Source organism: Cupriavidus sp. (genome assembly GCF_057315035.1).
Window position 1 is genome coordinate 199,923 of sequence record NZ_DBHKYV010000002.1, and the last position, 57,671, is coordinate 257,593.

50 protein-coding genes and 2 pseudogenes (2 of these 52 cut by a window edge) are annotated in these 57,671 nt (G+C 59.6%); 26 read left to right on the forward strand and 26 right to left on the reverse strand.

Annotated elements, in window-relative coordinates:
• The 6 genes from ACO550_RS04490 to aspA form a co-directional block, all read left to right on the forward strand.
• Window positions 1–1,054, forward strand: the 3' portion of a protein-coding gene (locus ACO550_RS04490; protein WP_315591731.1) for an oxidoreductase. 68 nt of this gene lie to the left of the window's left edge; 1,054 of the gene's 1,122 nt are visible here — the last part of the coding sequence; the start codon falls outside the window, past its left edge; it ends in the stop codon at window positions 1,052–1,054.
• A 30-nt stretch (window positions 1,055–1,084) separates the two neighbouring features.
• Window positions 1,085–1,486, forward strand: a complete 402-nt coding sequence (locus tag ACO550_RS04495) for a nuclear transport factor 2 family protein (RefSeq protein ID WP_315591732.1) — start codon at window positions 1,085–1,087, stop codon at window positions 1,484–1,486.
• A 30-nt stretch (window positions 1,487–1,516) separates the two neighbouring features.
• Complete coding sequence (locus ACO550_RS04500) at window positions 1,517–2,263, forward strand: SDR family oxidoreductase (protein ID WP_315591733.1); 747 nt, start codon at window positions 1,517–1,519, stop codon at window positions 2,261–2,263.
• 130 nt (window positions 2,264–2,393) lie between these two features.
• Window positions 2,394–3,500 carry an oxidoreductase gene (locus ACO550_RS04505; protein WP_315591734.1) on the forward strand — a complete coding sequence of 369 codons (1,107 nt, stop codon included), beginning with the start codon at window positions 2,394–2,396 and terminating at the stop codon, window positions 3,498–3,500.
• 198 nt (window positions 3,501–3,698) lie between these two features.
• Window positions 3,699–4,118 carry a PaaI family thioesterase gene (locus ACO550_RS04510; RefSeq protein WP_315591735.1) on the forward strand — a complete coding sequence of 140 codons (420 nt, stop codon included), beginning with the start codon at window positions 3,699–3,701 and terminating at the stop codon, window positions 4,116–4,118.
• Between the two features lie 431 nt (window positions 4,119–4,549).
• A complete protein-coding gene (gene aspA, locus ACO550_RS04515) occupies window positions 4,550–5,977 on the forward strand; it encodes an aspartate ammonia-lyase (RefSeq protein WP_315591736.1) in 1,428 nt (475 codons plus the stop codon).
• A 119-nt stretch (window positions 5,978–6,096) separates the two neighbouring features.
• Here aspA and ACO550_RS04520 read toward each other — a convergent pair whose 3' ends face one another.
• Complete coding sequence (locus ACO550_RS04520) at window positions 6,097–6,480, reverse strand: zinc ribbon domain-containing protein (RefSeq protein WP_485994259.1); 384 nt, start codon at window positions 6,478–6,480, stop codon at window positions 6,097–6,099.
• A gap of 235 nt (window positions 6,481–6,715) precedes the next feature.
• On the reverse strand, window positions 6,716–7,672 hold the full coding sequence (locus ACO550_RS04525) for a LysR substrate-binding domain-containing protein (RefSeq protein ID WP_315591737.1): 957 nt from the start codon (window positions 7,670–7,672) through the stop codon (window positions 6,716–6,718).
• 146 nt (window positions 7,673–7,818) lie between these two features.
• Here ACO550_RS04525 and ACO550_RS04530 point away from each other — a divergent pair, with 146 nt between their 5' ends.
• From ACO550_RS04530 to ACO550_RS04545, 4 genes are all read left to right on the forward strand, one after another.
• A complete protein-coding gene (locus ACO550_RS04530; RefSeq protein ID WP_315591738.1) occupies window positions 7,819–9,018 on the forward strand; it encodes a fumarylacetoacetate hydrolase family protein in 1,200 nt (399 codons plus the stop codon).
• 116 nt (window positions 9,019–9,134) lie between these two features.
• Complete coding sequence (locus ACO550_RS04535) at window positions 9,135–10,466, forward strand: MFS transporter (RefSeq protein ID WP_485994262.1); 1,332 nt, start codon at window positions 9,135–9,137, stop codon at window positions 10,464–10,466.
• A 38-nt stretch (window positions 10,467–10,504) separates the two neighbouring features.
• Window positions 10,505–12,112 carry an aldehyde dehydrogenase family protein gene (locus tag ACO550_RS04540; protein ID WP_315591740.1) on the forward strand — a complete coding sequence of 536 codons (1,608 nt, stop codon included), beginning with the start codon at window positions 10,505–10,507 and terminating at the stop codon, window positions 12,110–12,112.
• Window positions 12,109–13,668: a UxaA family hydrolase gene (locus ACO550_RS04545; protein WP_315591741.1), complete on the forward strand. Its 1,560-nt coding sequence runs from the start codon at window positions 12,109–12,111 to the stop codon at window positions 13,666–13,668. Before ACO550_RS04540 ends, ACO550_RS04545 begins: the two co-directional genes overlap by 4 nt.
• A gap of 351 nt (window positions 13,669–14,019) precedes the next feature.
• Here ACO550_RS04545 and ACO550_RS04550 read toward each other — a convergent pair whose 3' ends face one another.
• On the reverse strand, window positions 14,020–14,352 hold the full coding sequence (locus tag ACO550_RS04550) for a helix-turn-helix domain-containing protein (RefSeq protein ID WP_485994264.1): 333 nt from the start codon (window positions 14,350–14,352) through the stop codon (window positions 14,020–14,022).
• Between the two features lie 276 nt (window positions 14,353–14,628).
• Between ACO550_RS04550 and ACO550_RS04555 the strand changes: the two genes are divergently transcribed.
• The gene (locus ACO550_RS04555) at window positions 14,629–14,937 is read left to right on the forward strand and encodes a hypothetical protein (RefSeq protein ID WP_315591742.1); all 309 of its coding nucleotides are present in this window, start codon (window positions 14,629–14,631) and stop codon (window positions 14,935–14,937) included.
• 460 nt (window positions 14,938–15,397) lie between these two features.
• On the opposite strand, the gene ACO550_RS04560 is transcribed toward ACO550_RS04555, so the two are convergent.
• Window positions 15,398–15,901 carry a hypothetical protein gene (locus tag ACO550_RS04560; RefSeq protein ID WP_315591743.1) on the reverse strand — a complete coding sequence of 168 codons (504 nt, stop codon included), beginning with the start codon at window positions 15,899–15,901 and terminating at the stop codon, window positions 15,398–15,400.
• Between the two features lie 124 nt (window positions 15,902–16,025).
• Here ACO550_RS04560 and ACO550_RS04565 point away from each other — a divergent pair.
• The 4 genes from ACO550_RS04565 to ACO550_RS04580 all read left to right on the forward strand — a co-directional run bounded on the left by ACO550_RS04565 (window position 16,026) and on the right by ACO550_RS04580 (window position 21,374).
• A protein-coding gene (locus ACO550_RS04565) for an IS3 family transposase (RefSeq protein WP_315591929.1) occupies window positions 16,026–17,230 on the forward strand; the annotation gives its coding sequence in 2 pieces (ribosomal slippage) (window positions 16,026–16,344 and window positions 16,344–17,230; 1,206 coding nt in all).
• A 977-nt stretch (window positions 17,231–18,207) separates the two neighbouring features.
• Window positions 18,208–18,756: a hypothetical protein gene (locus ACO550_RS04570; RefSeq protein ID WP_315591744.1), complete on the forward strand. Its 549-nt coding sequence runs from the start codon at window positions 18,208–18,210 to the stop codon at window positions 18,754–18,756.
• A complete protein-coding gene (locus ACO550_RS04575) occupies window positions 18,753–19,946 on the forward strand; it encodes a hypothetical protein (RefSeq protein WP_315591745.1) in 1,194 nt (397 codons plus the stop codon). The genes ACO550_RS04570 and ACO550_RS04575 overlap by 4 nt, the downstream gene beginning before the upstream one ends.
• Before the next feature lie 3 nt (window positions 19,947–19,949).
• A complete protein-coding gene (locus ACO550_RS04580; protein WP_315591746.1) occupies window positions 19,950–21,374 on the forward strand; it encodes a hypothetical protein in 1,425 nt (474 codons plus the stop codon).
• A 59-nt stretch (window positions 21,375–21,433) separates the two neighbouring features.
• Here ACO550_RS04580 and ACO550_RS04585 read toward each other — a convergent pair whose 3' ends face one another.
• A complete protein-coding gene (locus tag ACO550_RS04585; protein ID WP_485994267.1) occupies window positions 21,434–22,456 on the reverse strand; it encodes a hypothetical protein in 1,023 nt (340 codons plus the stop codon).
• Window positions 22,457–22,556: 100 nt separating this feature from the next.
• On the opposite strand from ACO550_RS04585, the gene ACO550_RS04590 reads away from it, so the two are divergent.
• Window positions 22,557–23,240 (forward strand): DNA adenine methylase, encoded by a 684-nt coding sequence (locus tag ACO550_RS04590; protein ID WP_315591748.1) that lies wholly within the window; start codon window positions 22,557–22,559, stop codon window positions 23,238–23,240.
• Between the two features lie 1,910 nt (window positions 23,241–25,150).
• Entirely contained in the window at window positions 25,151–25,474 is a 324-nt protein-coding gene (locus ACO550_RS04595) for a hypothetical protein (RefSeq protein ID WP_315591749.1), read from the forward strand.
• A gap of 80 nt (window positions 25,475–25,554) precedes the next feature.
• On the opposite strand, the gene ACO550_RS04600 is transcribed toward ACO550_RS04595, so the two are convergent.
• From ACO550_RS04600 to ACO550_RS04610, 3 genes are all read right to left on the reverse strand, one after another.
• Window positions 25,555–26,460: a tyrosine-type recombinase/integrase gene (locus ACO550_RS04600; protein WP_315591750.1), complete on the reverse strand. Its 906-nt coding sequence runs from the start codon at window positions 26,458–26,460 to the stop codon at window positions 25,555–25,557.
• 577 nt (window positions 26,461–27,037) lie between these two features.
• Entirely contained in the window at window positions 27,038–28,489 is a 1,452-nt protein-coding gene (locus tag ACO550_RS04605) for an efflux transporter outer membrane subunit (protein ID WP_315591751.1), read from the reverse strand.
• The gene (locus tag ACO550_RS04610) at window positions 28,486–29,379 is read right to left on the reverse strand and encodes an efflux RND transporter periplasmic adaptor subunit (RefSeq protein ID WP_315591752.1); all 894 of its coding nucleotides are present in this window, start codon (window positions 29,377–29,379) and stop codon (window positions 28,486–28,488) included. Before ACO550_RS04610 ends, ACO550_RS04605 begins: the two co-directional genes overlap by 4 nt.
• Before the next feature lie 374 nt (window positions 29,380–29,753).
• Between ACO550_RS04610 and ACO550_RS04615 the strand changes: the two genes are divergently transcribed.
• Both ACO550_RS04615 and ACO550_RS04620 read left to right on the forward strand, forming a co-directional pair.
• Window positions 29,754–30,119 (forward strand): hypothetical protein, encoded by a 366-nt coding sequence (locus ACO550_RS04615; protein ID WP_315591753.1) that lies wholly within the window; start codon window positions 29,754–29,756, stop codon window positions 30,117–30,119.
• A gap of 396 nt (window positions 30,120–30,515) precedes the next feature.
• Entirely contained in the window at window positions 30,516–31,538 is a 1,023-nt protein-coding gene (locus ACO550_RS04620) for a diguanylate cyclase (RefSeq protein ID WP_315591754.1), read from the forward strand.
• A 53-nt stretch (window positions 31,539–31,591) separates the two neighbouring features.
• Here the strand turns inward: ACO550_RS04620 and ACO550_RS04625 are convergent, their stop codons facing one another.
• Complete coding sequence (locus ACO550_RS04625) at window positions 31,592–32,797, reverse strand: molybdopterin molybdotransferase MoeA (RefSeq protein ID WP_315591755.1); 1,206 nt, start codon at window positions 32,795–32,797, stop codon at window positions 31,592–31,594.
• A gap of 635 nt (window positions 32,798–33,432) precedes the next feature.
• On the opposite strand from ACO550_RS04625, the gene ACO550_RS04630 reads away from it, so the two are divergent.
• From ACO550_RS04630 to ACO550_RS04650, 5 genes are read left to right on the forward strand one after another with little or no spacing between them, the layout of a single operon-like run.
• Window positions 33,433–34,842: a cytochrome ubiquinol oxidase subunit I gene (locus ACO550_RS04630; protein ID WP_315591756.1), complete on the forward strand. Its 1,410-nt coding sequence runs from the start codon at window positions 33,433–33,435 to the stop codon at window positions 34,840–34,842.
• 12 nt (window positions 34,843–34,854) lie between these two features.
• Complete coding sequence (gene cydB / locus ACO550_RS04635; protein WP_315591757.1) at window positions 34,855–35,862, forward strand: cytochrome d ubiquinol oxidase subunit II; 1,008 nt, start codon at window positions 34,855–34,857, stop codon at window positions 35,860–35,862.
• The gene (locus ACO550_RS04640) at window positions 35,862–35,999 is read left to right on the forward strand and encodes a DUF2474 domain-containing protein (protein ID WP_315591758.1); all 138 of its coding nucleotides are present in this window, start codon (window positions 35,862–35,864) and stop codon (window positions 35,997–35,999) included. Before cydB ends, ACO550_RS04640 begins: the two co-directional genes overlap by 1 nt.
• A 10-nt stretch (window positions 36,000–36,009) precedes the next feature.
• The gene (locus tag ACO550_RS04645) at window positions 36,010–38,049 is read left to right on the forward strand and encodes an FUSC family protein (protein WP_315591759.1); all 2,040 of its coding nucleotides are present in this window, start codon (window positions 36,010–36,012) and stop codon (window positions 38,047–38,049) included.
• Window positions 38,050–38,059: 10 nt separating this feature from the next.
• On the forward strand, window positions 38,060–38,260 hold the full coding sequence (locus ACO550_RS04650) for a DUF1656 domain-containing protein (protein WP_315591760.1): 201 nt from the start codon (window positions 38,060–38,062) through the stop codon (window positions 38,258–38,260).
• Window positions 38,261–38,316: 56 nt separating this feature from the next.
• Here ACO550_RS04650 and ACO550_RS04655 read toward each other — a convergent pair.
• The 3 genes and pseudogenes from ACO550_RS04655 to ACO550_RS04665 form a co-directional block, all read right to left on the reverse strand.
• Window positions 38,317–39,740, reverse strand: a pseudogene (locus ACO550_RS04655) (aminotransferase-like domain-containing protein).
• Between the two features lie 342 nt (window positions 39,741–40,082).
• Window positions 40,083–40,523 carry a phosphate-starvation-inducible protein PsiE gene (locus tag ACO550_RS04660; RefSeq protein ID WP_485994273.1) on the reverse strand — a complete coding sequence of 147 codons (441 nt, stop codon included), beginning with the start codon at window positions 40,521–40,523 and terminating at the stop codon, window positions 40,083–40,085.
• A pseudogene (locus tag ACO550_RS04665) lies at window positions 40,520–41,407 on the reverse strand (molybdopterin dinucleotide binding domain-containing protein); the annotation flags it as partial. The gene ACO550_RS04660 and the pseudogene ACO550_RS04665, both read right to left, overlap by 4 nt.
• Window positions 41,408–41,886: 479 nt before the next feature.
• Between ACO550_RS04665 and ACO550_RS04670 the strand changes: the two are divergent.
• Window positions 41,887–42,144: a MoaD/ThiS family protein gene (locus tag ACO550_RS04670; RefSeq protein ID WP_315591761.1), complete on the forward strand. Its 258-nt coding sequence runs from the start codon at window positions 41,887–41,889 to the stop codon at window positions 42,142–42,144.
• Between the two features lie 51 nt (window positions 42,145–42,195).
• On the opposite strand, the gene ACO550_RS04675 is transcribed toward ACO550_RS04670, so the two are convergent.
• The 13 genes from ACO550_RS04675 to ACO550_RS04735 form a co-directional block, all read right to left on the reverse strand.
• Window positions 42,196–42,366 (reverse strand): hypothetical protein, encoded by a 171-nt coding sequence (locus ACO550_RS04675; RefSeq protein ID WP_485994421.1) that lies wholly within the window; start codon window positions 42,364–42,366, stop codon window positions 42,196–42,198.
• A 12-nt stretch (window positions 42,367–42,378) separates the two neighbouring features.
• Entirely contained in the window at window positions 42,379–43,416 is a 1,038-nt protein-coding gene (fba, locus tag ACO550_RS04680) for a class II fructose-bisphosphate aldolase (RefSeq protein ID WP_315591762.1), read from the reverse strand.
• A gap of 42 nt (window positions 43,417–43,458) precedes the next feature.
• Window positions 43,459–44,694 carry a phosphoglycerate kinase gene (locus tag ACO550_RS04685; RefSeq protein ID WP_315591763.1) on the reverse strand — a complete coding sequence of 412 codons (1,236 nt, stop codon included), beginning with the start codon at window positions 44,692–44,694 and terminating at the stop codon, window positions 43,459–43,461.
• Window positions 44,695–44,705: 11 nt separating this feature from the next.
• Window positions 44,706–45,716 (reverse strand): type I glyceraldehyde-3-phosphate dehydrogenase, encoded by a 1,011-nt coding sequence (gene gap / locus ACO550_RS04690; protein WP_315591764.1) that lies wholly within the window; start codon window positions 45,714–45,716, stop codon window positions 44,706–44,708.
• Between the two features lie 50 nt (window positions 45,717–45,766).
• Window positions 45,767–46,462, reverse strand: a complete 696-nt coding sequence (gene gph, locus ACO550_RS04695) for a phosphoglycolate phosphatase (protein ID WP_315591931.1) — start codon at window positions 46,460–46,462, stop codon at window positions 45,767–45,769.
• Complete coding sequence (gene tkt / locus ACO550_RS04700; RefSeq protein WP_315591765.1) at window positions 46,462–48,474, reverse strand: transketolase; 2,013 nt, start codon at window positions 48,472–48,474, stop codon at window positions 46,462–46,464. The genes gph and tkt overlap by 1 nt, the downstream gene beginning before the upstream one ends.
• Window positions 48,475–48,502: 28 nt before the next feature.
• Complete coding sequence (locus ACO550_RS04705; RefSeq protein WP_315591766.1) at window positions 48,503–49,381, reverse strand: phosphoribulokinase; 879 nt, start codon at window positions 49,379–49,381, stop codon at window positions 48,503–48,505.
• Between the two features lie 11 nt (window positions 49,382–49,392).
• Window positions 49,393–50,487, reverse strand: a complete 1,095-nt coding sequence (locus ACO550_RS04710; protein ID WP_315591767.1) for a class 1 fructose-bisphosphatase — start codon at window positions 50,485–50,487, stop codon at window positions 49,393–49,395.
• 55 nt (window positions 50,488–50,542) lie between these two features.
• Window positions 50,543–51,268: a ribulose-phosphate 3-epimerase gene (gene rpe / locus ACO550_RS04715; RefSeq protein WP_315591768.1), complete on the reverse strand. Its 726-nt coding sequence runs from the start codon at window positions 51,266–51,268 to the stop codon at window positions 50,543–50,545.
• A gap of 1 nt (window position 51,269) precedes the next feature.
• The gene (locus ACO550_RS04720; RefSeq protein ID WP_315591769.1) at window positions 51,270–52,034 is read right to left on the reverse strand and encodes an HAD family hydrolase; all 765 of its coding nucleotides are present in this window, start codon (window positions 52,032–52,034) and stop codon (window positions 51,270–51,272) included.
• 3 nt (window positions 52,035–52,037) lie between these two features.
• Window positions 52,038–52,979 (reverse strand): CbbX protein, encoded by a 942-nt coding sequence (gene cbbX / locus ACO550_RS04725; RefSeq protein ID WP_315591770.1) that lies wholly within the window; start codon window positions 52,977–52,979, stop codon window positions 52,038–52,040.
• A gap of 150 nt (window positions 52,980–53,129) precedes the next feature.
• Window positions 53,130–53,549 (reverse strand): ribulose bisphosphate carboxylase small subunit, encoded by a 420-nt coding sequence (locus tag ACO550_RS04730; RefSeq protein WP_315591771.1) that lies wholly within the window; start codon window positions 53,547–53,549, stop codon window positions 53,130–53,132.
• 46 nt (window positions 53,550–53,595) lie between these two features.
• Window positions 53,596–55,056, reverse strand: coding sequence for a ribulose-bisphosphate carboxylase large subunit (locus ACO550_RS04735; protein WP_315591772.1), 1,461 nt, complete (start codon window positions 55,054–55,056; stop codon window positions 53,596–53,598).
• Between the two features lie 161 nt (window positions 55,057–55,217).
• On the opposite strand from ACO550_RS04735, the gene ACO550_RS04740 reads away from it, so the two are divergent.
• On the forward strand, window positions 55,218–56,168 hold the full coding sequence (locus ACO550_RS04740) for a LysR substrate-binding domain-containing protein (protein ID WP_315591773.1): 951 nt from the start codon (window positions 55,218–55,220) through the stop codon (window positions 56,166–56,168).
• Between the two features lie 23 nt (window positions 56,169–56,191).
• On the opposite strand, the gene ACO550_RS04745 is transcribed toward ACO550_RS04740, so the two are convergent.
• Window positions 56,192–57,671: the 3' portion of a cache domain-containing protein gene (locus ACO550_RS04745; protein ID WP_315591774.1), read on the reverse strand. The gene runs 554 nt beyond the window's last position; only the last 1,480 of its 2,034 coding nucleotides appear in the window; its start codon lies off the right edge, out of view — the gene reads right to left on this strand; it ends in the stop codon at window positions 56,192–56,194.

Consider the following 57,671-nt stretch of genomic DNA (forward strand, 5'->3'; position numbering starts at 1 on the left):
CGTTGTCATGGCACCGCTGACGCGCATGCGGGCAGCGAATCCCGACCTTGCCCCTACCTTTTTGCATGCGGACTACTATGCACAACGAGCCTCGGCGGGCCTGATCATCAGCGAAGGCATCTTCGTGAGCCCAGAGGCAGTCGGTTGGGCGAATGTGCCGGGCCTCTGGAGCGAGGCCCAAGTGCGAGGCTGGCGCGTAGTGACGGACGCCGTACACCGCGCCGGCGGCCGGATCGTCGCCCAACTCTGGCACACGGGCTCGCTAGGTCATCCCGACTTTCAGGCAGGCAAGGCGCCGCTTTCGGCTTCGGCAGTCAACCCTGAGCAGCAAAGCGTGACGGCAACCGGCCATCAGGACACCGTGGTGCCGCGCCCCATGGAGCGGAACGATATCCGTCGCACGGTTGCCGACTTTGGTCGCGCCGCGCGCAATGCCATCGCGGCCGGCTTCGACGGCGTGCAGATTCAGGGCGGCTATCACTACCTGTTCAACCAGTTCCTCAACATCCGCACCAATCTGCGCACCGACGAATACGGTGGCTCGACAGAAAACCGTGCTCGCTTCCTGTTCGAGGTCGTGGAAACAGTGGTCGAGGCAGTTGGTGCACACCGAACCGGCATCAAGACGGGGCCAGCGACGTCCGAGACAGGGGCGTTCGTTTCCACCGACGAAACACTCGCCACATCGGAATACGTAATCGGTCGACTCAACGATTTTTCGCTCTCCCATCTCTTGCTGATGGGTGGCATGACCGACTTGTCAGCAACCCCGCTGACCACGCTGGCGGGCGATGGCATGTTCCGGTATTTCCGCGACCTGTACGCCGGCACCATCATTGCGAACGTCGATTTCGACCGCGCACGTGCTAACCGGCTAATTGACGCAGGACTGGCCGACATGGTCGCTTTTGGCCGTCCATTCATTGCAAACCCGGATCTGCCAACACGCATCGCACTCGATGCACCGCTTGCCGACATCAACTGGCCACAGGTCTACGGCTCCACGTCCGAAGGCTATACCGACTATCCCACGCTCCAACCAGTCGCTGCGTAACGCGCCACCCCCTCATCTCAGGAAATCCACATGACCAGCCTCACCGAAGCCGCCAACAAGACCCTTGTGCTCGACGCATTCGACGCGCTTTTCAACCAACGTGACTATGCGGCTGCGGAGCGCTTCTGGTCACCAGACTACATCCAGCACAGCGCGCATATCGCACCGGGGCGCAATGGCCTGTTCGACCTGATCAAGACCCTGCCCGCAACCTTGCGATACGAGCCGGGTGTGATCGTGGCAAACGGCGACTACGTGATTGTTCACGGACGCTTTTCTGGGCATGGGCGTCCCGCCGCCTGGATCGCGGCCGACATTCTGCGCATCGCGGACGGCGTGCTCGCCGAGCATTGGGACGTTCTGCAGGACGAAGCCACCGAGGCCGAATCGAAAAGCGGCTTGCCGATGTTCGGAAGCACCTTTCCGGCCTAACTCAAAACCAGTAGACCCATCGAATCCATCATGAAACTCACGGGCAACACCATCTTCATCACCGGCGGCGGCTCCGGAATCGGCCGCGGTCTCGCGGAGGCACTCCACAAGCTCGGCAACCAGGTCATCATCTCCGGTCGCCGAGCTGAGCGGCTACAGGCGACGATCGACGCGAATCCGGGCATGCGAGCCGTTTCGCTCGACATCACTGATCCGCTCGATATCGAGTCTGTCGCCGCGAAGCTGATCGCCGACTATCCCGGGCTGAACGTGCTGATCAATAACGCCGGCATCATGCACCCCGATGGAGCTGAGGGCCCCGTCAGCGATGCCCTGCTAACCGCAACGGTTGAGACAAACCTGCTCGGCCCGATACGCATGACGTCGGCGCTTATCGAACACCTGAGGACACGCGACGACGCCGTCATCGCTAATGTCACATCGGTTCTTGGTTTCGTACCGCTGGCACTCACCGCGGTGTACAGCGCCACCAAGGCGGCGCTGCATTCCTACACACTTTCGCAACGTTACTTGCTCCGGAACACCAAGGTCTCGGTCGTCGAGATCGCGCCACCATGGGTCCGCACCGAGTTGATGAACAGCAGCGAGGAAGCCCGCGCGATGCCGCTCGACGTATTCATCGCAGGCGCGATCGAACAGTTGGCCACGGATGTGAACGAAATATTGGTGGGGCCGGCGGTGGACATGCGCGCCAATCCTGGGCCAAACGAGCACGCCTGGGTCAACGCGTTCAACGACACGATGGTAGCCGGTTGACCGCAGGATAGCCGGGCGGGCGAAAGGCGGACCGCATTGCATCGCCTGACGCCTATCGATCCATTTGCATTTTCTCTACCGTGCGCCACGCGGCTCGCACGCGAACCACATCACCTTTTAGAGCAATTTAATGTCCAGACTATTCACACCCGTCAAGGTCGGTCCATACGAATTCGAGCACCGCGTCGTGCTGGCACCGCTCACGCGCATGCGCGCCCACGATGGCGCTGTTCCCGGCCCGCTCATGGCAGAGTACTATGCCCAGCGCTCATCCCCTGGGGCGTTTTTGATTGGTGAAGCGACTATCGCCGCGCCCAATGGTAACGGGTACCTTGGCGCACCTGGCCTTTACGACGACAGCCAAATCGCTGGCTGGCGGCTGGTCACGGAAGCTGTGCATGCCAAGGGCGGCAAGATTTTCCTGCAGCTGTACCACGCAGGTCGTCAGTCCCATTTGGACGTCCAGCCAGACGGCACGGCACCGGTGGGACCGTCGGCGATTGCCCACGGCGGCGTAGCATATACAAAGTCGGGGTGGACGCCTAACACGCCGAATCGTGCGCTGGAGATCAAAGAGATCGCGGAACTCGTTGAAAGCTTCCGTCGTGCCGCCGAGCGCGGCCTCGAAGCCGGTTTCGACGGAGTGGAAATACACTCCGCCAATGGCTACTTGTTCGACCAGTTCCTCCAGGACGGTAGCAACAAACGCACAGACATTTACGGCGGTTCGTTCGAGAACCGCGCGCGCTTCCTGCTCGAAGCCACACGGGCGGTGATCTCTGTCTGGGGTAGCGACCGGGTCGCGGTGCGCTTGGGCCCGAGCGGTTCGTTTGGCGACATGTCTGACAGCGACCCGGAAGGCCTGTTCACCTATGTGGCCACCGAACTCAGCAAGCTCGACCTCGCCTACCTGCACCTGATCGAGCCGCGTGTGCGGGGGGAGTCCGATGACGAGACCAGGGACCCCAACCCGGTAGCCTCGCAATTGATCCGCAAGTTCTACCGCGGAACAATCATTGCTGCAGGAGGATTCAAGGGCGAAAGCGCCGAGGCAATTGTTGCCGCAGGCGATGCCGACCTGGTGGCGTTCGGTCGCGACTTCATTGCCAACCCTGACTTGCCCGAACGACTCCGCCGCAAGCTTCCGCTGAATCCGTACGATCGCGAAACCTTCTTCGGTGGTACGGACATCGGCTATGTCGATTATCCGTTCTACGCTGAACGCATTGCCGCATGATTTCGCGCTGAGAGATCGGCCGCCCCGGACCCCCGGCGGCTGACCTTGGCACGATTCGCGATGAATCGTGCCCCGATTTTCCTCCGAAGATTCCCGCCGCATGGTTCGCAAGCATCCCGCATTCCCAGGAGGGATTGGCGTCTTACACTACTGCCACCAATTGGGCCAATCAATCGCCTTCCATTCAGGAGAAAAACCATGAGCGCGCTGCGTCCGGACGTCACCATCGAGACTCTCCATGAAGGCCAGCGTGGCATGCTCCCCGATTTGCTTGGCGTGCGCATTGTCGAACTTGCTCAAGGCGTGCTCACGGGAGAGCTTGCGATACGTCCTCAGTTGCTGGCACCTAATGGATTCCTGCATGCCGCCACGGTTATTGGGCTTGCCGATACGTGCTGTGGTTACGCCTGCATTGCTCACCTGCACGAGCACGCCCTCAATTTCACGACACTCGAACTCAAGAGCAACTTCCTCGGAACGTGTCGCGATGGAACGATCCGTGCCGTCGCGACAGCCGTGCATCTTGGGCGAAGCACGCATGTCTGGGATGCGTCGGTATTCGATACTGCCGGGCGTACGATCGCGCTGTTTCGTTGTACGCAGATGCTACTCCGCTAAATCGTCGCGGCACTGAGGGTCCTACTCTCTGCGGTCTTGGTGAGCAGCGCGGGAATGCGGTTCAACTCAGACTCAGGATCTCGCGAGCCTGGGCTGCGGTCGCGACACCCTGCGCGAAGGCACCAAGGTGGTGGTCGAGGACCTGCCGCGTCGCTGCGGCGAATTGAGGGGAAGCGTTCGGCATTTGACATTTCCGGTTTGGGACCGTGCTTCGGCGATCCTACCCACGCTCGCCCGCAAACTGTGCTGCCAGAGTTTCTCTCCAACTGTGCCTAGGGCATGAGATGTCGACGCCGTCTCTCATACGTTTTTTGCATAACCTATGTAACCCCTCTGCTGTTGATACCGTCTTTGCATGGGCAGTGGCGGTGTAGAAGTCGGAGCACTAGACTTCGGCAAGCTATTACAGACGAACCGTACCAGGGGAGACAATGTCCAACGCAAGCTTCAGAAATGAACACGATTTACTTGGCGACCGCGAAGTTCCTGCGGACGCCTACTATGGCGTCCACACGCTGCGCGCAGTCGAGAACTTCCCGATTACGGGCACTCCGATTTCCATCTATCCCGAGCTCATCAAGGCTCTAGCTGCAATCAAGCAAGCAGCTGCACTTGCAAATAATGAGCTCGGCTTGCTCGACAAGCACCGTTGCGATGCAATCGTCAATGCGTGCAAAGAGATCACGGCTGGCGCGCTCCACCAGCAGTTCGTCGTTGATGTAATACAAGGCGGCGCTGGCACATCGACGAACATGAACGCCAACGAGGTAATCGCGAACCGTGCGTTGGAGCTGCTCGGCCACAACAAGGGTGAGTATCAGCATCTTCACCCGAATGAACACGTCAATATCGGCCAAAGCACGAACGACGTTTATCCGACGGCACTCAAGATTGCTACTTGGTTCGGCATTGGCGGGCTGTTGGATGCCATGGCTGTCTTGCGCGAAGCATTCGAGGCAAAGGCGGAGGAGTTCGCTCACATCATCAAGATGGGTCGTACCCAGTTGCAGGACGCCGTACCAATGACGCTGGGACAGGAGTTCAGCACGTATGCGGTGATGCTGGGCGAAGACGAGCAACGCCTGCGTGAGGCTGCAATGTTGATTTGCGAGATCAATCTCGGCGCTACAGCGATTGGCACAGGCATTACCGCACATCCGTCGTACGCACCGGTTGTGTTGCAACGGCTTCGTGAGATCACCAAGATCCCGCTCGAGACAGCTCCCAACCTCATCGAAGCAACGCAGGACTGCGGCTCTTTCGTACAGCTCTCCGGCGTGCTTAAGCGAGTAGCGGTCAAGCTATCCAAGACGTGCAACGACTTGCGCCTGCTGTCGAGTGGACCTAGAGCTGGCCTCGGTGAAATCAACCTGCCGCCGATGCAGGCGGGGTCTAGCATCATGCCGGGCAAAGTGAATCCCGTCATTCCGGAAGTGGTGAACCAGATTGCCTTTGAAGTCATCGGCAACGACGTCACTGTCACCTTTGCTGCAGAGGCAGGCCAGCTTCAACTGAATGCCTTCGAACCGATTATTGCGCACAGCCTCTTCAAGAGCGTCAGCCATCTTCGCGCCGGTTGCTTGACGCTGGCCGAACGTTGCGTAAAGGGCATCACTGCGAATGAGGACAAGCTACGCGCGGCAGTACAGAATTCAATTGGTGTAGTCACCGCACTGAACCCCTACATCGGATATGCGAACGCGACAGCTGTCGCCCAGGAAGCTCATGTAACCGGCGGCAGCGTCTATGAAATCGTGCTACGTAAAGGCCTACTTTCGCAGGACGAGCTCGACAGGATCCTTCGTCCGGAATCGCTAACGCGCCCTGTGCCGCTTGACCTCCATACGAAGTCGCGCTGAAAGCCGTGCTCAGTTTGTGAAGTGAGGTCGCTATGCGCTACCGAGATTGGCGGCGCACGACGTCCCCACCTGACTGAGTGGAAACCGAGGCGGTGAGTACATGATGTCAAAGTACTCGGTCAGCAGCAGCGGAGAGCCCTGAGACGCCTTGTCTCTCTCTCGTACCCTTTTGGGGCCCCCTGCCAACCTTGCGGATGAAAGCGCCAATCACACCGCCCGATGATCTGAACGGGGCCCAAGCAGGGCATTTGGGGATTGCCCGCGTTAACTCCCAGGGACTCCAGAAGCCGGCGCAGACCATTTTGTGAGGCATTCTCGTCGCACAGATGGTGTGTGTCGCAGCTCGGGCAATCCCACTCACGGATAGACGGGTGAATACCGCCCTCCACGACGTGATTGCACACGTGACAAGTGCGCGTGGTGCCGGTTTCGTCCAGCACTACCGTGCGCTTACCCGAGCGCGTCGCCATCCACTGAAGAGTGCCCTTGAACGAACCGTGCATGCTGCGATTACGGACGGCACGGTTGTACTTTCGACCTTTTCCATGGTCTCCGTTCTCGGGAACATAGTCCCCGATCCCAACGACGTCATAGTGTCGAAATAGCTGGTTAGCCAGCGAAAATTGAAAGAGCTTTCTTTGTTTCCATGCATCTGGAGCGGATCACGGGCGTGTGTATGGGAATTAAGGCACCAATCCTCTTAAGACAAGTTCGCAGCTGCCGCATCTACCTGTTTTGCTAAACACCGTCGCTGTTTTGCAGGGCCGCCGCCCGCAGTACCGCCATGAACTGCCGCATGGCCTCCGACGGCAGCTCGTTCTTGCGGGTAACAATGCCGTAGCTGGACATGTTGCGCCGGATCGGCACTGGAAGTCGCGCCAACATGCCTTCGGCGACGAATCGCTGCACCACGGCACGTGGCTGCAGTGAGAGCATGTCCGTCGCCCCCAGCAACTCCAGCGTCGAAAAAATCGATGGCGTCTCCACCATACCGACCAGTGCCTGAATGCCGGCCGCCGATACGGTTTCATCGAAGAGCTGGCGGATAGCCGTCAGCGGCGGATAGAGAATCCAGGGCCATGCGCCCACATCAGCGAACTCCAGCCTGGACTTGGCCAGCAAGGGATGCCCCGGCCGGCATACGACCCAGACCGGTTCCGGCGACAGCTCCTCGAAATCGAAGATCGCCCGATGCCGTGGTTCGGTCAGGCGCCCCACCATGATGTCCAGCCGCCTGTCTTCGAGCCAGATGGCGAGCTGGTCGCTGCTCTGCTCGATCAGTTTGACCATCAGCCGCGGCCGCTGCTGCAGGATGTCGCGGATCGCCGACGTCACCACCTGGGCGGCCGAAGCGGAAATCGCGCCGACGGTCAGGTGGCCATGCCCGCCAGCCCGTAGCGCTTCCAGTTCGCTCATGAACTTGCCCAGTTCAGCCAGCGCGGTCGACGCATAGCGCAGCGCGAACTCGCCGAGCTCTGTGGGGCGCATATCCCTTGGCAGGCGATCGAACAGCCTGGCCTGCAGGGTGTCCTCGATATCGCTCAGGATTTTCGTGGCCGCCGGCTGGGTGACATGCAGCTGCTCCGCCGCTACGCGAAGGTTGCGGGTGCGCCCCAACACGTCGAGCAACTGAAGGTGTCGGAAGCGCAACTTAGCAAGCACGGCGGACGGGGCAGACGCGGTCTGTCTCGGCATACAGGTAAACCCGTTAATATCAATAACCAGATGGAATGGATTTTACCCAATTATCAATTGGATGTTTATCGCAGCGAAACGTAAAGTTCCACCCATTGCTGCGCGTCGCAGCGTGCTCATGACAACAACATCAGGTGGAGACAACGATGACATCGCCCCTTGCGCTCAGTGCAACGCAAACGCTCCCTGCGGACGGGTTCACCGGCACGCTGGTCGGCCGGGCCTGGATTCCGGCCGACCACAGTGTGCCCGGAGGTCCAGGGGTGGTTGTGGTGCGCCCGGACGGCGTATTCGACATCTCCGAGGCTGCGCCAACTATGAGCACCCTTCTGGAAAGCGACGACCCGCTGGCGGTGGTGCACAACACTCCCGGCCGCTGGATCGGCGATCTGGATGCACTGCTGACCCACACCGCCAATCCGGAGGGCACCCCCTCGCAGGCCCGTCTGCTCGCACCCTGCGACTTGCAGGTGATCAAGGCCGCGGGCGTGACCTTCGCCGGCAGCCTCATCGAGCGGGTGATCGAAGAGCGGACCAAGGGAGATCCGCAAGGTGCTGCGGAGGTACGCAGCAAGATCGGTGCGCTGATGGGCGACCGCATTTCACGGATCCGGCCGGGTTCGCGGGAAGCTGGCGAACTGAAGGCCCTGCTGATCGAGCATGGCATGTGGTCGCAGTACCTTGAAGTGGGTATCGGCCCGGACGCCGAGATCTTCACCAAGGCACCGCTGCTGTCCGCGCTGGGCACCGGCACGGAAATCGGCCTGCATCCGGGCTCGGCGTGGAATAACCCGGAACCCGAAATCGTGCTGGCCATCAACAGCCGTGGCGATGTGGTCGGCGCCACGCTCGGCAATGACGTCAACCTGCGCGACTTCGAGGGCCGCAGCGCGCTGCTGCTTGGCAAAGCCAAGGACAATAACGGCTCATGCGCAATCGGGCCGCTACTGCGCCTGTTCGACGACAGTTTTTCGCTCGATGACGTGCGAGGCGCCACGGTCGATCTCCGTGTAGAAGGCGCGGACGGCTTCGTGCTGTCCGGCACCAGTTCGATGGATCAGATCACGCGTGACCCGCTGGACCTGGTTGCGCAAGCGATGGGCGCGAACCACCAGTATCCCGACGGTGCCATGCTGTTCCTCGGTACGCTCTTCGCACCGGTGGAAGACCGCGATACCGCGGGCGGTGGCTTCACGCACAAGGACGGCGATGTCGTCACCATCTCCAGCACCAGGCTTGGCCGCCTGATGAATCGCGTTGGCCGCAGCGATCGCATCGCGCCCTGGACGTACGGCGTGCGCGCGCTGATGACCCATCTCGCCGCGCGCGGCCACACCAACTTCTGAACACTCGCGCCACCACGGCGCCCGGACCACCGCAGCTACCCCGCGAGAAGCCAGAGACGGGGACGCCGCGATTCATCGTTGAAGCCGCTAGGTGCGGCTTCAACCGGAGACAACTCATGCAAGCTCAAGCTTCCCACCACGATCCGCTAGCGAGCGCTGTCAGCAAGGCCCGCCTGCGTCTTGCGCCCTTCCTCGCGCTAATGTTCGCCCTGTCGATGCTCGACCGGTCGAACGTCGGCTTCGTCAAGCAGGCGCTGATGATCGATTCCAAAATCGTCAACGCCGCCTATGCGCTGGGCGCCGGCATCATCATCATCGCTTATGCCCACTTCGAGATTCCCAGTAACCTGATCCTGCATCGTGTCGGTGCCAAGATCTGGCTTAGCCGCATCATGGTCACCTGGGGACTGGCCTCAGCCGCCATGATGTTCGCGCACGACGAGACCTCGTTCTACGTGCTGCGCTTTATCCTTGGCGTGGCGGAAGCCGGCTTCTCGCCGGGCGTGATTCTGTATTCGACCTACTGGTTTCCCGCCAGCCAGCGTGGCAAGGCGCTCGGCGTGTACTACTTCGGCCTACCCGTGGCCCTGGTGCTCGGCGGCCCCGTCTCCGGGTTGCTGCTGGATGTGATGGGCGGCCAGCTCGGGCTGCGCAACTGGCAATGGATGTTCATCATCGAGGGCCTGGCAGCTTCGGTGGTTGGCGTGATTGCCTTCTTCTATCTAGTCAGCAAACCGCGCCAGGCAAAATGGCTGAACGCCGAGGAGAAGGCGGCGCTGGAGGCCGCGATCGCGGCGGAAGACAATCAGAAGACCACGCATGGCCCTGCGACCGCACTGAGTGCGCTGGCCAACTGGCAGGTGCTGCGTTTCGTTGCCATCTACTTCGCCATCCAGGTCAGTGTCTACGGCGTCATCTTCTACTTGCCGACGCGCATTTCCGAACTGACTGGCACCGCGATCGGGGCGAAGGTCGGCCTGCTCACCGCGATTCCATGGCTTTGCGCGCTGATTGCCCTGCGCCTGATCACCGGCATGGCAGATGCCAGGGGCAAACAGCGCGAGTTCGCCATGGCCATGCTCGCCATGGCCGCCACGGGCATCGCGCTGTCGACGCTGGGGCACGAACTGATTCCGGTGCTGCTGGCCTTCTGCCTGGCGACCGTCGGCTTCGTCGTGGTGCAGCCGCTGTTCTGGACGCTGCCGACCGCTTACCTGAGCGGCACCGCAGCAGCCAGCGGCATCGCCCTGATCGGCGCGCTGGGCAACCTTGGCGGCTTTATCGCGCCGACGCTGAAGACGGCCGTCGAATCCACGTTCCATAGCCAGCAGGCAGGCATGCTGGCCCTGGCCATCGCGGGTGTCGTCGGTGTCGCGCTGCTGATGAGCGTTGGCGCCCGTTCCCGTCGCAGTTCGGCATTGCGGCTCGACCCGTCCAAGGCCGCGTGAACGCCCCCCTTGTATTCCCTGTCTCCGATCACCGTCTCATGACCATCCTCGGCCTTCACTACATCGGCGGCGAACGCGCCGCCTCCGCCGGTACCGCGCTGTACAGTATCGACGCCATCACCGGCGAGCGGCACCCGGTCAGCTTCCATGAGGCGACCGAAGCCGAAGTGGTAGCCGCCTCGCTGGCCGGGTACCGGGCCTTTCCCGCATTCCGGGCCACGTCCCCGAGCGAGCGTGCCGCGCTGCTGGAAGCCATCGCCGACGAAATCGATGCGCTGGATCATTCGTTCCTTGCCGCGGCCCACCGCGAGACGGCCTTGCCGCTGGCACGGCTGGAAGGCGAACGCAAGCGCACCAGCATCCAACTGCGCATGTTTGCGGCCACGGTGCGGCGTGGCGACTTTCTCGATGTACGCATCGACCGCGCGCAGCCGGCGCGCCAGCCGCTGCCGCGTCCGGATCTGCGGCAATACCGCGTCGGCGTGGGGCCCGTGGCCGTGTTTGGCGCAAGCAACTTCCCGCTCGCGTTCTCGGTGGCGGGCGGCGACACGGCATCGGCGCTCGCCGCCGGCTGCCCGGTAGTGGTGAAGGCCCATCCGGGCCATATGGTCACGTCCGAGTATGTTGCCGATGCGATCGAACGCGCGATCTCACGCAGTGGCGCTCCGGCGGGCACCTTCAGTATGGTGTTCGGCACGGCCGTTGCTGGTGCGGCGCTGGTACGGGCGCCGCACATTAAGGCCGTCGGCTTTACCGGATCACTGGCCGCAGGCCGTACCCTGTTCGATATGGCGCAGTCACGGCCAGAGCCGATTCCGGTGTTCGCGGAGATGTCCAGCGTGAACCCCGTGTTCCTGATGCCCTCGGCACTGTCCGCGCGCGCGCCCCAGATGGCGCGCGAGCTGGCCGCCTCGGTGACCTTCGGCTGCGGCCAGCTTTGCACCAACCCTGGGTTGGTGCTCGGGGTCCGCTCACCGGCATTCGATGCATTCGTCGCCGAACTCGGCACCGCACTGACGCTGACCGAGCCGCAGCACATGCTAGGCACCGCCATCCAGCAGAATTTCCAGCGCGGGCTGGCCAACTTGAGCGAGATACCGGGTGTGGAAGTGCTGGTGGCAACGGGAGCGGGTGGTCGTGTAGGTGGGCACTTGCTGAAAGCGAACCGCAGCCTGCTATTTGCAGAGGATCGCCCGTTGGAGGAGGAAGTATTCGGCCCATCCACTGTGATCGTGGCACTGGATTCCACGGACGACTTCCTGGCATTCGCGGAACGGATGCGGGGTCAGCTGACCGCGACGCTGATGGCCAATGAGGCCGACCTGCACCGTCATGCCGCACTAATCACGATGCTGGAAGACAAGGTCGGCCGGCTGCTCTGCAACAGCTACCCGACCGGTGTGGAAGTCAGCGACGCCATCGTCCACGGCGGCCCCTATCCGGCCGCCTCCGATGCGCGCGGGACCTCTGTCGGCAGCGCCGCCATCGAACGCTTCCTGAGGCCGGTGTGCTACCAGAACCATCCCGATGCCCTGCTACCGCCGGCCTTGCGTGACAGCAACCCGTGGAACCTGCCTCGCCTGATCGACGGAGTGCCAACACCGGCCGCGCTGCATCCCACGCACAACCTGGAGGCCACAGCATGAGTGCGATCCTGGAACAATACGCGTCAGCGACAGCGGAACCTGTCATCCGCCTGCATCCAGATGACGATGTCGTGATCGCACGCACCCAGCTGGTCGCTGGCACCCACGTGGGTGAAGGCGTGGTGGTACGCGGCCTGGTACCGGCAGGACACAAGCTCGCCGTGCGCGCGCTGGCGGCCGGTGCGCCAGTGCGCCGCTACGGTCAGGTGATCGGCCTCGCCATGCGCCCGGTCGCGCCGGGTGAACACGTCCATACGCACAACTTGGCCATTGGCGAATTCGAGCGCGACTATGCGTTCGGGACGGCAACGCGCCCCACTGCTCTGATGCCCTCCAGGCGCGAGCAGTTCATGGGTATCGTGCGTGCCGATGGGCGAGTCGGCACACGCAACTACATTGGCATCCTTACCTCGGTCAATTGCTCCGCCACCGCTGCGCGCGCAATCGCCGAGCATTTCCGGCGCGAGATCAATCCGCACGCGCTGGCCGAATTCCCTAACGTGGACGGCGTGGTGGCCCTGACGCACGGGCAAGGCTGCGCGGTGGATGCCGAAGGCGAAGGCTTGGCGCTGTTGCGACGCACGCTGGCAGGCTATGCACGTCATCCCAACTTCGCTGCCGTGCTGATCGTAGGCCTAGGCTGCGAAACCAATCAGATCGATGGCCTGCTGGAAAACCAAGGGCTGGCTCGCGGTGGCGCACTGAAGACCATGACCATCCAGGCCACCGGCGGCACCGCGCGCACAGTGGCCGCCGGCATTGAGCAGGTCAAGGCGATGCTGCCCGATGCCAACCGCGTGCAACGCAAGCCCGTCGACGCCTCCCATCTCGTGATCGGGCTGCAATGCGGCGGCTCAGATGGCTACTCTGGCATCAGCGCTAATCCGGCGCTCGGCGCAGCGGTCGACCGGCTCGTGGCCCAAGGCGGCACCGCGATCCTGTCGGAGACACCCGAGATCTACGGCGCAGAGCATCTGCTGACCAGCCGCGCCATATCGGCGGAGGTCGGCCACAAGCTGATCGACCGGATTCGCTGGTGGGAAGCCTACTGCGCGCGCATGAACGCAAGCCTGGACAACAACCCCTCGGCCGGCAACAAGGCCGGAGGGCTCACCACCATCCTGGAGAAATCCCTTGGGGCCGTTGCCAAGGGCGGCACCACCAACCTGGTCGACGTGTATCACTATGCGGAGCGGGTGAAGGCGGCTGGCCTGGTCTTCATGGACACGCCCGGCTACGACCCGGTCTCGGCCACCGGACAGGTGGCCGGTGGCGCCAACCTGATCTGCTTCACTACCGGGCGCGGTTCCGCCTATGGCTGCGCGCCGGCGCCGTCCCTGAAGCTGGGCACCAACACGGCCTTGTGGCAGCGCCAGCAAGAGGACATCGACCTCAACTGTGGTGCCGTCATCGACGGCACGCAGTCGATCGACGAGGTGGGAGAAGCGATCTTTCGACTCATCCTCGCGACGGCTTCGGGTCGGTGCTCGAAGAGCGAACTGCACGGGTACGGCCAGAACGAGTTCGTTCCGTGGCAGTTGGGCGCCGTCACCTGATGGCGCATCGGCGTGGTAGCCGCCGCTTGCCACCGTTCACCGTGCATCAGGAGCAGGCGTCAGTTTCGCCGCTGACGCCTCACCCCGTGCGATGCGGGCATGGAAATGTTGTTCCACGCTGAACGAGATACCCACGACGGCGAGATCCACTCCCTGTTCGCCGCTCTCGTGAAGACCTCCCCCGCACTGGCACGGTGTCCAGTGCCAGCATGCCAAAATCGGGCTGGATTAACGTCTCGCAGTCCCCGAACGGCACCCGTCGCGCTGTTTGAAAAGGAACTTGAGCAGGGGAAGCTCGTGATGGTGGAACCCAACCCGTCCGCGCCAAGCGTCGCGTACTCGTGCTACTCCTTAAAGTATCCACATGCTGCTTTGGGTTATAGCGTTGCAGAGATTGCTAGGCAGCAGCTTGACATTTGGCGTAGAGCTCAACGCACAGTAAGTCAACTGATAAGACCACAGTTCAAAATTCAAAGAGTTTTGAGTACCTGACTGATGGTGTCGCAGAATGACCCGCACCAGCGTACGCAGTGTCGCCGCGCCGCGCTCGAGATCCTTGACAGAGCGTAGACTGACGCCCGCAAGCGCTGCCACCTCGGCCTGCGTCAGATTCCATGACAGCCGCAGCAACCGCACATCGCGCCCTAATTGACGCGCACGTTCCGACACGCACCGTTCGCCCATGCGACCCTCCGTGAGTGCTGCAAAACCTCATTTCCCGTCAAATAAATATATATTATTTGTTATACTTTGGGGTGTACGGATGCAACGCGTTCGCCGAGCCCCACGTCTCCAAACGTGGGCCTCACGGAATCAAACCAACCCCGGAGTGCCATTTGCGATGTATGGGGTTGCCGGTCATTTTGCAGCTTTAGCTGTACAGCTAAAGCATCGTCGCCAGCTAAAACAATGAGTCGCCGACCACGCTGTGCAAGAAAAGACCCGACTCCGCAGAGCTTCATGAACAAGAGCAGCCAGCATTCAACAACGCCCGCTCCCGTCGCGAAACTCGCGAACGAGCTCAGCACAGTTCTGTCCGAGTCCACTAACAAACGAATCCGCGTCGTCCAGGTGGTCAAACCGAAGTCCGACAGCAATACGGGCCCGGATCTGGCGCTTGAACTCGATGTCGCTGGCACGACGGTGGAACTTGCTGTATCAACCTTGCGTTTCGCTTACGCGCCGCCGCGGTTAGCTCGGCGCGAATTCGACCACTGCTGCGATAGCGCCGCCGGCCACCTATCGGCACTTCCGGCCTCCGCGAGATAGCGATCCCAGCGGACCCGCGGGGTGAGACCTTGGACAATGCCACGGAAGTAGGCGAAGTGCTCTTGGTGCAATCGCTGTCGCTTGATTCGAGCGAGTAAGTGGTCTCATCCTTGGCAGCCTTGAAGTCGCGTAAGCAACTCCGAAGACCCGCTCTGAGCATCAGACGACATGGCGCTCTCTTGGCTGTGATGGCTCTGGCACGGCTCGGCGAGTCGACAGCTACCGAGAAAGAGCATTGCAGCAGTCGGCCTTTGGCGCCGGTTTTCTTAGAGTACAGAATAAGGCCGCTTATCTTGCACGGATATGTGCGATGCGGTCGTCGCCATTCCTGCACAATCGACATCGGTCACCCTCGCCGCTCGCGGCTGAGCCAAGCACGCATTGCGCACCCCACCTCATCAGTCGAAAAGAAAAACGAGCGCCACAAGGACGCCCGCTTGAGCTTGCTACCGCTATCACCTCAGACGAGCTGCTCACCCTTCTGGTCCAGCCCGAGCACGGGTTCACCGTAGGGCGGAAGGTCATCCAAGCGGGTAACCCAACCAAAGGGAAACACCACCAGGCCGTTCTCACCCGCGTGGGCGAAACACCGACGAAGCTTCATGTGATACTCATAGAACTTCTCTTCGCCTACCGATTTGACAGCCGCCTCCCATGCATCGAAGTCGGCGACGAGCTTCTTGCAGACCACAGGACCGAACGTCATGCCGGTCATGCCGTAGCGGAGCAACTCCCAGAACGGACCGCGACCATCGGTCTCGGGATACTTCTCTTCATCCTCGACCAACGCGGCAACCGCCTTGAACCATTCACCGACGGTCCTGCGACCTTCCAGCGGCTTTCCCGGGGAAATCAGCACAGTCAGCTTTCGACAGTAGTTGTAGAACCACGGATCATTGATGTCGTCGTAACAGAACCGTTCCCGGCTGCTCGTCTCGAACTCATAGGACGCATCGGTGAGCAATCCCTCAGCAAGCTGCGGATATGAAGCTGGTGGAGCGGCCCCCTGAAACGCCGGACACAGTCACCCACTTACAATAGCGGGTAGGCATACGACTGTGTTTATGACTAAAACGAAGCAGGAATTGGTGGAAGTGTTGACGGGGCCGGAGCGTCGGCGACGTTGGTCGCCTGAAGAGAAGCTTGCGATGGTGCGCGAGAGCTGCGAGCCGGGCAAGACGGTATCGATGGTGGCGCGCCAGCATGGCGTCAATCCAAACCAGCTCTTCCAACGGCGCAAGCTGTACCAGGACGGCAGTCTGTCTGCGGTCAGTGCTGGCGAGGAGGTGGTACCCGCTTCCGAGTTGGGCGACGCGCTCAAGCAGATTCGGGAGCTGCAGCGCCTGCTGGGCAAGAAGACCATGGAGAACGAGATTCTCCGAGAAGCGGTGGAGGTGATGAAGTCGCGAAAATGGATTGCGCGCTCACCCTCATTGCCGGGGGACGACCTGTGAAGCGGGTCTGCGAAGTTCTCGGTGTAGCGCGCTCGAATGTGGCAGAGAAGCTGGCTCGTTCTGCCGACTGGCAGGACGGGCGTGCCGCGAGGAAAACCGACGATGCCGGGCTGGTCGAAGAGATTCGCATTGCAGTCGCGCATCTGCCCAGCTACGGCTATCGGCGGGTCTGGGGCGTACTGCGTAGGGAACGAGAGCATCGGAGCGCGCCTCCCATCAACGCGAAGCGGGTCTATCGGGTCATGCGTGAGCACGGCCTGCTGTTGCAACGCAGAGCGGTTCCGCCGAGGCCTCAGCGCCGACATGATGGCAAGGTTGCTGTCGTGAAAACGAATCAGCGCTGGTGCTCTGACGGCTTCGAATTCCGCTGCGACAACGGGGAGCCGCTGCGCGTGACGTTCGCCCTGGACTGCTGCGACCGCGAGGCGATGAGCTGGGCGGCAACCACTGGTGGGCATAGTGGTGAAGTGATCCGTGACGTGATGTTGGCCGCCGTCGAGAATCGCTTCGGTAACGCAATGAAGGCGCCAGTGGAAATTGAATGGCTGACCGATAACGGCTCGGGCTACACGGCTGACAAGACCAAGGCGTTCGCGTCGGCCATTGGCCTGAAGCCGCTGACCACGCCGGTTTGCAGCCCGCAGAGCAACGGGATGGCCGAGAGCTTCGTGAAGACCATGAAGCGCGACTACGTCGCCTTCATGCCCAAGCCCGATGCCGAGACAGCAGTTCGCAACCTCGCTATCGCCTTTGAGCATTACAACGAGCAGCATCCCCATAGCGCCCTGAGTTACCGCTCCCCGCGGGGGTTCAGGCGTGCGATGGCCTTATCAATTTAACGGTGTGACCGTGTCCGGGGATACGGGGGCAAATCCAGCTGGCGCGACCACCGCGACCGTGGAGCATTGCTGTGCCAACAGCGAACGGTGGAAGCTTAGGGGGTCGGGGGTCCTAGCCAGGTTGGAAATGGCAATGAAACAGCAAAAGCGTACGCCCATAGGGAAACTCCAGCGAAGCGAGCATGGAAAGATGGCGGCGTCTCAGACGCGAAGCCACCTTCCACAGCGATGTTATTGAGCAGGTCTTTGACCTCGGTTTTGCATGCCGACGAAGCGACTTGCGGAGAGGTATAACGCAAAAAAAATCAATTGACGGCGCCAGGGAGATTGGCCCGGAGGAAACCGGCGCTTATTGCTGGCAGTTTTCGTCAAAAATTTCTTTTGTAACAAAGGAGAAGAAGGTGTCCAGCGTCGCTCCCGCTGTGGCGCTATTGCAGAGAATGAGGACTGCGTGGGGAGGAGAGATGGGAAGTTGGCGAATGCAGCACAGGGCCCGCGATGGCTGCGCTTGCCGAGGGCACTGGGGACTGGCCGGCCAGCACCTGCGTTGCCTACCGGATTCCCAGCGCGCGATAGCAACTGACCTACGCATACCGCAAGCCCCGTGCCCTCCTTCTCATCGGTTTGGCCCGTCCTGAATAAGGGAACGCCAAGGACGTCTGATTATTTCCGACATCCTGACTACCCCTCCCATCACAGGAAGATAGTGGGGGCGGCTTAGGTTGGCTCCCACTGGCCATGGCGCCCAGCGACCGCTGGCACCGCTGGCACCGCTGCATTGCTGCACTGCTGCGCGAGCAGCGAGGCCTCTATGCCTAACGTCCGGCACGGCGTACGACATGGCCCTTGCCTAACAAGGCTCGACGGCGAAATTCGCATCGTCAAACGCTACATTCTGTGCGCAAAGGCACATTTCCATCCTACTTATCCTGCTCCGGAATGTATAAAAGAAAGCTACAGTTTTGGAGAAATTCCAAATGATCCGAATCGGCTACGGAAAAATACATTTGTCGAATATATGCATATTCCCTTTTGCTCTTGCGCACAGGATACTCGGGTTGGCTGCAGCTTGTGGGCTGCTTGCTGGTTGCGCGGCTTACGTGACCCATCAACCAGACACCGCGTCTAGCCAAGGAATCCGCTATTACGAGAACTCGCCCTACCTGATCGTCTACTCCGACGGCAAGGGCGGCCTGCGATGGCAGATTCGCTACCTCCCTGACCAAAGTAGGATCATGACAGTCAGTCCGACGATCGTCGGAGGACGCACGGAGATGGCGCTGTACTTTCAGAATGGCGTGCTTTCGACAGTGAGCGTTCTCGGCGACAGCACGGAGCTCCCGAAAGCCGTGATCGCTGCGGTTCAAAGTGCAATTCCGTTGCTCGCGGCCGCCGGGCCGACTGTCGACGGATTTCCTGCGCCCTATCTATACAAAATCGTGGTGGACGGGGAAATCCTTACCTTCATCGGTGGTCAGGGCGACACTTCGATTCAGGTACCCATAAATCCGGGAGCAGGACAATGATCAGTGACTCTGCTGCTCTTCGCGCGTCGCACACGATCGTTGCCGCCGCGCTTCTGATAACCGGCTGCGCGAACGTAAACGTCAGTCAAGTGAAGGATGGGGACGCCACCAAAGGACTGCGCTACTATCTGCCTAAACCTTACCTTCAGACCGTTCCACAAGCGGACGGTACGATTAATGTCGAGGTCATATTCCTCCCTGACCGAAGCCGGTCGTATGCGATCGACACTAGTTCGTACCTTAGCTCCTACACATTTCAAGCATCTCGGGATGAAAAGGGCCTTTTGACGGCAATCGAGTTCAAAGCTAGCACTGCTGCCGTGGGACAGCAACTCGCCAGCAGCTTTGGAACCTATGCAGTCCAGGCGTACAACATGCAGACCGCAGCGGCGGTCGCGCAGCAGGCGCAGATCAACACTGCACAGACTGCCCTCGATACCGCGCGCTCGAACCTGGCGTCAGCCGAAGCCACGTTGGCCAGTAATCTGGCCAACGGTGCGAGCGCGGACACGGTTAGATCCGACCGTGCCACGGTCGCCAGCGCTAGGGCTAAAGCCGACATCGCAGCAGAAACGCTTCTCCGGACACAGACCACGTCGCAGCTTGTGAATAACGCTAGCGCTGCGGCGGGTTCAACGGTAACGACCACCGGGCCAACGCTCGGTACGGGGTTTCCCCAGCCGGGAGCGTGGACGCAACCGGCGGTGGTTAACCTCCCCCAGCAATTTGGCCCCGTGCTCTATGCAGTTAACGACAATGGCTCGAAGGTTTCACTGGTCGCCGTAAAGGCTAAGCTGGACGGCACCACAACAGCGGCCACGCAAGGCGGGGTCCAGAAGGCTGCACAACCCGCGTTTAGAACAACAAGTGCCGCACTTGGCCCGCCATCGTTGGTCCCGATTAGTCAGACCCAGCCGACCAGTGTCAAACAGGCTACGTTCGTCTTCGACCGGCCGGTTAAGGAGATAACCTCGCTCGGAAGCTCGACTACCACCGACACAGCGCCACCTGTCCTCGTGGACGCTTCGGCCGCTCCAAAGCTCTCGGGGGACGGCAAGACTGTTACCGTGGACACTACCAAACTGAAGGCCGGAAACTATCTCGTCACCGTCGCCTACAAATACGTCGTCGATCCGGCCGGTAACACGCTTTCAAACACCAAGCAAGCAAAGCTGACCATAACGCCTTGATCCATGATTCCCGTCACCTGCTATGTCGCGGACTTCAACTTGCGGCCCGGATTCCCGATTGTCTCGGACTTGAGCTTGAACGGACGACCGATCAACGCCTACTTGCGAGAGGCCTCGGGTAACTCGGCAATCGAGCTCACATGCGATTATTCGCGGCGCGGTCGAGTGCCCGACCTGGTCAGCCCGCTCGGCGTGGGCGAGGATCAGATGATGGAAGCGCTAACGCGGATCCTAACGCCAGTGCAGCGTCCGGGTGTGCCAACTATCGGGCTTTTATTGACCGACTCGCTAGTAAAAGCGCCGCAGCAGTTCGGATTAATGTTCGACATCGACGGCCGCGACTCAGAATTGGGGCCTCGCCAGGGGTGCGCGGTATTCCTTACTGCCATTGCCAGCGCGATGGGCACGGATCTTACGGATCAGGCGTCACGCGAATTCATCAGTCTCATCGCTCTACATGAGATCGGGCATGCGTTTAACCTTTGGCATGTCGATGGTGACAGCATCATGCAAACACACCCACAGGGGAGCGCATTTGGTACGCTGGAGTTCGAGGACAGGCAGCGGCTTTTTCTCTCGCAGGCAGCAGACAGCACCCTGGCGAGCAGCGTCCTGCCTGGACCCGGATGCGCGGCTTACGGAACACGGCCAGCCGGATTCCCAAGCGGGGATGGCGATCCATTCGCATCGCCTTCGAGAAGGAAGCGTAAGCTGGAGTTACATATCGGTCTGTCGGCCGAAGCGTTATGGCCCTTTGAGCCGATAGAATTGGATGTCTCACTTTCGCTGTCCAACGATGCTCGCAGAGCAGTGGCAGTTCCAAACGAAATTGACCCAGGCTATCCATCGTTCCAAATCTGGCTCACACGGCCTGACGGTCTGCGCTTTCGCTACAGACCTGCCACGCGCTTCTGCAGGCGCAACGGTACACTGAGCCTCAAGCCGGGCGAGCCGCATGTGCGCGATATCGCCCTAGGTTGCCAGTCCGGCGGATATACCTTCGCAGTGCCTGGCGAATATCAGGTGCAGGTAGCGTTCGCGGTGACAGCGGATGAGTTCATCATGTCCAATGTCGCAAAATGCACCGTTAAGGCGGCCGAGCCATCGTCAGTGCAGTGGCTTGCAGCAAAAGCTGTGCTCGACAATGGCGAGGCCAGACGACTACTGCAATACAAGCGAAGGATCCCGTCGCTGCAGACCTACGACTCCTTGACGCGATATGCTGTCGACGCGAGCACTTCACCGCAGACCGCTGCCGCGATCCACTTCGCGATTGGGCGTGCGTTGACCGACACCGCGATCTCGATCGGCGGGCAACAAGATGAGCCGCTTTTACAGAAGGGAAATCGCCATCTCCATCTGGCGCTCGATTCCAATGCGTTGAGTTCAAAGCGTGCACTCGAGGCCAATACACGTCTGCAGCGTTGAAAGCCCGGTAGCGAACTGACTGCCGAACCGCCATGAGAGTAGGCATCGAATCGAGACGCTCAGGCTGGAGTTCCCCACGGCGTTGTTGCAGTACGTGGCGATGCGGCTTTCGGCCAAATTTTCTCAAATTCTGCCTTTTCCAATTTATGCGTGTCTATATATACGTCGCTCTTAACTAAGTCGCGATACGTGCTGACAAGTCGAGCAGCAGCATCGCCATCGAGTTCACGCTGCCCCGTCGTCACGTCAAAAACTCTTCGATGACGTTCGCCAAACCTGTCTTTGTAATCGATAACGGCAAAATGGATAGCATAAGTATTCAGTCGACGACCATCTGAATTCGCGAATGCAGATACTCTGTTGTAAAATTCCCTTTCGTTCGTTGTAAATACCTCGTATAAGCGCCCACTATAGTTTCCGAGATATTCCTGAACTGAGCTGAATGCATAAATGACCGGAACGTAAACTGCGCGAATCTGACTATCCGCTTGAGTACGTGGAGCGCCTGCAATCTGTAACTCGCCAATGTAGAGAAATGTCAAAGGGTGAACAGACAGTTCGGTTAGCTCTCCGCCCGTGTTTTCGACGCTAAGCATTGCATGGTCAGGCTTCGCAGACGGTCGACTCAACTGTACTTTGATGAAAGGCTGCGCAAGCCGCTCAGCAGAGGACAGATTAGAGGCACGCCGTTTGTCGAGTTCAAGTATGCATTGCACGTAGGCTTGGTACTTTTTCTCATCACCGGTCATCAGACCGTTGCGCATGGCGTCAATTCTAATCTCCGTTGCACGCTCAGCTGATATTTCACCACTATATGCGTCCTTCTCCGCAGCAATCTTCAGGCCCACGCGATCATCAACACCTAGTCCTCCACATCGAGCCACATCTTTCATTTCAGCGTCCCGCTGGACAAGCGAGCCCGCTGTGGTAGAGGTGCCGGTCATGGAGCAACCTGCAGTCACAGCAAAAACCGCACAAATGGCGATAAAACACATTCTCATTCTGAAACCTCGATGGTCTATAGCGTAACTGGTGTTTTCGGTCGTTCGCGGAAAAACTTGATGGTAAATGCGTCGGAACATCCGCGATCGCCGCGGTCCGAGCCTCACACCGTCATTCCCTCGCCCAGGACAGACGCAGTTTTCATTCATTTCATGACCGCTCGGCACACCTATACTGAGGATGCAAAAACATCCTCACCTCCGCGCGGAACAAGCCGGCACTCCTTTTCTCCTCAATACCTCAGCTTCGGCTGGGCCAATTTTGAAATGGCCGGGCGGCAAGACGCAGATCCTCCCGACGCTCCGGAGACTGCTGCCCGCTGGAAACCGCCTGGTGGAACCGTTCCTTGGCGGTGCCAGTGTGTTCCTTGGCACTGACTTTCCGAGCTACCTGTTGCTCGACGCACATGTCGACCTCATCGGCATGTACAAACAGATGGTTCAGCGTCCCGAGCGAATCATTGAGCTAGCCCGTCCGCTCTTTTCCCAACACGCGGCCAAAGAGGAAATCTATCTCTATATCCGCGAAGCACTCAATCAAGCGGCGCCGGCTGACAGAAGCTGCATGCACGTGTGCCAGGCGTTTCGGTATCAAACTGGCGCTGAAAAACGCTGGAGGCCTTTCGGTGGCGTCGCATGCATCGAACAGGCTAACTGCTCCATGTTCGTAGCATCCCGTTGTGCTCAAAGATGTCGGAGATCAGATATCTTCCGCCACGTCGTTCCTAGGAAAGCCATACGAGTGAACGGAAGCGTTGCCCTATTGCATTTGGTCAAGGGCCACGCGAACATTGAAGGCCGAGTCGGCCCGGAAGTCCGGCACGAAGACATCGTCCGTCCGCAGTATGGCAGAAAGCTCAACTAGCGCGGCGAAGACATCGCCGAGCAGCTCGAGGCCAAGCAGCGGCGATGGCACTGGCGAGTGATCCGCTATCGTCGGCCAAAGAAGGCCTGCGTTCGCTGTGACTGCATCGTTCAGGCGGCCGCGAGCCGGCCACATTGACCGCGGTATGTCGGTGCCTAGTCTGTCCCCAATGCCTTGGTTTGAGAGTTCTGCGACTACCGGTAGTCGGCAATATACACGCGGGATGACGTTGAGTGAGCCGCTTGACATTTGCCGATAGCGTCTGACAAGGCCTGCACACTAGCACACCCGCTGGTTCGTTGGGCCTTGGCTTAGCAGATGGCTCGATCGCAACCTCAATCTCTTGTCCCTGGCCATGGATATCCCAACAACGTTCAGGCTAAGGCAGCCTGGCCCATAGATTGGTCATCACGGAACTCGTCGCCTCGCGCGATTGCAGATCTGTTACGTTGGGGTTCAAGACGAACTGTACCTGCAAGTCTCGACCTTCCTCTTCTACCATCACACCCATGGTTCAGAGACGTCCTCTACCGACATACCTGACGACAGGGCGTTGACCATTCCGTATATCTTCTGATCGATCTATATAGGAAATTCATCATGCAACGCCGTACCCTGGCTACCGCCCTGCAAGCCCTAATTCTCGCAACCAGCGCCATGGCAGCACTGCACGCTGAAACCGTGAGCGCCCGCACTGTCACCGAGCCGCGAAACGTGTACTCCGATGGAGCACGTAGCGTCCAAGAAGAACGAAGCGTCTACACCGATGGCGCTCGCGGTGTACTCGATAGCCGTAGCGTGTACAGCGATGGCGCCCGTGACGTACGCAGCGAGCGCAGTGTGTTCACCGACGGAGCGAAAGGCACAGGCGCTCTTACAACAGCTGGCATGGACCGAACTGGTGTGTCTGCCCCCCCGGGAGGCGCAGCCTGATGCACACACCTGCCTAACTTGCACCCTCACCTAAGCATTCCCGGCGAGAATCTCATCGAGATTCGTTGCCCGGGAACTGCTTATCTGCAGATCCTTCCGATCACATCCTCGGTCATGTTGGGTGTGGCGGTTATCACGCTGTCCAGCGCAGTTCCCATAGCGTTTTGCATATCGGAACTAGTTGCTTACTCCGTTCGAATCGATCGCCTCGTTCGAGACGCTCTCTACCGGCGCTCCAACGGGCCCCAAAGATCTTCTGCGGGGGTGCGTTCCTGGAACCACACCCCCGCACCGCATCAGCCCTATTGTTTCATCCCGTCGGGAGCCGCAGGCTTCTTTTGTCGAACTTTCGACCCGGTTGTCGCGGGCTTGATCGACTTGCTATCGACAAGCGAACTCGCAGTATCGGGAACGTAGCCATCTCTGTTGGTAACTCGCTCGGCATCCTGCATGTACCCATCCTTATTGCTCACACGTTGCGCGTCGGATGACTTACCCGCATTCGTTTCTGCACCGTGGTTGTAACGGTCGCGAGGACCACCTGCGTGGGCTACGTTGACAGAAAGCGTCATTGCTGTGACCACTGCTAGCCAAATTCTCATGGACTCCTCCTAATCATCTTGATGTACGTAAGGTACATAACCGCCTTACCTCAACTCCGGCGGAAAGCGGTATATAAAAATGCCTCTCAGGATTCACATAGAAAGCAGAATATAAATATCTTCTTCACTCCCATAGCGATGAGTTTTAGTCGTAATTTATCTAGCAGTGTAGCTCCCGCACCTCAACTAACAAAACCATTATTTCTGGGTTCCGCTCTTACCTAGTGAGGCATTCGTCATAACTTTTCAAAACGTTACTAAAGTCTTCCATTACATCGACATAACAGCGTACTATTGACACACAGCCTGTCCGATTTTTATGAGGCGCGCAGTCGGAGCAGGCTCCTGAATCGCGCCCATGTCATGAGATATTCTATGAGCAAGACTTTGTTCTCTAGTCTGATCATCGTTGCTGCTACTGTTGGTGCGACGGAGGTTGTGTACGCGCAGCAAAAGCCGGTGGACCCCTATACCCAAGGCGCCAAGACAAGCAAGCCTGATCCGTACACAGACGGCGCTAAGTCGGGAAGATTCGATACCTATACTGATGGCGCCAAGACTTCCGTGCGAAGTGACCTGGCGCCAAGGAAGGCTGACCCCTACACCGACGGCGCCAAGACAACAAAACCCGACCCTTACACAGACGGTGCTAAGACTGGCAAGCCCGACCCCTACACCGACGGGGCAAGGAAACAATAAGCAAAGCCATCAATACAAGCGACGCCTGTCCGAGGTTCCGCCGTCTGGCGGTACACGAGAGCAGGCGTCGCTCGCGACAGTCATCCTGTCGCCGTCGACTCGATGGTCGCGAGAATTTTGTCGCAAGTATGGGTGCTTGTCAGGCCGAGCAGCTCTGACACTCGTTCGCGAGATACACCGGCGATCAGCAGGCGTCTGCAATAAGTGTTTCTGAGGATGCGAGGCCCCATGTCGTCAGTGGCGGACTCGATTTCGTTAAGCGCGTCTCGCACAAAAATTCCAAGGCTCATGTCGGTAATGGGTTCTCCCGACGCACGTAACGCAAAGAGTAAGTCACCCTGAATTCGCAGTTGCCTGCGTCGGGCCTGCCACGCGGCAAGAACGGGAATAGAAAAGGGTTCCAGCGGAATTCGCCTGCCCTGCTGCGCCGCTGTGCCGGGGACATGCAAATGTGGAAATGTTCCTGATGGATAGAGATCCTGAAGTACGACGGATCTTCCTTCACGAGCCGTGATACCAGTCCCGAGGAAGAGCGCTACGACTGCACGCCTACGCAGAAGCGATGTGCTATCGGCTTTGCCGGGAAGCGCAAAGCGTTGCAGGCGACGATCCGCCTCCTCAGAAAGGAACGGCGGGGTTGAACCTCGAGCGGGCCAGACGGCACTGCTCGCAAGTTGAGTGGCAGGATTGCTTTCGCGAACGCCGATCGCAACTAGATGCTGGCAAAGCCGATCTAGCAATTTCAGGTATCGAGTACGCGTGCTGGGCGCGTGTGTATCTGCGGCAGGTGTTAGCCAGAAGGATTCGATATGCTGACTTTCGAAGGTCGCCAAGCTTACCCCATGCGCCAACAGGTGCCGATTGAATCGATCAACCATCGCTCGTTGCTGCACCACAGATTGGGGAGCCAGGCCGCGTTCCATTTCGACTCGTGCCTTCTCCTGCCAGTTGGCATAAACAATGGATGGGTTACTGATCTCATTCATGTGATTTACCGACTGTCGAGAAATTGGAGAAACGATTCGGCGATGTATAGCAACGGCGCGCTGCGCTTACGATCGACGAAAAAAAGAGTGCCCCGACTGGAACAAATGGTCCAGTCGCTCTGGGTGGATGGGCTGAATGAGCGGTCTAGGCGAACCCTCTGAGCGCACGCTGTGGCGTAGCTCTGGGCTTCGATACTTTTGTCAGTTAAACGTTGCGATGCTCGCTTCGACCTTATTGACGGTAACGCGTAGCAACTAACGTATCTCTTGTCGCTGGACGCGTCCTAGTTCGTTAGAACTATGGTAGAAAAGTTGGGCCTAGACCGGAGGTTACAGACCTCCGATACATTGAGCGAAACAGTTTTGCCGGGGGCAGCTTGCGACTGAGCAGGCAGGACTGTTCCTCTAGCGAATCGACGGATTTGTACTCTCCAAGCTGGGCGGGCTTCGACCACAGGCCGATCGTGGAACGGCAGATCCCTGTTCCCTTTAGAAACCACCGATCGACTCGGGGCGCGGCGCGGAAATTTTTCTCCAATCTTCAGTAGACTTCTTCAAGTCGGATTGCAGACAAGTTTCAATCTTCTGCCCCATGCTTGATCATCGGCACCGGCGCATGTTCCCATCCGCCGCCCAGAGCTTCGAAGAGCACCACCTGTTGTAGCGCGACCTGCGCATCCGAATCGGCCAATGCCTGTTCCACATCGGCCAGCACGCGGTCCGCGTCCAAGCTAGTTAGCGACGACACCTTGCCTCCGGTGTACAGTTCGCGCTTCTCCCGGGCGGCGACGGCGGCTGCATCGCGCGATTTCTGAAGGCTGGCACTCCGCTCAAGCTCGTATCCATAGGTACTCAACGCCGTTCTGGTTTCCTCCAATGCTTTCAGAACGACTCCATCGAATCGCGCCAATGCTGCGTCGGAGGCCGCGCGCATGGCGTGAATATGTGGAATTGCGCCATTACTCGGGAAGTTCCAGGTAATCATGGGACCGAAGCCCCAATGGACGGTTTGCTCGGATCCTAAGTCACCAAGAACGCCTGTGACCCCGGCGGAAGCGCCGAGCCGAATTGTTGGAAACAGGTCCGCAGTCGCCACCCCGATGCGCGCCGCGGAAGACGCGAGTTCGCGCTCCGCCTGCCGAACGTCGGGTCGGCGACGGAGCAATGCCGTTCCGTCGCCGACGGGCAATGGCTTTTCCAGCGTCGGCATTCGACGACAGTCACGCCTTGTTGAACTGGGCGGCTCTCCGAGCATGACCGAAAGGCGATACGCAGCCGCAGTCTTCCTAGCCTTGAATCGGGGAAGCAATGCACGCAATCGCTCGGCCTGTGCATCGGCCTGTGCCACGTCGCCAGGCTCATTCCGGCCGGCGGCGACAAGCATTCGCGTCAGGCCGGCTACCCGCTGCTGAAGCGCAAGCTGGCGATCCGCGACCTGCAATTCATGGGTTGCGGCACATCCTTCCACGTAGGCGCGCACCGTTTGAGCAACCACAGCAACCCGTACGGCGTCGAGCGCCGCCTGACTCGCTTCGACGTTCGCCAGCGCTGCCTCGTCCGCTCTGGCAAGCTTGCCGAACAGGTCCACCAGATACGACACGCCTATGCCATAGTCGCCAATATTGAGGACCGGCACTTTCTTCGTGAGCAAGAAACTCTCGCCAGACAGCTGTGTGCGCTGCGTCGTCGCATTGATGCCGCCTTGGAGCAGGTTCTCCGCTTCGACCTCATGATAGTTTTCGATGGTACGCTGCAGGTTAGCCGCCGCAACGCGTAGACTCGTGTTGGCAACGAGGGCTCGCCTCACCAGCTCGTCAACGTTCGGATCATTGTAAAGGCGCCACCAGGCGTCTGGCACAGGCTCGTTAGTCGCGGCGTGGTTTTCGCGATCGACCAGCGCGGCACTGGTCGCCGGGTCCTTGACGAGTGCGGTTTCCGGGAGTCTGTAGTCGGGGCCAACGGTGGTACATGCGAACAACGTCGGCAAAAGGCTGGCGATGACCGCCATGACAAGGGCGAGCCTTCTCATCGCGAATCCTTCTGATCGACGCCGGTCGTCTCATGCACGCTCACTGTCGCAGTCCTGCCAGATATCAGCCTGACGTTCGCAGGGACATCCCGTAGTGCCACGCGCACGGGCACACGCTGGGCCAGTCGTACCCAGTTGAATGTCGGATTGACGTTCGGAAGAAGATTGGCGCCGACATTGCGGTCACGATCCTCGATACCGGCGGACAGACTTTGCACCACGCCGTGCAGCACCACGCGCTCGCCCATCAACTGAACGTCCGCGGCGTCGCCAATATGGATGCGCGGGAGTTTGGTTTCCTCGAAATATCCTTCGACATAGATGGCGTGCTGGTCGACCATCGATAGTGCTGGCTTGCCCGTCACGACATAGTCCCCCAGGCGGGGAAGGCGGTCATTGAGATAGCCGTCTACGGGTGCCACGACATGGGAACGGGCGAGGTCGAGACGGGCTTCGTCTACGGCTGCAATAGCCTGCGCGACTTCCCCTTCGCCTGCCTCCACCCTTGCACGCGCCATCTCAGTGGTCTCCGTGGCGACAACCGAAGCCAGCTCACGATTGCGAGCGCTCTCACGCCGCGCCTGCGCCAGCATTGCTCTCTTCTGGACGAGCCCAGCCTCTGCCTTACGGAGCGCGAGGGCAAAGCGGTCGGGATCCACGACGAACAAGACCTGTCCCCGATGCACCGTTTCGTTGTCCTTCACCAGCACTTGTGTAACGAGGCCCGAAACGTCGGGAGCGACCTGCACGACATCCGCCCTCACGTGGCCATCACGCGTCCAGGGTGCAGCCTTATAGTAGTCCCATAGATGGACGCAAGCCGGGACGGCGCAGATGACTGCGAGAATCGTCACCAAAACGGGGACTACGAGCAAAAGTCTCTGATTCATACCAATTCTGAGGCACTACACCGAGAAAGGGACCCGGTGCAGATCATCGCGGGTGCCGCAAGCAAAGTTGCCGCCATGATGGACCGGTGCGACATCGGCGGAGTCGCTGCGCGCAAGGTTAGGGAATCCCGTGGATTCTGCAGAGATACAGATATCGAGAAAGGACTGAAGATCAGTTCACGCGCTACGCTAGCGCGGCGTAACTGTTCCGCTGCAATCGCGTCGATTTTGTATGCGTAAGCGTTCGACTCGGTCTCCTACCATGGCTTTCAGCAGGGCGGCATATCCTTCAACACAAGGGCGTTACCTCAGTAAGGGGTGTCGAACCACTATTGACCTGCGATGCATGACATTTTTTTATAGGAACTCAGATCATGAAAGTCGACCTCTCCACCCTTGTCTCGGGCGTCATCCTTGGTGCCAGCATCCTGATCTATGCGCCAGCACAAGCCAAAGGCGCAAACGCTGACACGTACGACTATGCGCTTCGCCAAAGCACGTTCAGCACCTATACCGACGGTGCAAACGGTGTAAATCGTCCAGATCCTTTTTCTGACGGTGCCCACGGCGTCAAGCAAGCCGATGTCTACACTGATGGCGCGAATGTGCAAGGCAAGCGCAGTCAGTTTTCCGACGGCGCCCACAGCAACGTCGCACATACGATTGCAGGTATGGATCACACCGGCGTGTCTGCGCCTCCGGCACGTAGCATCTTGACTGACGATTACAGCGCAGCCTGACCAGACGTCCAAACCCATACAGGGGGCGTTACGAACGAATGGTGGGCGCGTGCCGACGCGCCCACCATAAACCACCATCTGAGGCACATTTCCTTCATGAAAACCGCTTTATCGCTACTTCTCGCCACCCTCACGCTGGGCGTCAGTATTGCAGCCCACGCTGGCCCGGACTTTCAAGTTATCAATGCCGCGCGCGCGCACGCCCATCAGGCAACCGCAACTCACTGCGCCAGCTCAACGCACGCTCGTTGACGACACAAGCAAAGAAAATCTGCCGCTCTGGTGACCTCCGCACCTTAGGCTGCACGATCAAAGCTAGATATCCGAAACGATTCAAGATTTCACTCGGCAATCCGTTGACGTTGGAGAATCACTTCCGGCGTAATCGAATTGCCCTTGAATCATCGCATCCTTCCGCGCGGCCCCGACCTGACATTCGGACGCGACCAATCGCCTGCCCGCGGCGAGTCCCCCATCCTTGAATGGCTGCTTCATGACGACCAGGTGATGCGGGAGTGCTTTGGCCACGCCACAGCCATCCTAAAAGGTGTGACTCAGGCCGCCATTTCCGCGGTACTGCTGCTCGATGCTGAGCACCAGCACTACCGTGCTGAGGTCGGTCTGTCCGTCCTCCCCATTCCACGCGCGCAGTCGCTGTGCAACTACGCCGTACAGGCGGATAACCTGTTCATCGTGGACGACACGCTAACGGATGCGCGGTTTGTCGACTGCGTACTGGTTAGGTCGGCGCCTTTCGCACGCTCCTATGCAGCCATCCCGCTACGTGGGCCCGAGGGCGATATTGTCGGGGCTCTGTGCGCCATGGACCCGCAGCCGGCCCGCTTCACATTTGCGCACGCCGACGTGTTCCAACACCTGCGCGCGATGATAGAGAACGATCTCAGGTTGCGGACCGCGACGGCCACGGACCCACTCACACATCTATTCAATCGACGCTACATGCTTGAGAGCATTCGGCGATCCTGGGAAGACGCCGCTTACGGAGTCGAGATGGGCGCGGTGATGGTCGATATCGACTGGTTTAAGCAATACAACGATACCTATGGTCATCAGGCCGGAGACACCTGCCTTCGCCGGGTCGCCGCGGTGCTGCAAACCATCGCAGAGGAGTACAAGATGATTGCCGGACGACTGGGCGGCGAGGAATTCGGCCTGTCGCAATGCGGGCTCCAGCGCGCAATTTTCGAAGGCGCGCTGGAAAAGCTACGCGTCGGTGTTGCGAACCTGGCGATTCAGCATCGCCAATCGCCCACTGGCGTGGTCACAGTAAGTATTGGAGCGGCCGTCACACAACGTACAGAAAGCACCGACCAGGCCAGGCAAGCCACCTTCGCCTCTGCGGATCGTGCGCTCTATCAAGCCAAGGCCAACGGGCGCAATCGTGTAGTGATGTTCTAGAGACCGTTGGTTAGCTACCTAGCCAGCCCACGGCACCAAGCTAGGCACCCTGGCTAGCTCAACCATCTGTCAAGTGCATAAAAGGGGAGCAGCCTCTTACCATGGGATCTGGCGCTTGGCGCGATTCGCACGAATCCCATTGCATCTCCCAGCAACGACACGGATGCCGAGCCCTGTTGCGCATGGATAGTCACACGATCGCATCCGTTCTCCGAGCCCGACAGCGAAGCCCGGAAGAACTGGTCTTGATCATTCGCAGCAGGCTCGGGAAGGTCCGTCCGGACACACCTAACTGGCGGAAAGATCGCCTCACGGCCTTGAAGTTTTCTTAGCATTGGAGTCACCAGCAAGGCAAACGTGGTGTACGCGGCGGCCGGATTGCCCGGCAGGCACACCGCGATCTTGTTACGCACCCGACCCAGCGTAACTGGCTTGCCGGGCGTCATACCTACCTTGTGGCATAACAGATGTCCGCCGGCAGAAATGAGTGCGGGTCCCACCAGGTCACGCTCGCCACCAGAGGTACCTCCCGTAATCAACACGATATCCGAATCGCCAGCTAGTTCGAGGATCGTCTGGTACAGCTCGCGCTCGTCATCACGCACGTGCCGTCGGTTAACGACGATCGCCCCAAGAGATTCCACCATGGATTCGAGCATGGGTCCGTTGACGTCGCGCACCTTGTGTGGTGAGGAAACATCATCCTCGAAAGACAGCTCGTCGCCAGTAATCAGCAGTGAGACTTCCACAATACGGTAGGCAGACACCGACTCAATCCCTTGAGACGCCAGCGTGGCGATGTGTCCGGCTGTCAAGACAGTGCCAGATGTGATCATAACATCACCAACTCTTGCGTCCTCGCCCTTCCTCCTGACATGTGCACCCTGCTCTCGGCACGTGCTCAATCGGACACCTCCTTCGCATACTTCCACCTCCTCCGCGCGGATCACCGTATCGGCGCCTGCCGGCATTACCGAGCCGGTGAACAGTCGAATAGCATGGCCTGGCTCCAGGGCCTCAGGCGCCATGCCTGCGTAGCAGACTTGTTGAACTGGAAAAATCCGCCCAACTGTCGCGTCAGCCATAGCAATGGCGTAGCCGTCCATTGCACTTTTGTCCGCTGAGGGGGCGTCAGCGCAAGCCACCACGTCCCGTGCTAACACTCGTCCTGCCGCACCACCGAGCCAGATTCGCTCCTTTTCGGCGACGGACTCAATGGAGGACGCAAAAAACACCTGTGCCTCATCAAAACTTAGCATCGCGCATCTCCGCATATTCAGCGTGCCGGGCGTCCTTTCGCCATTGAGACCGACACGCTATTCGCATATCTCTCTGACAGAGTTCGGCTCACGTCTGAATTTTGGCGAAACGTCAAAATCGGAGCCAAGAGCTAGTCTGACAATATGCAGCCCGTGCCGCAGGGTACAGATGATGGCGTTCTTCCACACTACAGACTTTTGATGTCCGTAATGCCAGTTTCGCCCATGCCGCGCCGGCAAATCCGCATGCATCATTGGGGAACGTGAAACAGTCATTTCCTATCGCAGACCGGTGTACTCGCACAGTGTCGTCACAGCGTACAAGTCGTACTTGTCTTCTCAGCCTTCAAGTCCTTCGCCGGAAAGGAAATCCCTCCAAACGCTCGTCTGGCACGCCACGCCCCTTCGTTCCTAGACACAGTCACATGCAAAGCGAACAAGAACAGTCATGTTCGTTCATTGCCCGAATGCGGCCATGCCCCCTTGCCGCTTGTCCCATTCAGTCCGATTCAGCACTGACTCTCCGCGAAACGGCCAGAACTGTATCTCCCCGAAAGTCGTCATGTTTCTTACTCTGCGGCATCGCGTCACGCGGCACTAAAACCGCACCGACGCCAATTCGAGGAGTACAAGCGATGCACGGACTCACAGCACTTGAGCTGGCGCGAATACAGTTTGCGTTCACAGTCTCGTTCCATATCATCTTTCCCGCCATCACGATTGGGCTGGCGAGCTTCCTCGCCTTCTTGGAGGCCCGATGGCTCATGACGAAGAACCCGGTCTACCGGACTCTCTTCGATTTTTGGGTCAAGATATTCGCTCTCAATTTCGGAATGGGCGTCGTATCCGGCTTAGTTATGGCCTACGAATTCGGGACGAACTGGAGTTTCTTCTCCGAGTTTGCTGGTGGCGTGACGGGCCCACTGCTTACCTATGAAGTGCTTACCGCATTCTTCCTGGAGGCCGGGTTTCTTGGCGTCATGCTCTATGGCTGGAATCGCGTCGGTCCGGGACTGCATTTCTTCTCGACGCTCATGGTCGCCCTGGGAACATTGATCTCCGCCACTTGGATTCTGGTGTCCAACAGTTGGATGCAAACTCCGACGGGATACGCGATTGTGGCAGGCAAGGTCGTTCCGACCGACTGGCTCGCTATCATCTTCAACCCGTCATTCCCCTATCGCCTGGCACATATGGTCATCGCTGCCATGCTGTCGACCGCGCTCTTCGTCGCCGCAGCAGGGGCGTGGCAGTTGCTGCGAGGTCGATCGACGCCGGCCATCCGCAAGATGTTCTCGCTGGCTATGTGGATGGTATTGGTGGTGGCGCCAATCCAGGCAGTAGTGGGGGATGCGCATGGCATCAATACGTTGGAACACCAGCCAGCCAAGATCGCGGCTGTCGAGGGCCACTGGAATAGTGCGAAGCCCGGTGACACCGGCGGCTTCCCGTTGATTGTGTTCGGCATCCCGGACATGGAGCGCGAAGAAACCCGCTACGCTATCGAGATTCCGCGACTCGGCAGCCTTATTCTGACCCACACGCTGGACGGACAGATCCCCGGACTTAAGTCGTTCCCAAAGGAAGATCGTCCGAACTCAACCATTCTGTTCTTCACGTTTCGTGCCATGGTCGGTCTCGGTGTCCTGATGATTCTGTTCGGGTTGCTTGGCTGGTTGTTGCGTCGGAAGGATGTCCTCTATCAATCGAGGGCCTTTCTTCGCATGGCCATAGTCATGGGTCCGAGCGGCCTGATCGCGCTGCTAGCGGGCTGGATGACGACCGAGATCGGTCGGCAACCCTGGGTGGTCTACGGGCTCCTGCGTACCCGCGACGCCGTGTCGAATCATGAATTCGCCCCCGTTGCCATCTCGTTGCTGCTATTCGTGGTGGTGTATTTCCTCGTATTCGGAATCGGCATCCGCTACATGCTCAAACTCGTGAACAAGGGACCGTCCGATGCAGATCACGTCACCAGCGACGCGCTGTCATTCCCAGTTTCCATCGCTCGGCCGGTCACTCCGCTCGGCAACCACCAACACTAATAGGGGACAGCAATGGGCATCAATCTTCCCGTCATTTGGGCGGTCCTAATCTTCTTCGGCGTGATGATGTACGTCATCATGGACGGATTCGATCTTGGTATCGGAATTCTCTTCCCGTTCGTTGGTGATCGTCGTGACCGCGATGTGATGATGAACACGGTTGCACCGGTGTGGGACGGAAATGAAACTTGGCTTGTGCTGGGCGGGGCAGCCATGCTCGCTGCCTTCCCATTGGCGTATTCGGTTCTGTTGAGCGCCTTCTACCTGCCACTCATGTTCATGCTGGTTGGCTTGATCTTCCGCGGTGTCGCCTTCGAATTTCGTTTCAAGGCAAGCGATCGCAGCCGTCCGCATTGGGACAAGGCGTTCATCGGCGGCTCCCTTGCCGCCGCATTCTTTCAGGGTGTCACGTTGGGTGCATATATCGATGGTGTCGCAATGGATGGGCGCCATTACGTGGGAGGCGCATTCGACTGGCTCGCGCCATTCCCCCTCTTCACCGGTGTAGGCGTCGTTGTCACCTATGCGTTCCTCGGCGGCACATGGCTCATCATGAAGACAGAGGGTCGACTTCAATGGACCATGCTTCGGTTGACCAATGTGTTAATTGGCATCGTATTAGCGTTCATTGCGGCAGTAAGCGTATGGACGCCGCTGACCCATCCGGAGATCGCACAACGCTGGTTCTCGTTTCCCAACCTGTTTTACTTTCTGCCAGTCCCGTTGCTGGTGGTAGCAACGGCCGCGGGACTTTATCGGGTGATTCAGCGTCGGCCCAACGTTTCGCCATTCCTACTTGCTTTGGTTATTGTCTTCCTAGGCTACACCGGCTTGGCGATCAGCATCTGGCCAAATATCATTCCGCCGAGCATCTCGATCTGGGAGGCATCATCCGCGCCGCAAAGCCAGGGATTCGCCCTCGTAGGTACGCTGTTTATCGTGCCGATAATCCTGACCTATACGTCGTGGTCCTATTACGTCTTCCGCGGCAAAGTAAAGCGTGGTGAGGGGTACCACTGATGAAAACGCAAGAAAAACTTCCGCTGGGCAATCGCTTGCTCTGGTTGCTGGCATTGTGGCTGGGAGGATTTGGTGCCGTGTTCGCTCTCGCGTGCGTGATACGCGGTGCAATGCATCTGGCCGGCATGACCAGTTGATGGATGGCCCATGCATTTCGCATCGAGAAGCGTGATGGCCACGCGCCAACCGGCGTCGTGGCTAGGCAAGGATGCGCGGCGGTGGATCTACGCCATCAAGGTGTTCGGCGCCGCCATGCTGGCGCTCTACATCGCACTGGCGCTCGGCCTCTCGCGCCCATACTGGGCCATGGCAACCGTCTACCTGGTGTCCAGCCCGCTGACGGGCGCCACCCGCTCGAAGGGGCTCTACAGGGTGGCCGGGACCTTGATCGGCGCTGCCGCAGCGGTGGCCATGGTGCCAGCGCTGGTCAATGAACCCGTGGTGCTCATGACAGCGATATCGTTGTGGACTGGGGCCATGCTCTATCTATCGTTGCTGGAGCCGTCTCCGCGCAGCTATGTCTTCCTGCTGGCGGCCTACACGCTACCAATCGTAGCCCTGCCAGCGGTGACCGACCCATCTACTATCTTTGATATTGCCTTACTACGCGTCGAGGAGATCGTCATCGGTATCGCTTGTGCTAGTGTCATCAGCGCGTTGATCTTCCCGACGAGTATCACATCTGCGCTGGAGGATCGTTTCGGAAAATGGCTCGGGCACGCTCGAGCATGGACTACCGATATCCTGATGGCCCGCGTCGATTCCCGCGTCCAGTTTGAGCGGCACCGCAAGCTAACTGAAGAACTCCGCATGATTCGCAACCTGATGGCACAGGCCGCTCATGAATCCGATAGCATTCGGGCACTGGACCTCGGTGTCGTCTTGGAGTCGCGAATGTTGAGCATGCTACCCACACTGGACACGCTCGATAACATGCTCGCTGCACTGCGCGCACATCCGTTTGGCATTCCCGACTGGCTCTCTGTCGAGATCCTCGATGTCGTCGAATGGATCGGGGCGGCAACACCCACGACGACGCAGCCTCGTCCCGCAATAGCACATAGCAGCGCCCGCCGCACGGGCGACTGGCATTCGGACCTTGTCGTTGCCACTTCCCGCCAGCTAGACTTACTGGTTGACCTATGGACGGACTGTCGCGACTTGCAACGCAGCATCGCCGGCCAGAGCCCAGCCTTAGCTCAGCCTGTGCCCGGCGATGTACGTGCCGTGCCCGTCCTGGCCGTTCACCGCGATCATGGCCTGATCCTGATCCAATCGACATCTGCCGCAACCGCCACGTTCCTTGCCGGCGCAATCTGGATGCTGTCCGGCTGGATCGACGGCGCGGGCGCCGTCGGGTTGGCTGCCCTGACGGCATGCTTTGTCAGCACCATGGAAGTGCCCCGCCGCGCCGTCCAACGCATAGTAGTGTCGAGTGTCGCCTGCCTGCTGCTAGCCTGCTTTTATCAGTTCATCGTGCTGCCCAACGCGAACGATTTTGTGTCGCTGGTCACGCTGTTTGCCCTGCCCTATCTATGCATCGGGTTCCTGATGACCCGTGCGGATTTTGGCATCACAGGTGTGCTGCTGGCTGTTACCACGGCCTCCTTCGCAAACGTGCAGCAAATCTACGACGCCAACTTCGGCGATCTCTTCAACGCAAGCCTTGCAGCCTCGGCCGGCATTCTGTTCGTTGCGGCCTGGGTTGTGATTTCCCGGCCGCTTGGCGTCGACGTGGTGGCGCGCAGGATACTGCGAGCGAGTTGGCGCGGGATCGGCACCGGCTTTGGCACCCGCCCTGCCATTGCGCGGTCAAACGTTCCGGGCCAGATGTTCGACCGGATGCGCCAGCTAATCGCCATCCTGCCGCCAGGCCAAGAAGCTTTGATGCGAAGCGGTTTATCGGAACTACTGGTCAGCTCGGGCGCCCAGTCGCTGGAGCACAACGCAGGTGCGCTCTCCGCCGGCAGTCAGCGTGCCGTTGACTACGTGTTCGTCGAGCTAGCACGTTACTATCGCCACTGTCTGCGTGCCAACGCGCAGGTGCCTCCGTCGTCGCGCTTGTCGACACGCATTGACGCTGCGGTCCGATCCCTGCCTACTATGCCAGGCACTGAGGAACGCAATGTCCTGGCATCGTTGCTCGGCATCCGGCTCGCACTGTTTCCGTGCCCCGAGAACGCCTAGGAAGCCAATCATGCAAATGAACGACTTCGATGTATATGGCGTCTTCGTTCCAGCCTTGCTGCTATGGATGCTTGTCGCCCTGGCGCTGACGACGTTAGTACGAGCAGTGCTGTCCTGGGCAGATGTCTACCGACTGGTGTGGCACCGTTCGCTGTTCAATGCCTCCGTTTACCTGATCGTGCTGGGCATCATCGTCGGGATAGTTCGATAGCGTGAACTGATGCCACGCGAGGCGCCCGTCAGGAGGATGCAACCGCCTACGGTAGTCTACCGACTCCGTTCGTACAGATTCGTCGCCAGTCTTCCCAGCGTCTGCAACGCAGCGTCGAGTTCCGGCGACCACTCCCAACTGTAGTTCAGCCGGATGCAGTGACTGTAGGTGAATCCGGGGCGAACATGTGGCCCGGTGCGACCGTAATTCGCGATTCGAGCGCGGCGTGGTACAGGTCCATGGCATCGATGCCTTCCGGCATCTGTACCCACAGCACGTAGCCACCTGCCGGCCGCGACGTAGTGGTACCTTCCGGAAAAAACCGGCGAACGCTGGCCGTCATGATCTTCGCCTGCTGCGAGTACGCCTTGCGGACGCGCCTCAGATGATAGTCATATCCGTCGTTCTTCAGAAATTCGGCGATGGCCAGCTGCGGTAACGAAGGCGTCGTTAAAGTATTCAGGAATTTCAACCTTTCCACACGATCGTGGTAGCGGCCTGCGAGTGTCCAGCCAATGCGCGACGCATTGGTTAGGGTCTTCGAAAACGAGGAGCAATGCAGAATAATCCCGGCCTTGTCATAGGTCTTCAGGGAGCTTGGATGGCTCGCGTCGTAATAGAGCTCGCCGTAAACGTCATTTTCAATCGCCGGTATGTCCTTCTCCGTCAGCAATTCAACGAGCTTCCGTTTCTTTTCGTCCGGCATCTGAAAACCCAGCGGATTCTGGAAGTTCGGCATTACCATGCACGCGGAGATCTGCTTCTCGTCAATCAACTTAGCCAACGCGTCCAGGTCGATACCCTCAGTGGGGTCTGTGGCGACTTCAACCGCGCGCATGCCTAGTCTTTCGATGGCATGGAGCATGGCATAGTAGGTTGGGGATTCCACCGCGATTGCATCACCGGGCTTGGCGACTGCCTGCAAGCAAAGGTTGATGGCCTCAGTGGCACCAATGGTGATGATCATCTCGTTGGGGTCAATGGCATAGCCATTCTCGAGATAGCGACGAGAAATCTGACGGATGAGCTGTGGGCTGCCAGGCGGCAGGTCATCCAGCACATTCCATTTGGTGTATCTCCTGGCAATGTTGTTCGAGTACTGGGTGATTCGCTGCCAGGGAAACAATGATGAATCCGGATAGGGGGAGCCCAGCGCTATCGCCTCGTCAGAACGGATCGATCGTAGCGTGGAAAGCACTAGCGCACTGACGTCGACCGGCGACGGGCGCTCGCTGGGTCGCGACGCGCGCAACTCGACGACGGGCTCGCCTGAGCGTTTGCGCACAAAGTAGCCGGATTGCGGACGGCTCTCGATGATACCTCGGCTCTCGAGTCGCGCGTATGCTCGGATTACCGTCGTCAGACTCAGTCTATGGTGCTGACTCGTTTGCCGTACGGAAGGTACGCGTTCCCCGGGCAGTAGGACCCCTTGCTGCACCATAGCTTCGATTTCTCCAGCGAGCTTTTCGTACAGTTTCACACACCTCTCCTATTGAAAATTTGTGATGAGAAGCGCGCTCTGCGCCGCTGACGCAGTATTCAAAGCGAGATCCTTCGCCTAGCGGCACATGGCAAGAGCTAGGGCAATTGTCATAGTATGCAAGCAGGTGCCCTTACTCCAACCCGCAACTGTGTGGCGTCGCCCGCTAACTGGTGTCAGTAGTCTCTGGGCGAGCGCGGATGTGAACCCGGGGATGACGCAATCGGGCTTACCGGAAACTTGTCTTTTGGCCCACTCTAGTCTTTTTGCGACGCACAAGATTTACTGCCCTGATTTGGCCGGTAAGACATGCTGCTTAGCATCGAAACGCGCTGCCTGGTTCTACTCGGTATGCCCGAGATCCTGATCGTCCTCGACGGGGAATCGCGTCTGTCCATAGCGCAGGATCAACACACCACAAGCCAGCATCACGATTCCCGCGCAAAGGGCCAGCATGTGGAACTCTGTGGCCTCGTTGAAGCGCAGAATCAGATCGCGCGCCAATGACACCATGGCGATATACAACGGGAACCTCACCGGCAACTGTCCCAGCTTTAGATATCGTCCGACCATGGCCAAGACTTCGAGATAGAGGAACATCAGCAGCAGATCGGCAATTGACACCTCACCCTGGCCGACGATCTTCCATCCCTCCTGCGCCATTGCCAGCGTTGTAGCCAGGCCAATCACGACGAGGCCCACCACTTCGACGGCACCAAGAAACCCCTCAAGTCGTGCGCGCACGAATCGCTGCGGTGATGGCACTCCTGTCAACTTTCTCACGCCCACCCTCCTACCGCGACCTTCATCTCACTCTTTGCCAACCGCAGGATGACAGGCACCGATTTTGATGTCGGCGTATTGCACCCGTCCCCGGTGCTTTCCAGCGGAACCAGCGGATTCGTTTCGGGATAATAGGCGCCCACGCAACCTTGCGGAATGTCGTATTCGACAAGCTGGAAATCCTCCACCTGACGCGTGACGCCGTCGCCCCAGACACTGGTGATGTCGACCTTCTGCCCCGCCTTGAAACCAAGCTTTGCAAGGTCGGCAGCATTCATGAACACCACGCTGCGCAACCCGAACACGCCACGGTAACGGTCATCGAGACCATAGATCGTGGTGTTGTACTGGTCGTGGGACCGCGTCGTCATCATCACCATCAGCGCTTCGCCGTACTCCTTGCGCGCACGATGGATCGGCGAGTCCTTGTCGATGCCGTGCACCTTGAATTCGGCCTTGCCGGATGCGGTATGCCAGACGCGATGGCATGCCGCCGGCGTCAGGTGGAACCCACCCGGAATCGCTACGCGGGCGTTGTAGTCGTCGAACCCGTCGAGAACCTTCTCGATGGCATCCCGAATACGGGCGTAGTCCTGCGCATACCAGAGCCAGTCGATCTGTCCGGAACCCAGGGTCGCATGCGCCATGCGGGCCACGATGGCCGTCTCGGACAGCAGGTAGGGCGACGCGGGTCGGTTCATCCCATAGGAAATGTGGACCATGCAAACGGAATCCTCCACCGTGACACCCTGCGCCACGCCGTCCTGCATGTCTATCTCGGTCCGACCGAGCGTCGGGAGGATGAGCGACTCCTTGCCGTGTACCAGGTGGCTTCGGTTGAGCTTGGTGGCGATATTGACGGTCAGGTCGCACTGCCGCAGTGCCATCAGCCTGATTCTGCTTGAACAGCAGCTTGTATTTGTCGACACCAACCCTCTCCTTGATCAGATTGATGGCAACATACTTCAGTGCCCCCCAACCTGCGGCGGGGTGGGTATAAGGTTCGACTTCGCCTTTCTCGGGTATGGGAGCGTTCATGGGGCCGTTCCTGTCAGATATGCGCGCCTTGGACCCAGCCAATGAGGCCATTCGTTTCAGGCGGCGTGAGGGTTGGCCAGAGATTAAGAGCACCACCCCCAAACAGACGCGTACAAAATTCCGAGAAGAGTCAGAGTACAGTGAGCCGCCGTGGATCGCCCACTCAACTGCTCCCTTGGGGAAAGCGGCCAACTGTATCTTTCTCCGATAACACGCTATCCATATAGTGGCTGCGACTCTAGCGCTGACGGAGAATCCGGGATTTCACTTAATCCGGATCTCGCTATCGCACTCGAGCGTCGTCACCATATACATCCCTGCCTTCATGCGCCTTTTTCTAAAATACTTCGCGAGCATTCGGGAAGCCGCCGGATGCTCGGAAGAATTCATCATTGCACCAGAGTCTGTGCGAACTATGATGGATCTTCGCCAGTTCCTGATCCGTCGAGGCGGTCCCATGGCCGATGCCCTAGCGCTTCACCATCCCATTCGATCTGCAGTGAATCACGTAATATCGACGATGGACACACCTCTTTCGTCAAACGATGAGGTAGCGCTGTTTCCGCCGGTCACCGGAGGGTAGCGACACGGCATGCATGATTCTGAACTAGGTGAGTTGATAACGCGTGTTCGGTTACCGTTCCTGCGGAGTTTCGCAGCCGCAAAGCTCCATCAACGATCGCTCGATATTGCACGCAATCGCATCGAGTGGTAGGGCACTCGGAGCCATGCAGAACGGCTCTGAAACCTCTTCGGCTATGGCCTCGAGCGCTATCAACGTATACGCCACAAACACGCTAAGCAGGCACGTCGTCTGTCAGTCGTAGAGTTCGGCCACTCTCTCCAACGCCACAGGTCTTATCCGAGAGGCTTGACCCGCGCAGCCGAAGGCCTCGAAGCGTAGCTTCACCACGCTACGCGCCGCTTTCTTTGCCGCCAGCAACGCCCTTCGTGGATCGAACTCGCTTCGATTGTCAGACTGGGCTTTCCGGATGGCGCCAGTCATGGCCAAGCGGATATCGGTATCGATATTCACCTTCCGAACCCCGGTTTTAATGCCGCGCAGGATCTCTTCGACCGGGACACCGTAGGTCTCCTTGATGTCACCACCGTACTGGCGGATGATCTCCAGCCATTCTTGCGGCACTGAGCTGGATCCGTGCATCACCAGATGGGTGTCGGGAATCTGCTCGTGGATTTCTCGGATGCGGTCCATGGCCAGGATGTCGCCGGTGGGCTTTCGCGAGAATTTGTATGCACCATGGCTTGTACCGATGGCGATCGCTAGTGCATCGACCCCGGTACGCGCGACAAAGTCGCGGGCCTGTGCCGGGTCAGTCAGCATCATGTCATGCGACAGTGTGCCCGATGCACCCACGCCATCCTCTTCGCCAGCCGTGCCGGTTTCAAGCGACCCTAGGCAACCAAGCTCCCCTTCCACCGAAACACCAGTCGCGTGCGCCATCTCGCATACGCGCCGCGTGACGTAGACGTTGTACTCGTAGTCGGATGGGGTCTTCATGTCTTCACGCAGCGAGCCATCCATCATCACGCTTGTGAATCCGGAGCGGATCGATGCTTGGCAGATCGCTGGACTTGAGCCGTGGTCCTGATGGAGAACGATGGGGATGTCAGGATGGGTCTCGACTGCGGCCAGTACCATATGCCGTAGGTAGGCCTCTCCAGCGTACTTACGCGCCCCTGCCGAAGCCTGCAGAATCACCGGGCTTTTGGTTTCTTCAGCAGCCTCCATGATGGCTTGAATCTGTTCGAGGTTGTTAACGTTAAATGCCGGCACGCCATAACCGAACTCTCCCGCATGGTCCAATAGTTGACGCAAGGAAATAAGTGCCATGGTGAATCTCCTTTTCTTGATACAGAAACTGTAAGTTCGGATTCAAATGATGGCGCGCTGTGCTAGCACCGCCAACGCGGGCAACGTCTTGCCCTCCAGAAACTCTAGGAATGCGCCCCCTCCGGTAGAGATATAGCCGATGTGGTCGGCAATGCCGTACTTGGAGATGGCGGCGAGCGTGTCGCCGCCACCGGCGATCGAGAATGCCTTCGACGACGCGATGGCTTCGGCCAGCAGTTTGGTACCGTTGCCGAACTGGTCGAACTCGAACACGCCGACCGGGCCGTTCCAGACGATGGTGCAGGCCGCCTTGAGCTGGTCGGCCAGCATGGCGGCCGTCTTCGGGCCGATGTCCAGGATCATGTCGTCGTCGGCCACGTCCTTGACGTCCTTGACCGTGGCGGCAGCCGTGGCGCTGAATTCCTTGGCACAAACCACGTCCACGGGAATCGGCACCGATGCTCCACGTGCTGCCATGATGTCGATGATGGCCTTCGCATCGCCCACCAGGTCGGCCTCGGCCAGCGACTTGCCGATCTTCAGGCCGGCAGCCAGCATGAACGTGTTGGCAATACCGCCACCCACCACGAGGTTGTCCACCTTGTTGGCCAGCGACTTCAGGATAGTCAGCTTGGTCGATACCTTCGAACCGGCGACGATAGCCACCAGCGGACGGGCCGGCTGGCCCAGGGCGCGGCCCAGCGCGTCGATCTCGGCGGCCAGCAGCGGGCCGGCGCAGGCGATCGGCGCGAATTTGGCGATACCGTGTGTGGTGGCTTCAGCGCGGTGCGCGGTGCCAAAGGCATCGTTCACATAGATGTCGCAGAGCTTGGCCATCTTTTGGGCCAGTTCGTCGCTGTTCTTCTTCTCGCCCTTGTTCACGCGGCAGTTTTCCAGCAGCACGAGCTGTCCGGGGGGCACCTCAAATCCACCTTCAGTCCAGCCGGACAAGAGCGGCACCTGACGCCCCAGCAGCTCCGACAAGCGGCGCCCCACCGGCGCCAGGCTGTAGGAGGGATCGGGGGCCCCCTCCTGAGGCCGGCCGAGGTGCGAGGTGACCATCACCGCTGCCCCTGCCTGCAGGCAGGCCACAATGGCCGGAACGGAAGCGCGGATGCGGGTATCGTCGGTGATATGACCTGCATCATCCTGCGGGACGTTGAGGTCGGCGCGGATGAAAACTCGCTTTCCCGTCAAGCCGCCGGCTGCCAGTAGTCCAGACAGCGTGTGCGGCACCGTGGATGCCAGTTGCCTATCTGTAGTATGAGAAACACTCATCTCGATCCCCGTTATCGTGCGTTGACGAGCGCCAACGCGGTGTCCAGCATACGGTTGGAGAAGCCCCATTCGTTGTCGTACCAGGCCGAGACTTTGACCAGCGCGCCGTTGACCTTGGTCAACGTGGCGTCGAAGGTAGACGAAGCCGGGCAGTGATTGAAGTCCACCGAGACCAGCGGCGCCGTGTTGTAGTCCAGGATGCCCTTGAGCTCCCCCTCGGCAGCCGCCATGAGGATGCTGTTCACCTCCTCCACCGTGGTAGCCCGCGCCGCTACGAAGGTCAGGTCGACCAGCGACACATTGATGGTCGGCACGCGTACGGCAAAACCGTCCAGCCGGCCATCCAGTTCCGGCAGCACCAGCCCGACGGCGGCGGCAGCTCCCGTCTTGGTGGGAATCATCGACATGGTGGCCGAGCGCGCCCGACGCAGGTCATCGTGGTAGACGTCGCTCAACACCTGGTCGTTGGTGTAAGCATGCACCGTGGTCATCAGGCCGTTCACCACACCGAGCTTTTCATGCAGCGGTTTAACCAGCGGCGCCAGGCAATTGGTGGTACAAGAGGCGTTGGAAATCACCGTGTCGCTTGACTTAAGCATCCCGTGATTTACGCCGTAGACGATGGTGGCGTCCACATCGTTGCCGCCCGGCGCGGAAATGATCACCTTCTTCGCCCCAGCCGCCAGGTGGGCGGACGCCTTGCCCTTGTTGGTGAAGAGTCCCGTGCACTCCATCACCACGTCCACGTCCAGTTCGGCCCATGGAAGCTCCATCGGATTGCGCTCCGCCAGCACGCGGATCCGGTCACCATTCACGAGAAAGGCGTCACCATCGACCGAGACTTGGCCGGGAAAGCGGCCGTGGACGGTGTCGAACTGGGTCAGGTGTGCATTGGTCGCGGCGTTGCCGAGATCATTGATGGCAACGATTTCCAGGCCATGCCGCTTTCCGCCCTCGTAGTGGGCGCGTAGTACGTTGCGGCCGATGCGCCCGTAGCCGTTGATCGCAACCTTGATAGTCATGAGATCTCCGTTTTCTTGTATTAACCGTCGTTAATGGACTTTGCAAGCAATCAGGCGGCAGGCGCCAAACGCAACGGCGTCAGCAACGCCGGCAACTCGTCCATCGAATCAACAAGTGCATCCGCGCCTAGCGCCGCAGGCCCATCGGGACCGGCGTAACCGTAGCGCACAACGCAGACCGGCATACCGGCCGCGCGAGCGGCTGCCACGTCGACCGGCGAATCTCCCACCAGCACCGCTTGTCCTGGATCCACCTCCAACAGACGGCAGGCGTGGCGCAGCGGCTCGGGGTGCGGCTTCATCTGCTGGACTGAATCGCCCCCTACCAACACGTCAAGATACGGTGCGAGGCCGGACATAGCCAGCAGTGGCGCAGCCAGCAGACGCGGCTTGTTGGTGACGCAGGCAAGCCGGTAGCCTTCCCTCCTGAGAGCCTCCAAACCTGTAACCACGCCCGGAAACAGGCCCCCAAAGCGGCCATTGGTGTCGTGGTAATGGCGATGGAACAAAGCTTCGGCGTCAATGATGTCCACCCGCTGGGCGATCTGCGCAGTCTCCAACACACGCCGCACGAGGTTGGGCACGCCGCGGCCAATAAACCCCGCGACGATGTTGAACGGCAGCGGTTCGCTGCCGAAGTCGACTAGCATACGGCTGGCGGCTTCGACGATATCCGGCGCGCTGTCGACCAACGTGCCGTCCAAGTCGATCAGCACCGCTGCACAAGGTTTGGTTATGGTAGCCATCACGCCTCCTTCAGCAACGCGCATGTGGCCGCCGCGACATGCGCCGGGGTCAGGCCAAAGTGCTTGTACAGCGCTTCTGCAGGCGCTGACTCGCCAAACGTGTCGATACCCAGTGCCAAGCCTTCCTCGCCTACCACGCCGCGCCAGTACCAGGTAGTCCCAGCCTCCACACTGACGCGCGGTAGACCCGCTGGCAGCACCGTATCCCGGTATGCGATGTCCTGGGAGTAGAACAGCTCGACGCAGGGCATCGACACCACGCGTGCGGCAACTCCAATTTCTGCTAGGTCCAGCGCAGCGCGCATGGCGATTTCCACTTCCGAACCTGTGGCAATTAGCACCACGCTTGGTGCCTCGACATCGCGAAGTACATAGCCGCCGCGCGAGATATCCGTCCGTTGGTCCGCATCGCGCGCGAATGGCGTCAGCGTTTGCCGAGATAGCAATAAGCAGGTCGGGCCATCCTCACGTCGCAGCGCAGCCAGCCAAGCATAGGCTGTTTCAGTGCCATCGCAGGGCCGCCATACCTGGTTGTTGGGGATCAATCGCAAACTGGCGGCATGCTCCACGGGCTGGTGGGTCGGACCGTCCTCGCCTAGGCCGATCGAATCATGGGTCAGCACGTGCACCACACGCAAACGCATCAACGCCGCCATTCGGATTGCATTGCGCGAATAGTCTGAGAATGTCATGAAAGTGCCGCCGTAGGGGATCAGTCCACCATGCAGCGCAATGCCGTTCATCACCGCAGCCATGCCGAACTCACGCACGCCGTAACTCACGTAGTTGCCGTGCCCGACATGGTTGACCCAGACGGACGCCTTGACGTTGGTCAAGTTGGAGCCAGTCAGGTCTGCCGAGCCGCCCAGCAACTCGGGTAACGCCGGCGTCAGCGCCTCAAGGCACAGTTGTGAAGCCTTGCGCGTGGCGATTTTTCCTTGCAGCGGCGACGGTGCGTCCAGCATTGCTACCAACTCGGAATCGAACTCTTCCGGCAAGCGGCTGGTGGTACGGCGGATGAACTCTTCAGCCAACTCGGGATGCGCTGCGCGATAGCGGCTGAAGCGCTCCTGCCATTCGGACTCGCGAGAGGCGCCTTGCGCGCGCGCGTCCCACGCGTCGGCAACATCCAGTGGCACCGTGAAGGGCTCAGCTTCCCAGCCAAGCGCTGTGCGCATGGCGGCAATCTCGGCGGCACCCAATGGAGCGCCATGCACATCGTGCCCCCCGGCCTTGGCGGGCGCGCCTCGGCCGATCACGGTGCGGCAGCAAATCAGCGTGGGCCGGTCACGCTCCGCCTTGGCAACGTGCAGCGCCGCATCTACGGCCGTCGCATCATGACCATCGACGTCGGCGATTACGTGCCAGCCGTATGCAGCAAAGCGCTTCGGAGTGTCGTCGGTGAACCAGCCAACGACATCACCGTCGATGGAAATTCCGTTGTCGTCGTAGAAGCAAATCAGCTTGCCTAACCTAAGCGTTCCAGCAAGCGAACAAGCCTCGTGACTCAGCCCCTCCATCAGACAACCGTCGCCAAGAAAGACGTAAGTGTGATGGTCTACAACCTCGAAGCCAGGCCGATTAAAGGTGGCGCCCAGCAGCTTTTCCGCCAGCGCCATGCCGACGGCATTGGCGAGCCCCTGTCCCAGCGGCCCGGTAGTGGTTTCCACTCCTGGCGTCACGCCAATCTCCGGGTGACCAGGTGTGGCCGCATGCAGCTGACGAAACTGGCGCAGTTGCGCCATCGGTAGGTCGTAGCCGGTGAGGTGCAGCAGCGCATACTGCAACATGGAGGCATGACCGTTGGACAATACGAAACGGTCTCGGTCCGGCCACGCCGGGTTGACCGGGTTGTGGCGCAAATGGCGCCGCCACAGAACTTCAGCCATCTCGGCCATACCCATCGGTGCGCCGGGGTGTCCGGACTTGGCTTGCTCTACTGCATCAGCGGCCAGGAAGCGCAGAGCGTTGGCACATCGCGCTGCGAAATCGATACGTTCAGGGGCATTCATTTGCGGTGTCCTTGCAAACGACAATGGGTCATAGGGCGGCGCGCTTGCGGCGCTCCATCATGCGTAGCACGAAAGGCGTGAATATCAGCTGCATGGCCAATTCCATCTTGCCCCCGGGCACCACGATGGTGTTGGCGCGCGACATGAACGAGTCGTGGATCATGCTTAGCAGGTACTGAAAATCGATCCCCTTCGGATTGGCAAAGCGGATCACCACCATACTTTCATCGGGCGCCGGAATCTCTCGCGAGATAAACGGATTCGATGTGTCCACGCAGGGGACTCGCTGGAAGTTCACATGCGTGCGCGAGAACTGCGGACAAATGTAGTTCACATAGTCCGGCATACGGCGCAGGATGGTGTCGGTCACGGCCTCGGTCGAATACCCGCGCTGCTTCTTGTCGCGCCACAGCTTCTGAATCCACTCCAAGTTGATGACGGGTACCACGCCAATCAGTAGATTGGGATACCGGGCGATATCGACCTCATTTGTCACAACGCCGCCGTGCAATCCCTCGTAGAACAACAGGTCAGTATCCGCAGGCAATGGCTCCCATCGCGTGAAGGTTCCGGGCTCCTGCCCGAATGGTGCGGCCTCTTCGTGACTGTGAAGGTAATACCGGTGCATGCCTGTACCGGTTTCCGCATAAGAACGGAATAGGTTCTCCAGCTCACAAAACAGGTTGTTCTCCTCGCCAAAATGGCTGAAGTTCATATTGCCGGTACGTTCGGCCTCCGCCATCTTGACCTTCATCTCTGCACGGTCGTAGCGGTGGAAGCTGTCGCCCTCAATGACCACCGACTTCACACCTTCCCGACGGAAGATATTCTCGAAGGTACGGGTCACCGACGTGGTACCGGCGCCAGAGGAGCCGGTGATAGCGATAATGGGATAGCGTTCGGACATGGCCAGACACCTTAGGCAGACGCGCGGAAAAGGCTGCGCTCGTTGAACAGGGGATTCGGAAGATCGGGATCGGTCTGGTCGATGTGATAGCCCTCGATCCGTTCGACTTCATTGCGCGAACCGAAAATCACGCCAACGCGCTGATGCAGCGCCGAAGGCGCGACCGACATCAGCTCCTGGCGGCCCGTACTTGCTCGCCCCCCCGCTTGCTCCATCAGGAAGGCGATCGGATTCGCCTCATACAGCAAGCGCAGCCGGCCCGGCTTGGCCGGATCCTTGGTGTCGCGCGGGTACATGAAGACACCACCGCGCATCAGAATGCGGTGCGCCTCCGCCACCATCGACGCGATCCAGCGCATATTGAAGTCCTTGCCCCGCGGTCCGCTGTTGCCAGCCATGCATTCGGATATGTATCGCCGCACTGGGGCTTCCCAGAAGCGACTGTTGGACGCGTTAATAGCGAACTCTCTCGTATCCGCCGGCACCCGCAGGTTCGAATGAGTCAGGAAGAACTCGCCCAGATTAGGGTCGAGGGTGAAGCCGTTGACGCCATTGCCGACCGTCAACACCAGCATGGTTGTCGGGCCATAGAGCGCGTACCCGGCCGCCACTTGGGCCGTACCGGGTTGCAGAAAGTCCCGCTCTGTAACTGCATCGGATCCTTGCGGTGCGCGCAACACCGAGAAGATGCTGCCGACAGAGACGTTGACGTCGATATTGGACGATCCGTCGAGAGGATCGAACACCAGCAAGTATTTGCCGCGAGGGTAGTTCTCAGGAATCTGATACGGCGCGTCCATCTCCTCCGACGCCATGCCGGCCAGGTACCCTCCCCATTCATTGACCCGAAGGAAGGTGGTGTTGCTCAGCACATCCAGCTTTTGCTGAATTTCACCTTGCACGTTCACGTGACCTTGCTCGCCGCCTTCGCAGCTAGCATTGCCGTGCAGCCCTCCGAGCGCACCGAAGGCCACCGCGCGTGCAATCTCCTTGCAGGCCATGGCAACGTTGAGTATCAGGCCATTGAAGTCGCCACTGGCGTCCGGGTAGCGACGGCGTTCCTCAATTAGGAACTGCGTCAGGGTCATCCTTTGGACATCTGGCATGACAAGTCTCCTCTAGATTTGCTATGTGTTCTTGTGTCGTGCCGGTACAGGCGGGCTATGTGACAGTGGCCGCCTCGCGCAAACAGTGCAGAATGCTCCGGTAACCACCGTCGGCATCTGGTGCACCAAACACGGCGCTGCCGGCCACGAAGGTGTCGGCACCCGCTCGGGCTATGTCCACGATGTTGTCCACCTTGACGCCGCCATCGATCTCCAGCCAGACCTGCCGTCCGCCAGCAGCCTGCTGACGATCGATACGCGCGCGTACTTGGCGCACCTTGGCCAGCACGCCCGGAATGAAGGCCTGGCCGCCGAAGCCGGGGTTCACGCTCATCAGCAGCACCAGATCAAGCTTGTCCAACGTATGGTCCAGCCAATCCAGCGGTGACGCTGGATTCAGCACTAGGCCAGCCTTGCAGCCGTGGTCGTGGATTAGGCCAATGGTGCGATCCACGTGACGGCTCGTCTCTGGGTGGAAGCTGATGATGTTGGCGCCTGCTTTCGCGAACATCGGTATCAGCGCGTCTACTGGTTCCACCATCAGATGCACGTCGATGGGTATGGATACCAAGGGTCGAATCGCTTCGCAAACCAGCGGGCCAATGGTCAGGTTGGGTACATAGTGGTTGTCCATCACATCAAAATGCACTAGGTCCGCCCCGCCCTCCTCAATTGCGCAGACTTCTTCGCCAAGGCGCGCAAAATCGGCTGACAGGATCGATGGCGCCAGGCGAATGGTGCGCTGGCTATTGCGACTGATATCGGGTTCTTTTGCATGCATCTCAGGTCGCCTCGGTCGATGTATCGCGATGTAACGCACGCAGTGCGGCCAAATCAATCCAGCGTTGCGTCATGCCGGGAACGTGCTGGGAGATGAAGTTGGCCGGATCGCCAAGATGCGGAAGCACTAGCAGTGCCCCCTCGAACACATCTTGCGCGCTGAACGCAGTGGGAGTGACCAGCGTGGGAATGCCTGCTGCGCGGGCGGCACGCAATCCGTTCTCCGAGTCCTCTATGGCCACGCAAGCGGCAGCCTCCAAGCCTAGCTGCGCCAACACAGCGAAATAGACATCGGGGGCGGGTTTTTTGACCGCGGTAGTTCCAGCGTCACCGATCGCTGCAAAGCGCCGTCGCCAGTCCGCGCCAAGATGCGCCAGCAAGAGCGCGTCGAGGTTCGCGGGAGTGGTAGTGGTGGCAATGGCTACTGGAATGCCGGCATCTCCGGCTTCGGCGATCAAGCGAGAGATTCCTGGGCGCAGCGGCATAGAGCCCGCCCTAACGCACTCTGCATAGTGGCGAGTCTTGATGGCATGAACAGCGTCGATGGTCTCTTTCACCTTGCAACCACGGGCTTCTTCGGGGTCGACCATAAGCCAGTAGTGCATCAAACGCTCCTTACCTCCCGCTACCTTGAGCAGGCGCGTGTAGAGCGGTAGGTCCCAGTGCCAGTCCAGCCCAACTTCCGCAAAAGCGGCGTTGAACGCCTGCAAGTGCGCGCGTTCGGTGTCGGCCAGCGTGCCGTCGACATCGAAGATCAAGGCTTGCATGGATTACTCCTTGGCCGAGGCTTGGGATGGCACCTCGGGCTTCGAAAACACGCGACTTGCGCGTAGATCGTCCGCCGTGATGGTCGTCAGCGTATGGTCGTCGATCGCAGCGTCTACATCCTCGAGCAGCCGCGAGGCATGTCGCAGCCGCGCACGGTCTAGCGCATTGCGCACGCTGCGGGCGTTAGCGAAGTGCGGTTGCGACATGCGTCGTGACAGATAGTCGGCAAACACGGCTCGACTTTCCTGGTCGAAGCGGTACTGCATCTCGTCCAGCATCAAGTCGGCGATCTGGCTCAGTTCGTCGAGCTGGTAGTCGGGGAAGTCGATGTGGTGCGCAATGCGCGAAGACATGCCCGGGTTCGACTCGAAGAAACGATCCATGCGGTCCTTGTAGCCGGCCAGAATTACCACCAGATCTTCGCGGTTGTTCTCCATCACCTGTAGCAGGATCTCGATTGCCTCCTGGCCGTAGTCGCGCTCGTTCTCGGGTCGGTAAAGGTAATAGGCCTCGTCGATGAAGAGCACGCCACCCATGGCCTTTTTTAGGATCTCTTTGGTCTTTGGCGCGGTATGGCCGATGTATTGACCGACCAGGTCGTCGCGGGTCACCGCCACTAGATGGCCGCGCCGCACGTAACCGAGTTGGTGCAGGATTTGCGCCATGCGCATTGCCACCGTGGTCTTTCCCGTACCGGGATTGCCGGTAAAACACATATGCAGGCTGGGCGCCCCGGCGGTGAAGCCGCGCCCGGCGCGCAACTTGTCCACTAGCAGCAACGCTGCGATATCGCGGATGCGTGCTTTCACCGGCTTCAACCCAATCAGTTCACGGTCAAGCTGGGTCAGCAGCTCGGTAATGCCCGAGCTGGCCAGCGACTCTGCAAGCGATCCGGCCGGGGCAATTGGCGGCTGCAGCAATGCGGTCGTATCGGGGGCGGACATGACAGGCTCCTAGTCGATCATCTCGATAATGCCGAGGCAAAACTTCCCCCGGTGCGCGACCTAGCGGCCGCGCAGCCATGGGACTACACAGTCAGGAAATTGCCGGCGATAGTTCCTTGAGAGAGCTCCGCGAGGGCTGTGCCGGTACTGTTAGTAGCGGCTACCTTCTGGGCGCGCCTGCACGGCGTAGCTCTCGATCGAGTAGCGCAACGTGCGGCCGGGCTCCTCCTGACGTACCAGGCGGAAGCCTGGCTCATCGGCCGGACGATTCACGATGAACGACATCACCACTGACTCGACGGTATGGGTCGAATCGAATGCAGTGACGCGGATGTAGTGGTTGGGGAAGGTACTGCGCGCGTTGTTGATCTCCAGCAGGATGCCGGCGGCGTCGCGCAGGTCGAACATCGGAAGCCCGAACATCTCCCAGTAAGTGTTGCGCGGGTGCGGGTCGTCGGTATATTCGATACCAACCGCCCAGCCCTTCTCCAGGCAGTATTCAAGCTGTTTGGTGATCTGCCCGTCGGTCAGGTCAGGCAGGAAAGAAAAGGTGCCTTGAGTGATTCGCATGGTGTCCTCTCGTTCTGTGGGTTCGCGGTGGCGGCGTCCGGCAGGCTCAGGCCACCGATGCGGTGGGCACGAAGTCCGAGGTATCGGTCGGCGTGTAATTGAAGGTGATGTCACCCCAGGTATCCAGCGCCGCGCGCAGTGGCCCGCACCAGCGCGCTGCATCGCGCAGGATCTCTGGCCCTTCGTTAATAATGTCGCGACCTTCGTTGCGCGCCAACACCATTGCTTCCAGCGCAACCCGGTTAGCCGTGGCGCCCGCCTGAATACCCTGCGGGTGGCCGATGGTGCCGCCACCGAACTGCAGCACCACGTCGTCGCCAAACAAGCTGATCAGCTGGTGCATCTGACCAGCATGGATGCCGCCCGAAGCCACCGGCATCACCTTGCGCAGCGATGCCCAATCCTGGTCGAAGAACAGGCCTCGGGTCAGGTCGGTATGCGTGTATGAATCGCGGCAAACGTTGTAGTAGCCCTGCACCGTAAGCGGATCGCCCTCAAGCTTGCCCACCGCGGTGCCGGTATGCATGTGGTCGACGCCCGCCAGCCGCAACCATTTGGCAATCACACGGAATGACACCCCGTGGTTTTTCTGCCGAGTGTAGGTGCCATGGCCCGCGCGGTGCAGGTGCAGGATCATGTCGTTCTGACGACACCAGTTGCTCATGGACTGAATACAGGTCCAGCCGACAATGAGGTCGACCATGATGATGACCGAGCCCAGAGACTTGGCAAACTCCGCGCGCCGATACATCTCTTCCATGGTGCCGGCGGTCACATTGAGGTAGCTGCCCTTGACTTCGCCAGTTGCGGCCGAGGCCTTGTTGACTGCGTCCATTACGAACAGGAAGCGGTCACGCCAGTGCATGAAGGGTTGCGAGTTAATGTTCTCGTCGTCCTTCATAAAGTCCAGACCGCCCTTTAGGCCCTCGTACACCACGCGACCATAGTTGCGCCCCGACAGCCCGAGCTTGGGCTTGGTCGTGGCGCCCAGCAGCGGGCGGCCGAACTTGTCGAGACGTTCACGCTCGACAATGATGCCGGTGGACGGCCCGGCGAAGGTCTTCACATAGGCCACCGGGAAATGCATGTCTTCCAGGCGTGCCGCCTTGATCGGCTTGAAGCTAAAGACATTGCCGATAATGGAAGCGGTCAAGTTGGCGATCGAGCCTTCCTCGAACAGCGATAGGTCATAAGCGACGTAACAGAAGAACTGCTCCGGGTTATTGGGCACCGGATCGACCCGATAAGCCTTGGCGCGATACATGTCGCATGCGGTGAGACGGTCGGTCCAGACTACGGTCCAGGTAGCGGTCGACGACTCACCGGCCACAGCTGCAGCCGCCTCAACTGGGTCGACACCATCCTGTGGCGTGATGCGGAACAGCGCAAGCACATCGGTGTCCTTGGGCACGTAGTCGGCATCCCAGTACCCCATCTCACGATACTTCATGACGCCGGCGTCGTAGCGCTTGCGCGGTTTGGCTTGAATCGTCTCGGGTGCGTTCATGCTTGTCTCCCTTGCTAGGTTTTAGCGGCGTGATTGCGTTGAAAGAAAGATATCTGCCGGCCTCCATAAGGTAAATTCAGATATTCTTAGCCCCTACATAAGCAATCCCTTAACGTGATTCAAGCAACACATAATTAACGTCAACTTCTATCCGCCCCACCATGGCATTACTGCGCGCCCTCACCCTTCGCCAGCTGCAAATCTTCGTCACCGTGGCCCGACACGCCAGCTTTGTGCGCGCAGCCGAGGAACTCCACCTGACCCAACCTGCTGTATCGATGCAGGTCAAGCAGCTCGAGTCCGTGGTTGGCTTGGCACTGTTCGAGCGAGTTGGCCGGCAATTAACACTGACTGAACCCGGGGACCGGCTGCTACACCACGCCTCGCGCATTCTCGGCGAGATAAAAGATGCCGAGGAGGGCTTGCAAGCGGTTAAAGACGTCGAACAAGGTTCGATTACGATGGGGCTGATCAGCACGGCTAAGTACTTCGCCCCAAAGCTGCTCGCAGGCTTCACGGCGCTGCATCCTGGCGTGGAATTGCGCATCGCCGAAGGCAACCGGGAAACATTGCTGCAGCTGCTACAGGACAACGCGATCGACCTCGCGCTGATGGGGCGGCCACCGCGCGAACTTGATGCCGTATCGGAACCCATTGCCGCGCACCCGCACGTGTTGGTGGCCTCGCCCCGGCACCCTCTGCGCAGCGCGAAGGAGTTCGACCTACAGGAATTGCGCCACGAGACTTTCCTGCTACGCGAACCAGGCTCCGGCACGCGTACCGTGGCCGAGTACATGTTTCGCGACCACCTGTTCGCGCCTGCTAAGGTCGTCACCCTCGGCAGCAACGAGACCATCAAGCAGGCGGTGATGGCCGGCATGGGCATCAGCTTGTTGTCGCTGCATACACTGTCGCTGGAATTGCGCACGCACGAGATCGTGCTGCTCGACGTGGTGGGCACACCGATCGAACGTGTCTGGCATGTCGCGCATATGTCGAGCAAGCGCCTGTCACCGGCCACCGAAAGCTGCCGTGCATACCTTCTCGAACACACCGCGGAATTCCTCGGCAAGGAATACGCCTGCCTGCTGCCGGGGCGGCGGGTGGCATGAAACTCATCCTCTAGGGGAATGAACTATTCCACTGGACCGCACGGTGACACTGGTGTCGGCAGTACACCGTCTTCGCGGAGCCACACTGTAAATTCTGTCCCTTTGCCAGGCGCGCTCACCACCGTGATCCGGCCACCGTATTGCGTCACTATTGCATAGCTGATGGACAGGCCCAGCCCGGTACCCTTCTGCTTCTTCGTCGTGAAGAACGGATTGAAGATACTGGGCAGGTTTGACTCGTCGATGCCGCAACCGGTGTCGTGTACGTGCAGCGTCATGCCGTGCGGCGTCCAATCACGGGTGGCGATTGTCAGCATGCCCCCGTCCGGCATCGCGTAGATGGCATTGGTCAGCAGGTTGACTATGACCTGCTGCAGCTCACTTCGACTGATACTCACGCGTCCCATAGCCTGAAGATCAAGCTCGATATGGATCGCCGGCCCCTTCATCGTGTGCCGGACCAGGTCCAGACAGCTCCTAGCGACTTCTCCCGGATCCAAGCGTTCGACACTGCCGGAGAACGCCTCTGGCCGCACGAACCGCAGTAGTTGGCCGACCAACAATTGAATGCGATGCACCTGTTCGTCGATCAGGCGCAGCTCATGCCACACTGGCTCGGCAGCAGGCCCCAAGATATAGCGGGCTACGTCCAGATTTCCCTGGATTACCGCAATCGGGTTGTTGATCTCATGGGCAACACCGGCGGTAAGCTGTCCTGCCACAGCTAGCTTTTCCGACGTAATCAACTGTTGCCGCGTCGCGCGTAGTACGGCGTTGGCGTTCTCCACCTCTTGCGTCCGCTCGGCGACCTTTCGATCTAGCGTGTCAGCCCAATCTTTAAGCTGCCCATTGCGCTCTTGCAGGTCCGACAATAGCTGGTCGAACTGACCAGCGAGCTGGCCCAGTTCGTCACTACTGCGCACGGGACCGACCCGCGCCTGGGCGTCTCCATCCTTGAGCGCGTGCATAGTACTGACCATACGCGTCATCGGCTCGAACACGCGCCTAGCCCAGAGTAGCGACACGACCGCCCCGGACACTGCCAGCAATAGGAACAGCGCCACGAGCAGAGCCAGGGCCAGTCCCTTCATTTGGCTGATTGGCTTGGCGAGGTAGCCCACATACAGCATCCCGATACGCTGGCCTCGGCTGTCCGAGATAGGCTCATAGGCACTCATGTACCAGTCATTGACCACAAAGGCTAAGTCCAGCCATTTCTCGCCCCGCAACAGGACCTTTTCGCGCACCTCGCGCGAGACTCGGGTCCCCAACGCACGCTCACCGTGGAACAGGCGCACATTGGTGGCAATGCGGGTATCGTCCAGAAACAGCGTCGCCGTACCTTGACTGCCGCTCGGCAACGAGCCCGGCTGGTACACCAGCGCGTTTAAGGTGTCGATAAACCCGAGGTTTTGGTTCAGCAGCGTGCCACCGTGCAGGATCGCCACCAGCGCCCCGCTCGCGTCGAAAACAGGAGCCGCAGCGTGTACCACCATGCCGCGG

What these genes read in the sequence shown, in the direction of transcription:
- ACO550_RS04495 (WP_315591732.1), top strand. Translation starts at nt 1,085, where the DNA reads ATGACCAGCCTCACCGAAGCCGCCAACAAGACCCTTGTGCTCGACGCA.
- ACO550_RS04500 (WP_315591733.1), top strand. Translation starts at nt 1,517, where the DNA reads ATGAAACTCACGGGCAACACCATCTTCATCACCGGCGGCGGCTCCGGA.
- ACO550_RS04505 (WP_315591734.1), top strand. Translation starts at nt 2,394, where the DNA reads ATGTCCAGACTATTCACACCCGTCAAGGTCGGTCCATACGAATTCGAG.
- ACO550_RS04510 (WP_315591735.1), top strand. Translation starts at nt 3,699, where the DNA reads ATGAGCGCGCTGCGTCCGGACGTCACCATCGAGACTCTCCATGAAGGC.
- aspA (WP_315591736.1), top strand. Translation starts at nt 4,550, where the DNA reads ATGTCCAACGCAAGCTTCAGAAATGAACACGATTTACTTGGCGACCGC.
- ACO550_RS04520 (WP_485994259.1), bottom strand. Translation starts at nt 6,480, where the DNA reads ATGCACGGTTCGTTCAAGGGCACTCTTCAGTGGATGGCGACGCGCTCG.
- ACO550_RS04525 (WP_315591737.1), bottom strand. Translation starts at nt 7,672, where the DNA reads ATGCCGAGACAGACCGCGTCTGCCCCGTCCGCCGTGCTTGCTAAGTTG.
- ACO550_RS04530 (WP_315591738.1), top strand. Translation starts at nt 7,819, where the DNA reads ATGACATCGCCCCTTGCGCTCAGTGCAACGCAAACGCTCCCTGCGGAC.
- ACO550_RS04535 (WP_485994262.1), top strand. Translation starts at nt 9,135, where the DNA reads ATGCAAGCTCAAGCTTCCCACCACGATCCGCTAGCGAGCGCTGTCAGC.
- ACO550_RS04540 (WP_315591740.1), top strand. Translation starts at nt 10,505, where the DNA reads ATGACCATCCTCGGCCTTCACTACATCGGCGGCGAACGCGCCGCCTCC.
- ACO550_RS04545 (WP_315591741.1), top strand. Translation starts at nt 12,109, where the DNA reads ATGAGTGCGATCCTGGAACAATACGCGTCAGCGACAGCGGAACCTGTC.
- ACO550_RS04550 (WP_485994264.1), bottom strand. Translation starts at nt 14,352, where the DNA reads ATGGGCGAACGGTGCGTGTCGGAACGTGCGCGTCAATTAGGGCGCGAT.
- ACO550_RS04555 (WP_315591742.1), top strand. Translation starts at nt 14,629, where the DNA reads ATGAACAAGAGCAGCCAGCATTCAACAACGCCCGCTCCCGTCGCGAAA.
- ACO550_RS04570 (WP_315591744.1), top strand. Translation starts at nt 18,208, where the DNA reads ATGATCCGAATCGGCTACGGAAAAATACATTTGTCGAATATATGCATA.
- ACO550_RS04575 (WP_315591745.1), top strand. Translation starts at nt 18,753, where the DNA reads ATGATCAGTGACTCTGCTGCTCTTCGCGCGTCGCACACGATCGTTGCC.
- ACO550_RS04580 (WP_315591746.1), top strand. Translation starts at nt 19,950, where the DNA reads ATGATTCCCGTCACCTGCTATGTCGCGGACTTCAACTTGCGGCCCGGA.
- ACO550_RS04585 (WP_485994267.1), bottom strand. Translation starts at nt 22,456, where the DNA reads ATGTTCCGACGCATTTACCATCAAGTTTTTCCGCGAACGACCGAAAAC.
- ACO550_RS04590 (WP_315591748.1), top strand. Translation starts at nt 22,557, where the DNA reads ATGCAAAAACATCCTCACCTCCGCGCGGAACAAGCCGGCACTCCTTTT.
- ACO550_RS04595 (WP_315591749.1), top strand. Translation starts at nt 25,151, where the DNA reads ATGAGCAAGACTTTGTTCTCTAGTCTGATCATCGTTGCTGCTACTGTT.
- ACO550_RS04600 (WP_315591750.1), bottom strand. Translation starts at nt 26,460, where the DNA reads ATGAATGAGATCAGTAACCCATCCATTGTTTATGCCAACTGGCAGGAG.
- ACO550_RS04605 (WP_315591751.1), bottom strand. Translation starts at nt 28,489, where the DNA reads ATGAGAAGGCTCGCCCTTGTCATGGCGGTCATCGCCAGCCTTTTGCCG.
- ACO550_RS04610 (WP_315591752.1), bottom strand. Translation starts at nt 29,379, where the DNA reads ATGAATCAGAGACTTTTGCTCGTAGTCCCCGTTTTGGTGACGATTCTC.
- ACO550_RS04615 (WP_315591753.1), top strand. Translation starts at nt 29,754, where the DNA reads ATGAAAGTCGACCTCTCCACCCTTGTCTCGGGCGTCATCCTTGGTGCC.
- ACO550_RS04625 (WP_315591755.1), bottom strand. Translation starts at nt 32,797, where the DNA reads ATGCTAAGTTTTGATGAGGCACAGGTGTTTTTTGCGTCCTCCATTGAG.
- ACO550_RS04630 (WP_315591756.1), top strand. Translation starts at nt 33,433, where the DNA reads ATGCACGGACTCACAGCACTTGAGCTGGCGCGAATACAGTTTGCGTTC.
- cydB (WP_315591757.1), top strand. Translation starts at nt 34,855, where the DNA reads ATGGGCATCAATCTTCCCGTCATTTGGGCGGTCCTAATCTTCTTCGGC.
- ACO550_RS04640 (WP_315591758.1), top strand. Translation starts at nt 35,862, where the DNA reads ATGAAAACGCAAGAAAAACTTCCGCTGGGCAATCGCTTGCTCTGGTTG.
- ACO550_RS04645 (WP_315591759.1), top strand. Translation starts at nt 36,010, where the DNA reads ATGCATTTCGCATCGAGAAGCGTGATGGCCACGCGCCAACCGGCGTCG.
- ACO550_RS04650 (WP_315591760.1), top strand. Translation starts at nt 38,060, where the DNA reads ATGCAAATGAACGACTTCGATGTATATGGCGTCTTCGTTCCAGCCTTG.
- ACO550_RS04670 (WP_315591761.1), top strand. Translation starts at nt 41,887, where the DNA reads ATGCGCCTTTTTCTAAAATACTTCGCGAGCATTCGGGAAGCCGCCGGA.
- fba (WP_315591762.1), bottom strand. Translation starts at nt 43,416, where the DNA reads ATGGCACTTATTTCCTTGCGTCAACTATTGGACCATGCGGGAGAGTTC.
- ACO550_RS04685 (WP_315591763.1), bottom strand. Translation starts at nt 44,694, where the DNA reads ATGAGTGTTTCTCATACTACAGATAGGCAACTGGCATCCACGGTGCCG.
- gap (WP_315591764.1), bottom strand. Translation starts at nt 45,716, where the DNA reads ATGACTATCAAGGTTGCGATCAACGGCTACGGGCGCATCGGCCGCAAC.
- gph (WP_315591931.1), bottom strand. Translation starts at nt 46,462, where the DNA reads ATGGCTACCATAACCAAACCTTGTGCAGCGGTGCTGATCGACTTGGAC.
- tkt (WP_315591765.1), bottom strand. Translation starts at nt 48,474, where the DNA reads ATGAATGCCCCTGAACGTATCGATTTCGCAGCGCGATGTGCCAACGCT.
- ACO550_RS04705 (WP_315591766.1), bottom strand. Translation starts at nt 49,381, where the DNA reads ATGTCCGAACGCTATCCCATTATCGCTATCACCGGCTCCTCTGGCGCC.
- ACO550_RS04710 (WP_315591767.1), bottom strand. Translation starts at nt 50,487, where the DNA reads ATGCCAGATGTCCAAAGGATGACCCTGACGCAGTTCCTAATTGAGGAA.
- rpe (WP_315591768.1), bottom strand. Translation starts at nt 51,268, where the DNA reads ATGCATGCAAAAGAACCCGATATCAGTCGCAATAGCCAGCGCACCATT.
- ACO550_RS04720 (WP_315591769.1), bottom strand. Translation starts at nt 52,034, where the DNA reads ATGCAAGCCTTGATCTTCGATGTCGACGGCACGCTGGCCGACACCGAA.
- cbbX (WP_315591770.1), bottom strand. Translation starts at nt 52,979, where the DNA reads ATGTCCGCCCCCGATACGACCGCATTGCTGCAGCCGCCAATTGCCCCG.
- ACO550_RS04730 (WP_315591771.1), bottom strand. Translation starts at nt 53,549, where the DNA reads ATGCGAATCACTCAAGGCACCTTTTCTTTCCTGCCTGACCTGACCGAC.
- ACO550_RS04735 (WP_315591772.1), bottom strand. Translation starts at nt 55,056, where the DNA reads ATGAACGCACCCGAGACGATTCAAGCCAAACCGCGCAAGCGCTACGAC.
- ACO550_RS04740 (WP_315591773.1), top strand. Translation starts at nt 55,218, where the DNA reads ATGGCATTACTGCGCGCCCTCACCCTTCGCCAGCTGCAAATCTTCGTC.